Raw genomic sequence first — 54439 nt, 5'->3', positions numbered from 1 at the left:
ACGATCGGGCCGAGGTCCTCGACCGGGGTGTGGAAGAGCTCGTCGCGCGGGTAGGTCTCGAGCGTGTCGAGCAGCGCCGCGCCGTCGTGGCTGCGGGCGTCGTAGCCGCTGCGCAGGAGGACCTCGTCGGCCTTCTCGCGCAGCAGCGGGATCCGCAGCAGCGACTCGGTGTAGGCGGCGCTGGACAGCAGGCCCAGGAAGCGGCGCTCGCCGACGACCTCGCCGTCGGGGCCGAACGTCTTCACGCCGACGTAGTCGAGGTAGGCCGGGCGGTGCACGGTGGAGCGGGAGTTGGCCTTGGCCAGCACCAGCAGCCGCTTCTCGCGGGCCTTGGCCTTGACTGCCTCGGGGAGGCGGCTGAAGGCGACGGTGGTGTCCTCCTCGGCCGGGCTCTCGCGCAGGATGCCGAGGCCGGTGCCGGGCACCGGGCGCAGGACGTCGTCCTGCTCGCCGTCGATGACGGCCTTGTCGAGGACGTACTCGCGGTAGCCGAGGAAGGTGAAGTGCTCGTCGGCCAGCCAGGCGAGCAGGTCGCCGGCCTGGCGGATCTCCTCCTGCGGCAGCGGCGGCGGGGACGAGGCGAGACCGGCCACGATCTCGGACACCCGCTCCTGCATCTGCGGCCAGTCGACGACCGACGCGCGGACGTCGCCGAGCACCCGTCGTACGTCGTCGGCGACCTCCTCGGGGGCGTCGTCGCCCTCACCGCTGAGTCGGCCGATCTCGATGTGCATCCAGGACTCGCGGATGGTGCCCTCGACGGGCGCGGTCGAGCCGGACGCGACCGGCTCGGCGGAGAGCAGCAGGCCCTGCTCGTCACGTCGTACGTCGAACGTGGGGTGGACGACCGCGCGGACGTCGTGCAGCCCGCGGGAGAGCTCCATGGTCACCGAGTCGACGAGGAAGGGCATGTCGTCGACGACGACCTCGACCACCGAGTGGCCGCTCGCGGACCAGCCGTGCTCGGCGACGGTCGGCGTGAACACGCGCACCTTCGGGGTGCCGGGCGTGCGCTGGTGGGCGAGGTGGAAGTGCGAGGCGAAGGCACCATAGACGTCGACGTCGGTGCGGGTGGCCAGCTCCTCGGTCGCCACGTGGCGGTAGTAGGCCGGCAGCAGGGCCGGCAGCGCATCGCGCGGCGGGCCCCCCCTGCCCTTCGACGGCCCGGCCGCGGCGGCGGCCTGCTCGAAGATTCGGTCTCGGTCGGTGTGGGCAGCAGAGGAGGACAGCGTCGTCGTTGACACACCTCGACAGTAGGACCTTGATGTTCCGCCCCACAACACGGGGATCCGACATGATGTCTCGTATGCGATACACCCGAGAGCTCACCTACGAGGCCGGTCCCGACGAGGTCTTCGCGATGCTCGCCGACCCCGCCTTCCGCGAGCGGGTCGCGGCCGCCCAGCAGGTCGTGTCGGTGACGGTCACCGCGACCCCCGCCGGCGCCGGTGTCAGCCTCGTCATCGACCAGGTCCAGAACACCGCCGGTCTGCCCGCCATCGCCAAGAAGATCGCCGGCGACACCACCCAGGCCGTGGTCCGGGAGGAGTGGAGCGACCCGACGTCTGGGACGATCGAGATCACTGCTCCGGGCAAGCCGACCCGCGCTGCCGGGACGGTGACCCTGAAGGCCGACGGGAGCGCGACCACGCACGCCCTCGACCTCGAGGTCACCGTCAAGGTGCCGCTGGTCGGCGGCAAGCTGGAGAAGCTGATGACCGACAACATCGACGCAGGCCTGACCGTGGAGCATTCCGTGGGCGTGGCCTGGCTGAAGGGAGACCGCTGATGGCTACCCGCCTGGTTCACAAGATGGTGTACGACGCCCCGGCGATCGAGGTCGCCGCGATGCTCTCCGACCCCGAGTTCCGGCAGGAGGTGTGCCGCAACCAGCGCGCGACGTCGTACTCGGTCGAGATCGAGGGCAATGTCGACGCCAAGGCCGTGCGCATCGAGATGGCCCAGCCGACCGACAAGGTCCCGTCGTTCGCGAAGAAGTTCGTCGGCGAGACCACGACGATCGTGCAGACCGAGACCTGGGCGAGCCCGCTCAAGGCCGAGATCAACGTCGGCATCCCCGGCAAGCCGGGCGAGATGCGCGGCACCGCCGTCCTCGTCGAGGCCGACGGCGTCACCACCGAGACGGTCGACCTGGAGATCAAGGTCAAGATCCCGCTGGTGGCGGGGAAGATCGAGGAGCTGCTCGCCAAGCTGCTGGGCAGCGCGCTGCGCGCCGAGGAGCGGACCGGGAAGGCCTGGCTCGCTCGCTAGACCGTCGTGGGTCGGGTGGGTGAGAGTGACGTGTCCGTCACTCTGACTCACCCGACTCGGCCGACTCGCGGTCCTCGGCTCGCCGCTTGACCGCGATCACGATCCCCAGCACCACGAACGGTCCGAACGCGAGCACGATCGTGGCGATCTGCTCGACCGGGTGCAGCGCGCCGAGATGGAGGGGGATCACCGCCCCATCGTCGCACCGCTCCCCCGGCGTCAGCTCTTCGGGCCGCTCTTCGCGCCGCCCTTGGTCGTGCGCCGTCCGCGCGGCGCACGCTGTCGGGTCGCCGACGACAGGTCGATCAGCTCGTCGAGCGCGTCGCGCAGGCAGGAGCCGAGGATGTCGGCGTCGGGGATCCCGTCGCGGTCGGCGGTGATGCCGTAGTAGACCCCGCCGTCGTACGACGTCACGCCGATCGCCAGTGGATGCCCGGGCGTGAGCGGCGGGACCGGATAGCTGGCGAGCATCCGGGCGCCGGCGGCGTAGAGCGGGGCCTGCGGGCCGGGGACGTTGGTGACCGAGATCTGGTAGCCCTTGCGCAGCTCGGCCGCCGCGACCCGCGAGCCGATCGCGTGGAAGGTGGTCGGCGCGAAGCCGGCGATGCCGGCGAGGCGGTTGGCGGCCACGCTGCGACCGGTGTCCTTGTGTGCCTGGAAGGAGTAGGACACCTGATGCAGGCGCACGACCGGGCTCGGCTCGCCGACCGGCAGGTCGACGAAGTGGGCGGCGATCTGGCTGCCGAGCGAGGTCGCCTCGAGCTCCTCGTCGATCACCGAGACGGGGACGACGGCGCGCACCTGGCGCAGCCCGCCCATCGACTCCGAGCGGGTCATCAGCCAGGCCCGCAGGGCGCCGGTGACGGTGGCGAGGATGACGTCGTTGACCGTGCCGCCGTGGGCCTCGCGGATCCGGCGGTAGTCGGAGAGCCGGGTCTCGACGGTGACGACGCGCCGCTGCTGCGAGAGCGGTCCGTTGATCACGCCCCGCGACTTGGGACGGCGTCCGGCCGCGGCCGCGAGGAAGGAGCGGGCCCGCTCGCTGCGCTGGTCGGCGGTGCGGACGACGGCGCGCGAGCCGGTGCGGACGGTGTCGAGCAGCACGCCGGGATCGGTGAGGTTCTCGCGGACGGCGGCGCCCAGCAGCGTGGCCGGGTTGGGCGAGCGGCGCGGCGCCCAGTCGTCGGGCTCGAGCTCGCGGGCCTCGGGCTGCAGGTCGAGCAGCAGCTGGCCGAGGTCGACGGTGTGGACGCCGTCGACGAGCGCCTGGTGGGTCTTGGAGAGCAGCGCGACCCGGCCGCCCTCGAGGCCCTCGACGAAGTAGAGCTCCCACAGCGGGCGGGTGCGGTCGAGCGGCCGGGCGACGATCCGGGAGACCAGCTCGAGCAGCTGCGCGGAGGTGCCGGGGCGCGGCAGCGCGGAGCGTCGTACGTGGAAGCCGAGGTCGAACTTCTCGTCGTCGACCCACACCGGGCCGGCGACATGGCCGGGGACGGCCTGCAGCCGCTGCCGGTAGCGCGGCACGAAGGCGATCCGGTCGCGGATCAGCGCGACCAGACGGGCGTGGTCGAGCGCGTCGGGCCCCTCGCCCGGATCGAAGATCTCGATCGTCGCGTTGTGCTGCGGCGTCTCGGCCGACTCCTCCTCGAGGAACAACAGGTCCCGCGGTCCCACCCGGTCCACCACGTCGACCTCCAGCCTCTGGACGGATCCCCTCACGACCGGCGACGGCCCCATTCCGCCGCCTTTGGGATCACCGTGAGATTCTGACAGAGAACCCCCGCATCCGTGGTCACCGGCCACGGGTGTCATCGACAGGAGGAACGCATGCAGCGCCTGCGCATCGTCGGCGCGGCGCTCGCCACCATCACGCTGCTCGGAACCGTCACCGCGTGCGGCTCCGACCACAGCTCGGCGAGCTCCGACAAGACCGTCGTCGTCAAGATCACGGTCGAGAACGGCGACATCACGCCGAAGGGCGACCGGATCAAGGTCGGCGCAGGCCAGCCGATCGACCTGGTCGTCACCGCCGACCGGGCCGGCTCGCTGCACATGCACTCCGACCCCGAGCAGGAGTTCGCCTACGACAAGGGCACCAAGACGTTCCCCATCACCATCGACCGCCCGGGCGTGATCGAGGTCGAGTCGCACGACCCGCCGCAGATCATCGTCCAGCTCGAAGTCAGGTGAACGGCACCATCGAGGCCCACGGCATCGGGGGGCAGGCCGACCTGCCCATCCCGCTGGAGCTCGCCGTCTCCGGCGCCGTCGCGGCCCTCGTCATCTCCTTCACGGTCCTCATCGTCGCCTGGCGCAAGCCCCGCTACGACTGGGGCGAGCACCCCGGCCGGCCCGCGCCGGCCTTCCTCGACGCGCTGACGTCGTCCCCGATCTTCTTCGGGGTGCTGCGCACGCTCGGCCTGCTGGCCTTCGCCTTCTCGGTCGCGTGCGCCGTCGCCGGCCAGGACCTGCTGACCAACCCGCTCTTCGGCATCGTCTACGTGTGGTGGTGGGTCGGCATCGTCTTCGCCTCCGCGCTGCTCGGCCCGGTCTGGAAGGCGATCAGCCCGGTCCGCGCCATCAACACCCTGCTCGCCAAGGTCTCCGGCGGCGATCCCGACGTGGGCCTGCGCGACTACCCCGCGTGGCTGGGCCACTGGCCGGCCGCGGTCGGCCTCTACGCCTTCGTGTGGCTCGAGCTCGCCTCGACCCACCCCACCGAGCTCGGCTCGGTCCGGCTCTGGTGCGCGCTCTACTTCGGCGCGATGCTCGTCGGCGGCGCGATCTTCGGCAACCGCTTCTACGAGTACGCCGACCCGTTCGAGGTCTACTCCTCGCTCGTCGCGAAGCTGTCGCCGTGGGCGCGGGTCGACGGGCAGCTCGTCGTCCGCAGCCCCCTCGCCAACCTCGCGACCGTGCCGCCCCGCGCGGGCCTGATCGGCGTGGTGGCCGTGCTCTTCGGCAGTACGGCGTTCGACTCGTTCGGCGAGTCGTCGTGGTGGGTGCGGTTCTACCAGAACGCCTCGGTGTCGAAGGCCACGCTCGACAACATCGCGCTGCTGGTCTTCGTGCTCGCCGCGGGCGTGCTGCTGGCGGGTGCGTCGGCGCTGACGACCGGCCACGGCGAGGTGCCGCGCCGCGAGCTGCCGCGCCGCTATGCGCACTCGATCGCGCCGATCGTGCTGGCCTACATCTTCGCCCACTACCTGACGCTCTTCGTCGACGTCGGCACGCAGACGCTGGCGCGGGTGAGCGACCCGTTCGGCAAGGGCTGGGACATGCTCGGTACGGCGGGCGTCGAGCCGTCGTACTGGTTCTCCTACCATCCCACCCTGCTCGCCACCCTCAAGGTGCTGGCGGTCGTGATCGGCCACGTGGTGGCCGCGGTTGCCGCGCACGACCGGGCGCTGACCCTGCTGCCCAAGCGCGAGCAGGTGACCGGTCAGCTGCCGCTGCTGGTCGTGATGGTGGGCTTCACCGCGGGCGGCCTGTACCTGCTGTTCAGCTCCTGACGGCGAGCGCGTCGACGAGGCGGGCGACCGCGCGCCGCAGCGCGGACTCCCCCGACTCGACGAGCAGCCGGCCCGCGACGACCGCCCGGTCGGTCGCGGTCTGGTCGTCGGGCAGCACGTGGACGGCCTCGGCTGCGCCGACCCGGCGCAGCAGCGCGACCACGTCGGACTCGCGCCAGCCGAGGCTCGACCGCATCCGGTTCACGACGAGCGTCGTACGCCCCTCGGGGAGCAGCTCGCCCAGCTCGGCACGGGCCCGGGCCAGCCGGGTGAGGCCGACCGGGTCGGCCGTGCCGACCAGGACGACGTCGTCGGCCACCTCGAGCGCCTCGCGGGTGAGCCCGTTGCGCTCGGGCCGGCCGGCGGCATAGCTCGCGTCGGGCTCGATGCTGAAGCCGGTGTCGACCACCACCGGGCCGTCGTGGCGGGCGCGCTCGAGCAGGGTGGTCAGGACGCCGGGACGCAGCTCGCCCCAGCGGTCGGCGCGGGGCAGGCCGGTCAGCACCCGGACCCGGTCGGAGAGCCGGCGCTGGACGGCGTCGAAGCGCTCGACGAGCGGATCGCCGTCGGCGACCAGCCGGGCGACGGCGAGCAGTCCGGAGGTCTCGTCGAGGATGCCGAGCTGCTGGGCCACGGTGCCGCCGTAGGGGTCGGCGTCGACGAGCAACGGCGTCAGCCCGCGGCCGCCCAGCTCACCCGCCAGGGCGGTGGCGAGGGTGGTGCGCCCCGGAGCGCCGCCCGGGCCCCAGACCGTGACGATCCGGCCCTGGGCGGCCGCTCCCGACGGGGCGGGCCGCGGCGTCGGAGTCAGCTGGTCGGGGCCCTGGGTCAGCAGCTCGGCGAGCTCGGCGACCCGCGCGGACGGCCAGGCCCACAGCCCGTGGGTCTGGGTGTCGGGCGACGACGCGATGGCGAGGGTCCGCAGCCCGTGGCGGCCGAGCTCGTCGACCACTCGCCGGTCGAGGCCCGGCAGGTCGGCGTCCAGGACGGCGACGTCGGCCTGGCCGGTGCCGGCCGCAGCGAGCAGGTCCGGGACGTCGACGCAGCGTCTGAGCACGACCGTGCCCGGGTGCTCGTCGAGCGCGGCCAGCGCAGCGCTCTCCCACGCGGCGCCCGTGGACACGAGCAGGACGACGATCATCGGCTCACCACTCAGGAGCGCTGGAGGACCCGCACCACCGGGTCGGCCAGGCCGGCCAGCAGCCGTTCGAAGGCGGCCGCCCGCTCGTCGTCGACGGCCACGACGAGCTGGCGGGTGCCGGAGACGGCGAACGCGTCGTCGTACGGCGGGGCGGCGACGACGGTGACCGCGCTCAGCGCCGGGCGCTCCGCGGGTGCCCGCTCGTCGGGGGCGGCGGCGGTGACCCAGACGTCGACGACCGAGCCCGCGGCCACGTCGGGCGGGACCCGCTGCGGGTCGACCTCGATCGGCACCCGCAGCGTCGGCGTCGCGTCGGCCGCGCCGACCGCGGAGCGGGCGAGCAGCTCTCCCCCGCCGACCGGCCGGGTGAGAACCAGCCCGTCGGGCAGCGGCCGGTCGGCCGCGAAGTAGCGCCCCCGCGTGGCGCCGTCGGCGAACCGGACCCGCTCGACGACCAGATCGTCCGGTGCGACCGGCGTGCCCGCGCCCCGGGCGTGCTCGACCGCCCACACCGGGACCGTCTCGTCGACCTCCGCCAGCAGGCGGGCCCCGAGCACGACCGACCCGGTCACCAGCAGCACGCCGCACCACAGCCGCGGGTCACGCCAGGCCGGACGGGTCACCCGCTGGGCGAGGGGGCTGCGGGGGCTGCCGGGGTCCGTGGGCATCGGCCCAGCGTGCCGCCGGGCCGGGGCTCCGTCACCGGGGCGGGCGCGACCGGGAGGCCCGGGACGCCGATCCGTTGCCGGATCCGGCAACCGGCGGACGGACGCCGTCCACAGGGCGGCGGTGTCGCGGGCTGCACACCTCGGCGGCGGATGCGACGATGGGCCCATGGACGGCCCCCGGTTCCTCACGCTCGCCGACGTGGCCGAGGTGCTCAACACCTCGGGCGCGCAGGTCTACGCGCTGGTTCGGCGCGGCGAGCTGCCCGCGATCAAGATCGGCGGGCGCGGTCAGTGGCGGGTGGAGGCGTCGCGGCTGGAGGAGTACATCCAGGCGCAGTACCGGGCGGCCGCGCAGTACGTCGCCGACCACCCGTTCGTGGAGTCCGACGCCGACGCCTGACCCGGGGCCCCGTCTCACCCGGCATTCCTGCTCGATCTCGGCCGATTTCGGAGCAGATATGCCGGGTGACACCGAACGACTCGGCTCAGCCGTCCTTGCCGTCGAGGGTGACCTTCACCTTCTTGGTCTGCGAGCCGCGGGTCAGCGTGAACTCGATCGTCTCGCCCGGCTGGTAGGTCCGGATCGCGACGATCAGTGCGGTGCCGTCGGTGACCCGGCTGCCGTTGACGTGGGTGATCACGTCGCCCTTGTGGAGGCCGGCGGCCTGCGCGGGGCTGTTGGGGACGATCTCGTCGAGCTCGGCACCCTCGCCGCTGGAGACGCCGCCGGTCTTCACCTTGGCGCCGATGACGGGGTACTGGGCCTTGCCGGTCTTGAGGATCTGGTCGGCGGTGACGCGCACCTGCTCGACCGGGATCGCGAACCCGACGCCGATATTGCCGGCCTCGCCGCCGGTCGAGCTGCCGCCCGCGGTGGCGATGGCGGAGTTGACCCCCACCACCTCGCCCTGCTGGTCGACCAGCGGGCCACCGGAGTTGCCGGGGTTGATGGCGGCGTCGGTCTGGATCGCGTCGATGTACGACGACTCGTCGGCCGACGCCCCGGTGGTGACCGGGCGGTGCAGATAGCTGACGATGCCCGAGGTGACCGTGTCGGGCAGGTTGAGCGGGGAGCCGATCGCGACGACCGGCTCGCCGACCTGGAGCTGCGCGGACGAGCCGAGCTTCACCGGCTTGAGGCTGCCGTGCTTCTCGACGTAGAGGATGGCCAGGTCGTAGACCGAGCTGCGGCCGATCACCTTCGCGTCGTAGCGGTTGCGGTCGTGGTCGATGACGACGATCGGGCCGTTGTTCTTGGCGGCGTCGGCGATCACGTGGTTGTTGGTGACGATGTGGCCGTTGCGGTCGAGGACCCAGCCGGAGCCGCTGGCGCCGGCGTCCTCGCCCTTGTACTCGGCGATGATCTGGACGGTGCTCGGCAGGACCGCCTGCGCGACCGCGGCGACCGAGCCGGGGGCGGCCAGGGGCGCCTTGTTCTCGAGGTCCTGGCTCGACAGGCCGCCGGTGGAGTAGCCGGGGCCGGCCGTGGTGTCGCCGTTGAGCTTGTCGTAGCCCAGCGCCCCGAGGAAGCCGCCACCGAGACCGACGACCAGCGCGAGCGCGGCGACGAGCGGCCACACCCAGCCGGCCGGGCGGCCGCCGCGCTCGGTGCGCGGGGCGGCGGGGCCGCCGGGGCCGGCCCCGAACGGGGCGCCGGGCAGCCGGACGGTGAGGTCGGCCGCGGTCGGCGGGTGGGCAGGCGGAGGCGGCAGCAGCGACGGGGCCAGCGGGAGGGTCGGCTCGGGATGTGCGCCCGCGGCGGCGCTCGCCGGTTGCGGCGCGGAGCCGGCGGCGGGCGGCGCCCACTGCGGCGGGACCAGGTCGGACGGCGGCGTCGGCTCGGGAGCCGGGTCGGCGATCGGCTCGGTGGGCTCCCGGTCGGCGTCGTGCGCGTCGTTCACGGGACCATCATGTCCGATGGTCCCGAATCAGGTTCGGTGAGGCGACCGGTCAGGGCAGCATCCGGCGCACCGGCACCGGGACGCCCCGGCTCACGTCGGCCGGCGCGGGCGTCGAGCCGGCCGGGACGCCGGAGGGCGTGCCCGTGCCGCTCGGCACCGTCGAGTTGACGTTGATCTGGGTGACCGGCGGCCGGCGGTCGACCGGCTGGTTGGCGCCGCCGAAGCCGAGCGCGAGGACGCCGAGCATCGCGGCGCCGATCGCGCCGCCGTCGATCATCACCGCGCCGGCCGTGCGGCGTCCGGCGGGGTGGGCGCGGTGATGATCGGCGTCGGCCAGCAGCGCGTCGCCCGGCGGCATGCCCGGGGGCATGCTCAGCAGCGAGCCCTTGAGGTCGGAGGACGCGCCACGCCCGGGGTCGGAGCAGAGCCCCGCGAGTCGGGTCTTGACCCAGCCCTCGCGCTCGACCAGGTCGCGGCAGGCGTGGCAGACGTAGACGTGCGCCCACGCCTCCTCCGCGTCCTTCGCGGACAGCTGGCCGTCGAGGAGGGCGCTGACCCGGGGCCCGAGGTGGCCGATCACATCGCTCCCCCGACGACGGCGACGGGACCGGCGTACCGGGTCCGGCCGGCGGTCGGGGCGCGATGGGCCAGGGCGGTGCGCAGCAGCGCGCGCCCCCGGTGGATGCGCGAGCGGACGGTGCCGAGCTTGGCGCCGAGGATCTCGGCGATCTCCTCATAGCTCAGCCCCTCGATGTCGCACAGCACGACGGCGGCCCGGAAGTCGGGCGGCAGCGCAGCGAGCGCGGCGGCGACGTCGTCGTCGAAGGTCTGGTCGGCATAGGCCAGGTCGGGCGCCGGCAGCGCGCTGGCGAGCCGGGCCGCGCGCTCGTCGGAGAGCGCGTCGAAGCGGATCCGCTGCTTGCGGCGGGCCTGGTCGAGGAAGAGGTTGGTCGTGATCCGGTGCAGCCAGCCCTCGAAGGTGCCGGGGGTGTAGGTGTGCAGCGAGCGGAAGACGCGGACGAAGACCTCCTGGGTGAGGTCCTCGGCGTCGTGGCGGTTGCCGGTGAGCCTCAGCGCCAGGCGGTAGACACGGTCGGAGTGCTGTTCGACGATGCTCTCCCAGTCCAGGTCGGACTGCCCCTGCCCGGTGGGCTGGGGGTGGGGATCGACGGGCTCCTTCATCGTGGCCTTCTTCCGCTGGATCAGTGCCAAGGTCTCCTGGCTCCTCTCACCGTAGGGGTGGGATCTGAGTGTTCCCTGTGAAATCCATCAACGAACGATGACGATCAGGTGTTCCCTTCGATCCGCTCATCCCCGGCCGGGGTCCGCCCCCGGAGCGCCGAGAACCTCTAGGGTGAGCCCGTGGCTCCGACACCTGTCAACGCGACCAGCTGGACCTTCGCCGACACCTATGTCGGTGAGGACGACGTTCTCGCCGCCGCCCGGGCGCGCGCCGAGGAGGTCGGCGTGGTGCCCATCGGCGCCGGGAGCGGGGCGACGCTGCGCTTCCTCGCCGCCGTCCTCGAGGCCCGCGCCGTCGTCGAGATCGGCACCGGCACCGGCGTCTCCGGCGTCTGGCTGCTGCGCGGCATGCGCCCCGACGGCGTCCTGACCACGGTCGACGTGGAGGCCGAGCACCAGCGCCTCGCGCGCGAGTCCTTCAAGGACGCCGGCATCGCGCCGCAGCGGGTCCGGACCATCGCCGGCTCCGCGCTCGACGTCCTCCCCCGCCTGACCGACGGCCACTACGACATCGTGTTCGCCGACGGCGACAAGCGCGAGTACGGCGCCTACCTGTCCGAGGCGCTGCGCCTGCTGCGCCCCGGCGGCGTCGTGATCTTCGACAACGCGCTATGGCACGACCGGGTCGCCGACCCGGCCCAGCGCGACGACGAGACCGTCGCCATCCGCGAGCTGGTCCAGCAGGTCGCCGCGACCGAGGGACTCATCCCGGCGCTGCTGCCCGTCGGCGACGGGCTGCTGGTCGCGAAGAAGGAATGGGTCCCCGAGGCCGACTGAGTCCGTCGTACCGGACGAAATCGTCGCCGATCGGCCGATTTCACGACCGTTTCGTCCGGTACGACGATCAGTGGGGTACGCCGGCGAGCGGTTCGGGCGTGCCGAGCCACGACAGCAGCATCCGCGAGCCGAAGCCGGACGGACCGACTGTCCACTCGTGCCACTCCTTCTCGACGTCGCCCACCGAGGCGATGTCGAGGTGCGCCCACGGGACGTCGCCCACGAACGGCCGCAGGAAGAGCGCGGCGGTGATCGCGCCGGCGCCACCCGGGTCGTTGCTCGCGTCGGCGACCTTGGAGGCCAGCTTGTCGTCGTAGCCGCGGTAGAGCGGGAAGCGCCACAGCGGCTCGCCCGCGCGCTCGCCGGCGGTGATGAGCGCGGCGGCGAGGGCGTCGTCGTTGGCGAAGAGGCCGCCGACCTGCTGGCCGAGCGCGACCTTGACCGCGCCGGTGAGGGTGGCGACGTCGACCACGAGGGCGGGGTCGAGCTCCGTGACGGCGTAGGCGAGAGCATCGGCGAGGACCAGGCGGCCCTCGGCGTCGGTGTTGCCGACCTCGGTGGTGCGCCCGCCCCAGTGGGTGATCACGTCGCCGGGGCGCAGCGCGCTGCCGGAGATGGCGTTCTCGGCGGCGGCGATCAGGCCGACCACGCGCACCGGGCAGTCGACGTCGGCCAGCGCGGCCATCGTCGCCAGGACGACGGCGCCGCCGGTCATGTCGCGCTTCATCGAGCCCATCGAGGCGCTCGGCTTGATGGACAGGCCGCCGGAGTCGAAGGTGATCCCCTTGCCGACCAGGACGACGAGCGGCAGCTTCTTGGCCGCGCGGGCCGAGACGCCGGCCGGCGTGTAGTCGAGCCGGATCAGCCGCGGTGGGGTCGCGGACGCCGCGCCGACGGCGAGGATGCCGCCGAAGCCGTCCTTGGCGAGCTCCTGCTCGTCCCACACCCGGACATCGAGGCCGGCCGCCGCGGCGACCTCCTCGGCCTGGGCGGCGAGCCAGGCGGGGTTCTTCAGGTTGGACGGGACGGTCGCGAGCAGCCGCGAGCGCCAGCCGGCGCCGCCGAGGGCGACCGCGCGCTCGAGGGCGGCACGGTCGGCGGCGGCGGGCGCGCCGGCGAGCACGACCCGTCGTACGGGCGTGTGCTCGGGGCCGGTGGAGCGCCAGTGGAAGACGAACGAGCCGAGCATGGTGCCGGCTACGAAGGCCTCGAGCGCGACCGGGTCGTCGGGCGAGGCATCCTCGGCGACGGCGGGGATCGAGGTCACGACCGCCGCGCGGTCGCGGGCGGCCTTGGCCATCGCGGCGCCGGCGCGGCGCAGGTCGATCGGCCGCGCGGCGCCCACGCCGACGAGCAGGACCAGCCGCAGCGTGGGGTTGGTGGGCGTGCCGTCGGGCACGGGGACGGCGGCCACCTCGCCGGTGGCGCCGGTCAGCCCGTGCACCTCGGCGATCCCCACGAGGTCGAGCGCGAGCTCGTCGGCCAGCTCGGCCGCGCCGAGCCCGAGCAGGACGCCGTCGTCGCCCGGAAGGACTGGGAGCGCGACGACGTCGACGCCGGTGATGGCACCGGGCCGCAGCTCGCTGGCCGCGAACTCCGGGGGTGAGACCTGGCTCGGGAGGACCGGGCCGGTGGTGGGAGTGCCTGGTGAGGTCACCCGACGACGTTCTTGAGCGCGTCGCCGAGCGCGGTGGCCTCCTCGGCGTTGAGCTCGACCACGAGCCGGCCGCCGCCCTCGAGCGGGACGCGCATCACGATGCCGCGCCCCTCCTTGGTCACCTCGAGCGGACCGTCACCGGTCCGAGGCTTCATCGCCGCCATGCGGCACCCCTCTTCCACTACTTCTGCGAGCTGTCGAGCGCCCGGTGCACCCGACCGTGCGCGCCACCATTATCGCCTATGCCACACCAGACGCGCAGCCGAGACCGACCTAAGCCTGGTCGCCCGGTTCCGCGGGGTGCTCGTCAGGGCGCTCGCGGTGGGGCTCTGCGACGTGCTCGCCAGCGGGCTCGGATGCCGCCTGCTCGCGCTGCTCCAGCTCGTGTGCGAGCCGCTGCAGCAGGGCGTCAACCTCCGACATCCGGTAGCCGCGCAGGGCCAGCGAGAAGCGCACCGTGCGCAGGTCGCCCCCGGCGATCGGCCGGTCCGTGGGTAGGACGGCGTCCGGGCGGTCGTCGTAGGCCGGGCTCATCGGCTCGCCGTGGCCGGCCGCGAGCATCGCGACACCGCCCATCGCGAGCACGATGAGCACCGCGAACACCCACATCATCGAACGATCACCCGGGCCTCAGGAGTGGCGGTCGCGCGCGGCGACCATGAGCGCGACAGCCTCGTCGACGTCGTCGGTGAGGGTGAGCATGTCGAGGTCGGACTGCTTGATCCGGGCGTCCTCGAGCATCGAGCCCTGCATCCAGTCGATCAGGCCCTGCCAGTGCTCGACGCCCATCAGCACGATCGGGAACTGGGTGATCTTGAGGGTCTGCGCGAGCGTCATCGCCTCGAACAGCTCGTCGAGGGTGCCGAGCCCGCCGGGCAGGACGACGTAGCCCTGGCTGTACTTGACGAACATCATCTTGCGCACGAAGAAGTAGCGGAAGTTGAGCCCGAAGGTGATGTAGTCGTTGAGCTTCGCCTCCCACGGCAGCTCGATGCCGAGCCCGACGCTCTCGCCGCCGGCCTCCATCGCGCCCTTGTTGGCGGCCTCCATCGCGCCCGGGCCGCCGCCGGTGATCACGGCGAAGCCGGCCTTCGAGAGCGCCGAGCCCACGCGCACGCCGATGTCGTACGCCGGGTGCGTGTCGGGGATCCGCGCCGAGCCGAACACCGAGATCGCCGGACCCACCTCGGCCAGGTCGTTGAAGCCCTCGACGAACTCGGCCTGGATCTTCAGCACCCGCCACGGGTCGGTGTGGACCCAGCCGCTGTCGCCCCGGCTGTCGAGCAGTCGCTGGTCGGTGGTCGAGCCCTCGGGACGTCCCGCGCTGGGTCGGGGTCCGGGGCCGCTGCGCCTGGTCATGCGTTCTCCTCGGTGCTCTCGGGGATGGTGGTCTCGCCGCGCAGCCACGCGCCGAGCTGCTGCTCGCAACGCACGATCTGCGCGACCTCGACGTGCTCGTCCTGCTTGTGAGCCAGCATCGGGTCACCGGGACCGTAGTTGACCGCAGGCACGCCGAGGACCGTGAACCGCGCGACGTCGGTCCAGCCGAACTTCGGCGCGACCGTGCCGCCGACGGCGTCGATGAACGCCTTCGCCGCGGGCTGGTCGAGGCCGGGCAGCGCGCCCGGCGCGGTGTCGGTGAGCTCGATCTCGAAGCCGGCGAAGAACTCCTCGACGAAGGCCAGCGCCTCGGCCTCGGAGCGGTCGGGCGCGAAGCGGTAGTTGACGGTGACCACGCACTCGTCGGGGATGACGTTGCCGGCGACGCCGCCGCTGATGCCGACGGCGTTGAGCCCCTCGTGGTACTCCAGGCCGTCGATGACCGGACGGCGTGCCTCGTAGGCGTTGAGCCGGGCGAGGATCTCGCCGGCGCCGTGGATCGCGTTGACCCCGCGCCAGCTGCGCGCCGAGTGCGCCCGCTCGCCGCGGGTGCGGACCTCCACCCGCAGCGTGCCCTGACAGCCTGCCTCGACGCCGGCGTTGGAGGGCTCCATGAGGATCGCGAAGTCGGCCTCGAGCAGCTCGGCGTCGGACTCGCCGAGCAGGCGCAGCCCGTTGTAGAGCGACTCGATCTCCTCGGCCTCGTAGAGCACGTAGGTGACGTCGTGGACCGGCTCGGTCACGCTCGCCGCGAGCCGGAGGATGACGGCGTCGCCGCCCTTCATGTCGCAGGTGCCCAGGCCGTGCAGGACGCCGGCCTGCTCGTCGTACCGGCTGGGGAGGTTGGCGTTGACCGGCACCGTGTCGAGGTGGCCGGCGATGACGACGCGTGAGGGCCGGCCGAGGTCGGTGCGCGCGACGACGGTGTGGCCGCGGCGGGTGACGGTGAGGTGCGGGAGCGCGCGCAGGGCCTGCTCGACCGCGTCGGCGATCTCCTGCTCGTCGCGGCTCACCGACTCGATGTCGACGAGCTGGCGGGTCAGGGTGATGACGTCGGCGGTCAGGTCGATCGAGGGCACGGGAACAGTCAACCAGGCCGCCCGATCGGTCGAGTCGTGTGCCTGAGAACGTCCCTGCAGGGGTTCTCAGGCACACGACTCCCCACCAGGGGGCGCGCTCAGGCCAGGCTGACGCTCAGCGCCGCCTTCTCGCCGTCGCCGACGGTGACCTCGGTGGCGCCCGCGGGCGCCTCCTCGACCACCGTGTACGACGTCGCGAGGGTCTCCCCCGCGATCAGCGCCTCGTGGGCGCGGGCCGCGGCGAGGACCGAGGCGGTGCCGGCGATGACGAGCTCGATCCGGTCGGTGACCTGGAAGTCGGCGTCGCGGCGCGCCTGCTGGACGGCCCGGACCAGGTCGCGGGCGACGCCTTCCTCGGCGAGCTCGGGCGTGACGTCCGTGTCGAGGACGACGAAGCCGCCGCCCGGGAGCATCGCGGTGGCGGAGCCCTCCCCAGCGGCGCCGACGACGGTCTCCAAGGTGTACTCCCCCTCGACCAGCGTCAGGCCACCGGCGGTGACGACGCCGTCCGGCGAGATCGACCAGTCGCCCGACTTCGAGCCCTTGATCGCGACCTGCACGTCCTTGCCGAGGCGCGGCCCGGCGGCGCGGGCGTTGACCGAGAGCTTCTGCTCGACGCCGAAGCCGGCGGCCTCCTCGGAGTCGGCCGCGAGCAGGCGGACCGCCTTGACGTTGAGCTCGTCGGCGACGATCGCCGCGAACGGCTCGAGCGCAGCGGGGTCGTCGACGACGACGGTGAGCCCGGCGAGCGGCAGGCGGTTGCGCAGCTTGGCGGCCTTGCGCAGCGCGGACGTCGTCGAGCAGACCTCGCGGACCTCGTCCATCGCGGCGACCAGCTTGTCGTCGGCGGGCAGCGCGGACACGTCGGGCCAGTCGGCCAGGTGCACCGAGCGGCCGCCGGTCAGGCCGCGCCAGATCTCCTCGGTGGTCAGCGGCAGCAGCGGCGCCACGGCGCGGCAGACCACGTCGAGGACGGCGGCGAGCGTCTCGAACGCCTCCGGCTTGCCCTCCCAGAACCGCTCGCGGGAGCGGCGGACGTACCAGTTGGTGAGGACGTCGAGGAAGGTCCGCGTGGTCTCGCAGGCGTCGGCGATCGCGTAGTCGTCGAGCTCGGCGGTGAGCTTCTCGACGTACTGCCGCGTCTTGGCGAGCAGGTAGCGGTCGAGCGGGTCGGTCGAGCCCAGCGACTCCGCGCGGCCCACGTTGGCCTCGTAGTTCTCGGCGTTGGCGTACAGCGCGAAGAAGTACCAGGTGTTCCAGAGCGGGATCATCACCTGGCGCACGGCGTCGCGGATGCCCTGCTCGGTCACGACCAGGTTTCCGCCGCGCAGGATCGGCGAGGCCATGAGGAACCAGCGCATCGCGTCGGCGCCGTCGCGGTCGAAGACCTCGGAGACGTCGGGATAGTTGCGCAGCGACTTCGACATCTTGTTGCCGTCGGAGCCCAGCACGATGCCGTGGCTGATGCACGACGAGAACGCCGGCTTGTCGAAGAGCGCGGTGGCCAGGATGTGCAGCGTGTAGAACCAGCCGCGGGTCTGGCCGATGTACTCGACGATGAAGTCGGCCGGGAAGTGGTTCTCGAACCACTCCTTGTTCTCGAACGGGTAGTGCACCTGGCCGAACGACATCGAGCCCGAGTCGAACCACACGTCGAGGACGTCGGTGACACGGCGCATCGTCGACCTCCCCGTCGGGTCGTCGGGGTTGGGCCGCGTCAGGTCGTCGATCCACGGGCGGTGGAGGTCGCGCAGGCCCTGGTCGTTGAGCGGCAGCCGGCCGAAGTCGCGCTCGATCTCCTCGAAGGAGCCGTAGACGTCGATGCGGGGGTAGGCCGGGTCGTCGGACTTCCACACCGGCACCGGGCTGCCCCAGAACCGGTTGCGGGTGATCGACCAGTCGCGGGCGTTGTCGACCCACTTGCCGAACTGGCCGTCCTTGATGTGCTCGGGGACCCAGCGGATCTCCTGGTTGAGCTCGGCCATCCGCTGCTTGAACGCGGTGACCTCGACGAACCAGCTGCTCACGCCCTTGTAGATCAGGGGCTCGCGGCAGCGCCAGCAGTGCGGGTAGGAGTGGTCGTAGGTCTCGCGGCGGAGCAGCAGCGTGCCGGGGGTGACAGCGCCGCCGTGGCTCTTGAGGTCGTCGATGATGTGCGGGTTGGCGTCGAAGACCAGCATCCCGGCGTACTCGCCGACGGGTGCGGTGAACCGGCCGTCCTTGCCGACCGGCATGACCGCCTCGATGCCCTCGCGGTCGGTCACCTCCTTGTCGACCTCACCGAAGGCGCCGGCGCTGTGCACCAGGCCCGTACCGTCGGTGGTGGTCACGGCTTCGTCGGCGGCGACCACGCGGAAGGCGTTCTCGTGGCCGGCGTAGTAGCCGAAGGGCGGCACGTACGACAGGCCGAGCAGGTCGGCGCCGGTGCCGCGCCAGGTGACCCTGGGCTCGTCGCCGAGCTCACGGGCGTACGCCGCCAGCCGGGCCTCGGCGAACACCAGCCGGTCGCCGTCGTGGTCGACGACGACATAGTCGATCTCGGTGCCGACCATGACCGCGAGGTTGCTGGGCAGCGTCCACGGCGTCGTCGTCCAGATCATCAGCTTGGCGCCCTGGAGCGGGCCGTCGGTGGCGATCTCGAAGCCGACGGTGACGGCCGGGTCCTGCCGCATCTGGTAGACGTCGTCGTCCATCCGCAGCTCGTGGTTGGACAGCGGCGTCTCGTCGTTCCAGCAGTAGGGCAGGACGCGGAAGCCCTCGTAGACCAGGCCCTTGTCGAAGAGGCTCTTGAACGCCCAGAGCACCGACTCCATGAACTCGGGGTTCATGGTCTTGTAGTCGTTGTCGAAGTCGACCCAGCGCGCCTGGCGGGTCACGTAGTCGCGCCACTCGCCGGTGTACTTGAGCACCGACGCACGGCAGGCGTCGTTGAACTTGTCGATGCCCATCTCGACGATCTCGTCGGTGGTCTTGATGCCGTTGAGACGCATCGCCTCGAGCTCGGCGGGCAGGCCGTGGGTGTCCCAGCCGAAGCGCCGCTCGACGCGCTTGCCCCGCATCGTCTGGTAGCGGGGGACGATGTCCTTGACGTAGCCGGTCAGCAGGTGACCGTAGTGCGGCAGGCCGTTGGCGAACGGCGGGCCGTCGTAGAAGACGAACTCGTTCTCACCGTGCGCGCCGGGGTCGCGCTGCTCGACCGACGCGCGGAAGGTGTCGTCCTCGGCCCAGTAGGCGAGCACACCCTCCTCGATCGCGGGGAAGCGCGGCGAGCTCGGGACGGCGCCCTGGCCGGCAGTCGGGTCGGTGGTGACCTTGGGATAGGTCATCGGCTGGTCTCCTGCGTCTCGTGCAACTCGTGCTGGGTCTGCACGAGGACGACGTGTGCCGCGGTACCACCTCGCTTGCCGGCCCCGCAGTGCACGGGGACGACCGCTCATTCACGGCTGTGACGGGCCTACCCGCCGGGTTCTACTTGCCTTGCGGCTTTCTTCCCGGGGCTCGCCGCTGATGACGGCTCGAGCGCCTGTCCTCCCAGCGTAGGGCGTGGTGCGCCGGAACGGGAAACCGGTTTCGACCTAGGGTGGTCGGGTGACCGAGAAGCTGTACGTCGGGCTGGCTCTCGCCGCCGCCGACGAGACCGTCGACCTGGCCGCCCTCGACTCTGCCGGAACGCTCGTCGCGAGCGGCCGGGCGGGCTCCGAGGAGGAGGTCGAGGCGTGGCTGGCCGGGCTCCCCGGCAGTGTCGTGGTGATCGCGACCGACTCCCCGCTGGTCGGGCCGGACGCCGTGATCGCCGGCTCCCGGGCCGCGGCGCTCGCCCTGCGCGCGGGGTGGAGCGTCGCGCCCACGCACCGCGGCAGCGTGGGCTGGCCGGTCTGCGTGCACGTCGCCGCCGACGGCGCGCCGGCGTGCGCCCGGCTGGCGCGGATCTGGCACGAGGAGCCCGGAACGCTCGAGGTGCAGCCGAGCCTGGAGCAGTGGGAGGACGGCTATGTCGTGGCCGAGCCCACGGTCGACGTACCGGCGAGCGACGAGCTGACCAACTACCGCGACTACCTCACGCAGTACCGCCGGACGCTCGCCCGCAAGTGCGCGGGCCTCGGGCCCGCCGATCTCGCGCGCCGCTCGGTGCCGCCCAGCACGCTCAGCCTGCTCGGCCTGGTGCGGCACATGGCGTACGTCGAGCAGGCGTGGTTCCAGCGGGCGCTCCAGGCCAACCTCGACGAGCCGCGGCCCTTCACCGACCCCGACGACCGCGACTTCGACTTCAACCAGGCGGTCGGCACGCAGGAGTGCGTCGACGAGGCGTTCGCGGAGTGGGAGCGCCAGATCGCCCGCGCCGACGCGTGGCTCGACGCGCAGACCGACGCGACCATGGCGGCCGAGGTCGTCTACAACAGCGACGGCGAGACGGCTCCGGTGCGCGACATCGTGGTGCACATGATCGAGGAGTACGCCCGGCACTGCGGGCACGCCGACCTGCTGCGGGAGTGCATCGACGGCACCACCGGCGAGTGACGCCGGCGGCCTCGGGGAGGATGGCCCGGTGAGCCACCTCCTCGACGACGCCATCGCCTCCGAGCCGCTCGGCGACGGCCGCCACCGCGTCCAGGTCACCGCCGACTGGCACACCGCCAACCAGACGCCCAACGGCGGCTACATCCTGGCGCTGCTGCTCAACGCCGTGCTCCAGGAGTCGAAGCACCCCGACGCCCTCACCATCGCGATCACCTACTTCCGCCCGGCCGTCGCCGGCTCCGCCGAGATCGCTGTCCGCGAGGTGCGGGTGGGGAGGCGCGTGTCGACGTACGACGCGGTGCTCACGCAGGGCGGGAAGGAGGTCGCGCACGCTGTCGTGAGCACCCACGACTGGGATGCGGCGGGGACGTTCGCGCACACGCCGCACGCCGTACCGGAGGCGCCGCGACCGGAGGACTGTGCCGACGTGAGCGCCCTGGTGCCCGCCGGGATGGTGCCGATCCTCGACCGCTACAGCTACCGCGCGCCGAGCGTGCCGGGCTGGCTGACCGGGACGCCGTCCGGCGTCACCGAGTCGCTGTGCTGGATCCGCGCGGCCGACGAGCGGCCGGTCGACGCGCTGCTCGCGGGTGCGATGACCGACGCCTTCCCGCCGGTGACCGCCGAGATCGGTCACCTCGCGTCGGCGACGATCCAGCTGACCGTCCACTTCCGGCGCCGGCCCGAGCCCGGCACGGTGTGGGCGCTCGGGCACGTCGTGACCCGTCACGTCGTCGCCGGCTATCACGACGAGGACGTCGAGCTGTGGGACGAGCAGGGGCGGCTGCTCGCGCAGAGCCGCCAGCTGGCGATCCTGGCCGACGGCTGACGTCGTACGCCGTCTAGAATCTCCTCACGTGACCTCCGCCTGGGGCTTCGGCCTGACCACCTACGCCGCCGACGGCTCGACCGTCCTCGACACCTGGTTCCCCGCGCCCGCGCTGGGCGCCAAGCCCGCCGACGCGCAGGCGCCGGCCGAGCTGGTCGCGCTCGAGGGCGCCGACGAGGCCCGCCAGGTCACCCGCAAGGTCAACCTGGTCGAGATCGCCGACCTCGGCACCGCTCCTGCCGACACGGTCGAGGTGTGGCTGCGCCTGCACCTGCTCTCGCACCGCCTGGTCGCGCCCCACGGGCAGAGCCTCGACGGCATCTTCGGCCTGCTGACCAATGTCGTCTGGACCTCCGCCGGCCCGTGCGCCGTCGAGGGCTTCGAGCTGACCCGCGCCCGGCTGCAGGCCGCCGGCCAGCACGTCACGGTCTACGGCGTCGACAAGTTCCCGCGCCTGGTCGACTACGTGATCCCGGGCGGCGTCCGGATCGCCGACGCCGACCGCGTCCGTCTCGGCGCCCACCTCGCCGAGGGCACGACCGTCATGCACGAGGGCTTCGTGAACTTCAACGCCGGCACGCTCGGCACCTCCATGGTCGAGGGCCGGATCTCGGCCGGCGTCGTCGTCGGCGACGGCTCCGACGTCGGCGGCGGGGCGTCGATCATGGGCACCCTGTCCGGCGGCGGCAAGGAGGTCATCTCCATCGGCCGGCGCTGCCTGCTCGGCGCCAACGCCGGCATCGGCATCTCGCTCGGCGACGACTGCGTCGTCGAGGCCGGCTGCTACGTCACCGCCGGCACCAAGGTGACCGTCCTCGAGCCGGGCCGCGACGCCCGGGTCGTCAAGGCGCGCGAGCTGTCCGGCGCGAGCAACGTCCTGTTCCGCCGCAACTCGGTGACCGGCGCGATCGAGGCCGTTCCGTGGCAGGGCGAGGGCATCGCGCTCAACGCGGCCCTGCACGCCAACTGACCGCCGCGCTCCGGCGCCGGTCAACCACGTCCCCCGCAGACTGGGTGCCGTGAAGAGAAGGGCGGTGGCCGTCATCGCGGGGGTCGCGGTCCTCGCGACGGCCATCGGTGTCGGCATCGGCGTGCTCCGGGTCTCCGACAAGCTGGTCGGCGGCCCCAACGGCGACTGCACCGTCACCGTCGCCGGCCACCAGGTCGACATCTCAGGCGAGCAGGCCGAGAACGCAGCCCTGATCGCGGCCATCGCGGTCCGCCGCGGCCTGCCCGCGCGGGCCGCGTCGATCGCGCTGGCGACGGCCTTCCAGGAGTCCAAGCTCCGCAATATCGACTACGGCGACCGCGACTCCCTCGGCCTCTTCCAACAGCGCCCGTCGCAGGGCTGGGGCACCCGCGCGCAGATCCTCGACCCGACCTACGCCACCAACCGCTTCTACGACGCGCTGGTGAAGGTGCGCGGCTACGAGAACATGGAGATCACGGTCGCCGCGCAGAAGGTGCAGCGCTCCGCCTTCCCCACCGCCTATGCCGACCACGAGGCCGACGGCCGCGCCCTCGCCTCCGCGCTGACCGGCTACTCCCCCGCGACCTTCAGCTGCGACCTCGCCGGCGGCGCGCCCTCGGCCGACGCCGAGCTCACCGCGACCGGGCTGACGCCGCGCGCGGACGTCGTACGCAAGGAGCTGCTGACGCAGTTCGGCCGGCTCTCGTTCGCGGCGGCGCCGGCCGACGGCCGCAGCGTCAACGTGGTCGTCCGGCCCACCAAGGCGGGCGACGCCAAGGGCTGGGCGCTCGCGCACTGGGCGGTCGCCAACGCGGCCCGACTGAAGATCCGCACGGTCCGCTTCGACGGGTGGATCTGGACCGCCGGCCGGGAGGGCTGGCGCAACGACGCGACCTCGACGACGGTCGAGATCGACGTCTTCCGCTGATCTGGGCCGAGCGCGTGTCCGGCTGCGCCGGGGGCAGCACACTGCCGAACGGCGCCTCCCGCCGCGCTGCCGGCCTGCTCAGAGGGCGGCGAGGCGGGCGACGGCGGCGTCGATCCGCTCGTCGGTCGCGGTCAGCGCGATCCGCACGTGCTTCGAGCCGGCGACGCCGTAGAACGAGCCGGGCGCGACCAGGATGCCGTGGGCCGCGAGCTCGGCGACGAGCTCCCAGCTGTCGGGGCCGTCGGGGCCCTTCGTGGTCCACAGGTAGAGCGAGGCCTCGGAGTGCTCGATCGTGTAGCCGGCTCCCTCGAGCGCCGCCCGGAGCTTGGTACGACGCGCGCGGTAGCGCTCGTGCTGCTCCTTGACGTGCGCCTCGTCGGCGAGGACGGCGGCCATCGCGCGCTGCTGCGGCCCGGGCATGATCAGGCCGAGGTTCTTGCGGACCGCGAGCAGCTCGGCGATCACGTCGCGGTCGCCGGCGACGAAGGCGCACCGGTAGCCGGCGAGGTTGGAGCGCTTGGAGAGCGAGTGGACGACGAGGATGCCCTCGGCGGAGCCGCCGCAGATGTCGGGGTGGAGCGCGGAGTAGGCCTCGCCCTCCCAGACGCAGTCGAGGTAGCACTCGTCGGAGACGAGCAGCACGCCGCGCTCGCGGCACCAGTCGACGACCTTCTTGATGTGCTCGGGCGGGAGCACGCGGCCGGACGGGTTGGACGGCGAGTTGAGCCAGAGCAGCTGGGGCGTCTCCGGCCCGAAGGCGGTGAGCGAGTCGGTGGCGACGCCGCGGGCGCCGACCATCGCCGCGCCGACCTCGTAGGTCGGGTAGGCGAGCTCGGGGAAGCCGATCAGGTCGCCCGGGCCGAGCCCGAGGTAGGCCGGCAGCTGCGCGATGAGCTCCTTGGAGCCGATCAGCGGCAGCACCTGGTCGAGGCCCAGGCCGGTCACGCCGTGCGTGCCGGACAGCCAGTCGACGACGGCCTGGCGCAGCTCGGGAGTGCCGACCGTGAGCGGGTATCCCGGCGAGTCGGCGGCCTCGACCAGCGCGCGCCGCGCCACCTCGGGCGTCGGGTCGACCGGCGTGCCGATCGACAGGTCGACGATCCCGTCGGCGTGCGCGCGTGCCTGCGCGGCGTACTGGGTCAGCTTGTCCCAGGGGAAGTCGGGCAGCCGGCCCGAGACGGCTCCCGACGTCACCAAGGCCGGACTCAGTGGTCCTGGTTCTGCGGCTCGAGCGCAGCGACGAACTCGGCGTCCTTGTCGATCTCGCCCATCTTGGCGGCGCCGCCGGGCGAGCCGAGGTCGTCGAAGAACTTGACGTTGGCGTCGTAGTAGTCCTTCCACTCCTCCGGCACGTCGTCCTCGTAGAAGATCGCCTCGACCGGGCAGACCGGCTCGCAGGCGCCGCAGTCGACGCACTCGTCGGGGTGGATGTAGAGCATCCGCTTGCCCTCGTAGATGCAGTCGACCGGACACTCATCGACGCACGCGCGGTCCTTAACATCGACGCACGGCTGCGAGATGATGTAGGTCATCGGTTCCTCCTGCAACAGGACAAGCGGTTCGAGTCAGACACGAATGTGTTTCGTATCGGGGGCCAGCCTAGTATCCCCGGCGTGCCCGACGCGCGCAGACCCCCGGAATCTGGACGCCATCTCCTCGGCCCCCACGTGGTGGGGCAGCGGATCGTGGTCCGCCGGGTGCTCCCCGGGCAGACCGGACCCACCGGCGGCCCCGCCTTCACCGACGTCCTCGGCGTCTGCCTGGCATGGGACGCCGACAGCTGCCTGGTCGAGCGCGCCGACGGCGAGAAGGTGCGGATCGCGCTGGCCGACGTCGTCTCCGGCAAGCCGGTCCCGCCGCGCCCGGCGGCCCGGCTCCGGGTGAGCGCGCGCGACGCCGAGACCCACACCGGCGTCCTGTGGCCCGCCGTCGAGACCTCGGGGCTGGGCGACTGGGTGCTCCGCTCCGACGCCGCGCCCACCGGCCGGCTGCTCAAGCGCGCCAACTCGTGCCTGGCGATGGGCGATCCCGGCGTCCCCTTCGCGGCGGCGCTGGCCGCGGTCGAGGCGTTCTACGCCGAGCGCGGTCGCGACCCGCTCGCCCAGGTCGAGGCCGGTACGGCGCTCGAGGACGCCTTCGCCGCGGCCGGCTGGCAGCGCCTCGCGTACGGCGAGTCGGAGCTCTGGCTCGCCTCCGTCTCGCGGGTGCGGCGCGAGCTCGCACTCCTGAGCCGGGGCGTCGACGTCGAGCGTGCCGGATCCGGACCGCGGGCCGTCGCCACCGTCGCCACCGTCGGCACCGGCTGCGACGCGCTCGCCGAGGCGCGCGCCGCCGTCGACGGCGACTGGGTCGGCCTGCACGGCCTCACCGTCGACCCCACCCATCGCCGCCGCGGGCTGGCGACCGCCGTCGTCGCCGAGCTGCTCGGCTGGGCGGCCGAGCAGGGCGCCCTCACGGCCTGGCTGCACGTCGAGACCGACAACCCGGGCGCGCAGGCGTTCTGGGAGGCGCTGGGGTTCGCCCCGCACCACACCTGCCGCTACTACGCCCCGAGCTCGGCCAGCGCCTGGCCGGTCAGCCGGTAGGTCGACCACTCCGCCATCGGGCGGGCGCCGAGCGCGTCGTAGAACTCGATCGCCGGGGTGTTCCAGTCGAGCACCGCCCACTCGACCCGGCGGTAGCCGCGCTCGACGGCGATCCGGGCCAGCGCCTGCAGCAGCGCGCGGCCCAGGCCGCTCCCCCGCTGGTCGGGCTCGACGAAGAGGTCCTCGAGGTAGATGCCGGGGACGCCGGTCCAGGTCGAGTAGGTGCGGAACCACAGCGCCATCCCGACCACCTTGCCGCCGGGCTCGGCCCGCGCGACGAGGACGTTGGCCACCGGGTCGGGGCCGAACACCCAGCGCCGCAGGTCGTCCTCGGTGGTCTCGACGGCGTCCGGCTCGCGCTCGTAGTCGGCGAGCGCGCGGATCAGCCGGAGGACGTCGGGGACGTCCTCCGGCGTCGCCGGAGCGATCAGGCCGCTCAGCTCGGCGGCGTCAGCCACGCGCGAGGAAGTTGAGCAGGTCGTGCCGGGTGAGCACGCCGACCGGCTTGCCGTCCTCGTGGACCAGCACTGCGTCGGCCGACTCCAGCAGCGGTACGGCGGCCGTGGCGTCCTCGGTCGAGCCGATGGTCGGCAGCGCGGTGGACATGTGCTGCTCGACCGAGTCGGTGAGCTTTGCCTTGCCGGTGAACAGCGCGTCGAGCAGGGCGCGCTCGGACACCGAGCCGGCCACCTCGGCCGCGACGATCGGCGGCTCCGCGCGGACGACGGGCATCTGCGAGACGCCGTACTCCTGGAGGATCTGGACCGCCTCGGCGATGGTCTCGTTGGGGTGGGTGTGGACCAGCGCGGGCATGCCCTGAGACTTGCCGCGCAGCACCTCGCCGACCGTCTGCGCGGGGCGCGGCTGGCCGGTGCTGAAGCCGTACTGGGCGAGCCAGTCGTCGTTGAAGACCTTGCTCAGGTAGCCGCGGCCCGAGTCGGGCAGCAGGACGACGACGACCGCGTCGTTCTTGCCCTCGGCGGCGAGCTCCTGGGCGAGCTGGCGCGCGGCGTACGCGGCCATGCCGGACGAGCCGCCGACGAGCAGCGCCTCCTCACGGGCGAGGCGGCGGGTGAAGGCGAAGGAGTCGGCGTCGGAGACCTCGATGATCCGGTCGGCCACGCCGCGGTCGTAGGTCTCGGGCCAGAAGTCCTCGCCGACGCCCTCGACGAGGTAGGGGCGGCCGGTGCCGCCGCTGTAGACCGAGCCGGCCGGGTCGGCGCCGATGACCTGGACCTCGGGCTTCTGCTCCTTGAGGTAGCGGCCGATGCCGGAGATGGTGCCGCCGGTGCCGACGCCCGCGACGAAGTGCGTGATCCGCCCCTCGGTCTGGCGCCACAGCTCGGGGCCGGTCTCCTCGTAGTGGGAGCGCGGGTTGTGGGGGTTGGAGTACTGGTCGGGCTTCCAGGCGCCGGGCTGGCTGGCGAGCCGGTCGCTGACGTTGTAGTAGGAGTCGGGGTGCTCGGGCGCGACGGCCGTGGGGCAGACGACGACCTCGGCGCCGTAGGCCTTGAGGACGTTGCGCTTGTCCTCGCTGACCTTGTCGGGGCACACGAAGATGCAGTGATAGCCCTTCTGCTGGGCGACCATCGCCAGCCCGACGCCGGTGTTGCCGGACGTCGGCTCGACGATCGTGCCGCCGGGCTGCAGCGCGCCGGAGGCCTCGGCGGCCTCGATCATGCGCGTGGCGATGCGGTCCTTCACCGAACCGCCGGGGTTGAGGTACTCGACCTTCGCCAGCACCAACGGTCCGTCGGCGGGCAGATCGAGTGAACGGTTGAGCCGGACCAGCGGGGTGTTGCCGATCAGCTCCAGCAGGGACTCGACGTACTCCATGGGCTCACCGTAGCGGTCGCGAGGTTGCCACCGCGCCGTCCCGGCGCCATGGAGAACCTTCTATGGTTGCGGCGTGACGAAAGCCAGTGCTGCTCGGAAGCTGGCCGCCGCCGCGTTGTACGGCGGGGGCGGACTGTCCGCGCTCGGCGCCGGCCTCTACGGCGTCCTGAGCGCCGAGGCCAAGCTCGCCCGCAAGACCATCGGACCGGCCCGCGAAGACCCGCCGCCGGACGCGACCGGCTGGTACGGCCGCGGCCGCCCGGGGCCGGCGATCAAGATCGCCTTCCTGGGCGACTCCAGCGCGGCCGGCTACGGCGCGGAGCGGGTCGAGCAGACGCCCGGCGCGCTGATCGCGAGCGCCGTGGCCGAGCACGCCGACCGACGCGTCTACCTGCGGGAGTTCTGCGTGGTGGGCGCGAAGTCGTCCGACCTCGCCGCGCAGGTCGACCGCGCGCTGCTCATCGAGCCCGACGTCGCGGTCATCCTCATCGGCGGCAACGACGTCACCCACACGGTGCGCCCCTCGCACTCGGTGCGCTACCTCTCCGACGGCGTGCGCCGGCTCATCGCCGCCGGCTCCACCGTCGTCGTCGGCACCTGCCCCGACCTCGGCACCATCCAGCCGATCGCTCCCCCACTCCGCCAGGTCGCCCGCGCCTGGTCGCGCCGGCTGGCCGCCGCGCAGACCATCGCCGTCGTCGAGGAGGGCGGCCGGACCGTGTCGCTCGGCGACATCCTCGGCCCCGAGTTCGCGGCCGCCCCGGCCCTGCTCTTCGGCCCCGACCAGTTCCACCCCTCGGTCGCCGGCTACAAGGCGCTCGCCGGCGTCCTCATCCCGTCGGTGCTGGCCGCCCTCGAGCAGGCCACCGACGAGGAGGCGGTGCTCGAGGCCTTCCGCGGCGAGGGCGTGCTGCCGGTCATCCGCGCCGCCGTCCAGGCCGTCAACGAGCCGGGCACCGAGCTCGGCGGCACCGAGATCGGCGGGCGCCGCGCCGGCATGCGTGGGCTGTGGGTGGAGCTGCGGCACCGCCGTACGCGGGGCGAGGTCGCGGCCGAGGCGCCGGCGGCTGCCGAGCACGGCTGACCCCGGGTGCGGGGGCTGGCGGTCATGTAACTCGGTGTCCGTTCATCCACCACAGGGTCATGACCGGTCACGACTCTGTGGTGGATGCCGCTCCACCGTGGTGGACGGTCGTAACACCGAGTTACAAGGCGCGGCCAGCGCGCAGACCCCGGGGAGCCCGCCAGGAACGGCTGACGCCGAGGCAGGTGGCGCTGGCGGTCGTGTAACTCGGTGTCCGTTCATCCACCACAGGGTCATGACCGGTCACGACCCTGTGGTGGATGCCGCTCCACCGTGGTGGACGGCGTAACACCGAGTTACAAGGCGCGCGCCCGCACCCCGCAGACGCCAAGGGCCGCCCGGCGCCCCATGCACCGAGCGGCCCTCGACCGCATGGCCGGCAGCGTGTCAGGCAAAGCTCCGACACGCGCGGCCCGTCGAACTCAGTCCTGCTGGAGGATCGCGAGGATGCGCAGCAGGTTGGTGTAGATCCAGACCAGGCTGACGAGCAGACCGAAGGACGCGCGCCACGACTCCCGCTCGGGGAGGCCGTTGCGGACACCCTGCTCGACGAAGTCGAAGTCCAGGATCAGCATGAACACACCCAGCACCAGGCCGACCAGCGAGAACACGAAGCCCAGGCCGGAGAAGCCGAAGAGGCCCAGCTGCGCGCCGAAGAAGCCCAGGACGAGCTCCATCAGGCTGAGCGCTACCATGCCGAACATCGCGGCGACGACGAAGGTGCGGAACTTGTTGCCGACCTTGATGTCGAAGAACTTGTACGCCGCGAGCGTGCCCGCGAAGGCCGCGAAGGTGCCGACGACGGCCTGGACGACGATGCCGCCGTAGCTGCTCGAGTCGGTGCCGAAGACGGCGTCGTAGAGCTTGCTGATGCCGCCGAGCGCGATGCCCTCGGCGACCGCGAAGGCGATGACCAGCGCCGGGCTGATCACGCGCTTGAACGAGTTGACGAGCGACAGGATGAACGCCGCGCCGCCGCCGACGGCGATGGCCGCGGAGAGCGCGGGCAGCGCGCTCTTCGGGTCGGAGGCCACGTCGGGGGTGGCGAACCAGGTGATGGCCGCGGCGAGGATCGTGACGCCGAGGGTGATGGCGGTCGACTGCACGACGGAGTCGATGGTCATCCGCCGCTCGACGGTGGTCGGGGGCGTGCCGAAGCCGGCCGGCGACGCGTAGCCGGTGCCCTGCGGGGCGCCGTAGCCCTGGTAGGCGGCGCCGTTGCCCTGGTACGTCTGGTTGCCGTAGGTGTTCCGGTTGAACTCCTCGGAGCGCCGGAAAACCGGGTTGTTGCTCTGCATGATCTCCTCCGCAGGCTTGCGTCTGCCGGGCCGCCAGGCGGCTGCCCTCTCCGCCTCAAGTCTAGGCGGCTCTTCTGGGGAACGTGCGGTGGGCGGAGAAGGTTCCCCAAAGTCCCACCGATCCGCGGGTCAGGTGAGGCGCCGCAGCCGCACCACCGTGTCCCGTACGGCGAGCGGCCCGTCCGCGGTCGCCTGCTGCCGCGTCGGGGTGTCGGCGACCTCCACCTCCCAGTCGCCGCCGGGCCGGTCGGCGCCGAGCGTCTCGAGGACCCGGTCGGGCTCGAACAGCAGCCCCGGGCCGTGGTCGTGGCGGGCGCCGGTGGCGACGTCCTCGGGGTGGTGGGCGGTGACGAGCAGCCGTCCGCCGGGGGCGACGGCGTCGGCGATCCCGCGGTAGATCGCGGCGAAGTCGGGCTGCGGGACGTGCAGGAAGCTGACCGTCACCAGGTCGAAGCGCTGACGGCCCGCGGGGCGCGGATCGGCCAGCGCGTCGTAGAGGCCGAGCTTGACCCGGTCGTCGAGGCCGGCGTCCTCGGCGTGCTGGGCGACCTTGCCGAGCGCCACCTCGGACACGTCGACGGCGGTCACCTGCCAGCCCTGCTCGGCCAGCCACAGCGCGTCGCCGCCCTCGCCACAGGCCACGTCGAGGGCGGTGCCGGGCGTCAGGTCGGCGGTCTGCTCGACGAGGCGCTGGTTGGGCCGGCCGCTCCAGACGCGGTCGCTGCCGCCGTACCTCTCGTCCCAGAAGCGGGCGGTGAGGGCGTCGCGCAGGGTCTCCAACGAGTCGTCCTGGCCGTGCGCGTGATCGTGGTGGTGACGGTGCATGACAGCACTCTGTCGGTTCAGGTGGACCTGAAGTCAAGGCCGTGTGCTGCTGTCGGCAGCGGGCCGCTGCTCTGGGTGGATCGGCCTTCTCCCGCCGTCCGGTACGACGCAGGGTGGCGCCATGAGCGACGACACCAGGCCCCGCCTCTTCGACGACCGGGTACGACGCGAGCTGTACCAGCAGCGCGTGCTCGTGCTCGACGGTCCCTTGGACGACGACAACGGCATGCTGCTGACCACCCAGCTGGTCGGCCTCGCCACCGACAACGCCGGCGCGGAGATCGCGCTGTGGATCCACTCCCCCGGCGGATCGGTCCCCTCGATGCTCGCGATCCGCGACGTGATGCGGCTGATCCCGTGCCCCGTGTCGACGCTGGCGCTGGGGATCGCCTGCAGCGCCGGGCAGTTCCTGCTGTCGGCGGGCGAGCCGGGACGCCGCCGCGCGCTGCCGCACTCGCGGATCCTCATGCACCAGGGCTCGGCCGGCATCGGCGGCACCGCCGTCGACATCGAGCTCCAGGCACAGGACCTCCGGCACACCCGCGACACCGTCCTCGCGCTCATCGCCGAGGACACCGGACAGCCGCTGGAGCGGGTGTTCGAGGACTCCCTGCACGACCGCTGGTACTCCGCGGAGCAGGCGCTCGACTACGGCTTCGTCGACGAGATCGTGGCGTCCTTCGACGCGGTGGTGCCGCCGCACCGCCGTACGGCCGGGCTGGGGACGTTCGGGACGGCGGCCGCGCGATGAGCGGCTACCTGATCCCCAACGTCATCGCCCAGCACCCGCGCGGCGAGCGGGTGATGGACGTCTACTCGCACCTGCTCACCGAGCGCGTCGTCTACGTCGGCACCGCCATCGACGCCGGCGTCGCGAACGCGTTGGTCGCGCAGCTGCTCTACCTCGAGGCCGACAACCCCGACCGCGACATCCAGCTCTACATCAACTGCGAGGGCGGCGACCCGAGCGCGATGCTCGCCGTCCACGACACGATGCAGTACATCCGGCCGTCGGTCGCGACGACCTGTGTCGGCCAGGCGATCGCCGTCGGCGCCGTCCTGCTCGCCGCGGGCGCGCCGGGCAAGCGGGCCGCGCTCCCCCACGCGCGGATCGTGCTGCACCAGCCGGCCGCCCAGGGCCGCGGCGCGATCCCGGACCTGATCCTGCAGGCCGACGAGGTGGTCCGCGTCCGCGCCGACATCGAGCGGATCCTGTCGCGCCACACCGGTCAGGACACCGCGACCTTGCGCGCGGACACCGACCACGACCGGGTGTTCACCGCGTCGGCCGCGCGCGAGTACGGCCTGCTCGACCACGTGATCGAGTCGCGCGAGCCGCTGCCGGCTCAGGCGGCGAGGGCGTAGACCTCGGCGTACGCCGTGCTGCTCGCGGAGGCGGGCACCGGCGCGGCGCTCTGGACGACATACAGGTCGCCGGCGATGGCGGAGGTGAGGTCGAGCAGCGTGGTGCCGAGCGCGCCGAGGACGGCCGCGATCATCTCGCTGCTCGGCTCCTTCGTGCCGCGCTCGATCTCGGAGAGGTACTGCGGCGAGATCCCCGCCCGCCGCGCGGTCTCGGTGAGCGTCTCACCGCGCTCGCGACGCAGGTCGCGCAGCCGTCGTCCCACCAGGTCCCGCAACAGCGGCTCCGCCGCCTTCTGCTCCTCGGCCATGCCTCATCGTAGGTCGGCGGATCGGGGCGGACGGGGCGTCGGCGGCGAGTTCTGCTGTCAGCAGAAGGGTCCCGTGGGCTGAGAGTGGGCGTGCCGCTCCCCACGATCGCCCTCCTCGGCGATGACCGAGGCCATGTCAGTCACCGCGAGCTCAGCGCGCTCGCGCCGCGGCTCGAGTCCGAGCTCGGCGTCCGGTCGATCCAGGTGCGGACGCACTTGCGGGACACCCCCATCGCGGCAGCGATGTGGGCCTGCTTCCAACCAGCCCGGTGGCGCTGGACGATGAGCATGCGGCCGTGCACGGTCAGGCGGGCATCACGGTGGGACACGAGAGCCTCCAGGGTGGAGTGGGACCTAGACAAGCCACACCCCATCCGGGGGCTCTCCCTACGTCAACGGTGACGCGCCGCTGCTACCAACCTGATGGCCGGGTACATCCAGCCGCGACGTGCCCCCGGTGGGAGTCGAACCCACACTGGAGCCGCTTTTAAGGCGGCCTCCTCTGCCAGTTGGGATACGGGGGCCGGGCCCATCCTCACAAATAGGTCTGCCGAGCGTAGATGGCGTGCGCGCCCGCCACCCGGTCGAGGAACAGGAAGCCGTCGGTGTGGTCGATCTCGTGCTGCAGCGCCCGCGCCTCGAAGGCGTCGGTGGCGAACTCGACGGTCTCGCCCGTGCCGGGGAGCTGGCCGCGGACGGTCAGCCGGGACGCGCGCTTCACGTCGCCGGTGAAGTCGGGGACGCTCATGCAGCCCTCGCGGGCCTTCTCGTTGCGGCTCGACTCGACGACCTCGGCGTTGCAGAGGACGAAGGTGCCGTGCCGGGTGCGGGTCTTGGGATGCTCGGTGACGTCGACGCAGAAGACGCGGACGCCGACGCCCACCTGGTTGGCGGCCAGGCCGACGCAGCCGGGGCTGACGCGCATGGTGGCGACCAGGTCGGCGGCGAGCTGGACGATCTCGGGTGCGGTGGGGTCGACGTCGTCGCCGCGGGCGGAGAGGACGCCGGCCGGGGCGCGGACGACGTCGAGGATCCGGCCGTCGACGCCGAGCTCGGTCTCGGACCAGGCCGCGACCCGCTCGCTGCTCACAGCTCGTCGGCCTCGGCCGCGCGCAGGGTGGCGGTGACGCCCACCCGCTCGGCCGCGGCCCGGATGGCGCCCTCGACCGCGGCGACGTCGGAGCCGACCGGGAGGTCGAGCTCGGCGACGAGCAGGTAGAGGTCGCCGGACAGACGGGTGGTGAGGTCGGTGATGTTGCCGCCGGCCGACGCGACCTCGGCGATGATCGCGGAGACGATGCCGGAGCGGTCGCCGCCGTGGACGGTCAGCACCCACTGGCTGCCGCCGGCGGCGGGCGTGGGCTCGTCGGTCACCGGGCGGACGGCGACGTCGAGGTCGCCGTCGGCGGCCAGCGGCGCCAGCGCGCTCTCGATCGCGGCGGCGTCGGACGCGCCGCGGCACAGCAGCATCATCGCGAAGTGCCCACGCAGCAGGGTCATCGTGGAGTCCTCGATGTTGAGCCCGAGCTCCGCGAGTCCGGCCGTGGTGGCGGCGATGATGCCGGGGCGGTCGTGCCCGAGGACGGTGACGGCGTACAGGTCGGTGCTCACCGGCCCATCATCGCAGCGACCTCCCGCGCCCTCAGCAGCACCTCGTCGGTCATCGCCTCGGTGAGCCGCCCGGTGAACGTGTTGTGCTGGCTGGGGTGGAAGCAGCCCAGTAGGACGACGTCCGACCCGCGGCCCGCGCCGCCCCAGGCCAGCAGCGCCTCGGCGCCATGCCCGAACCGCGGCTTCGGACGCGGAATCGTCCAGCCGGCCCGGCCGAGCGCGGTGAGCGCGGCCTGCCACCCGAACGCCCCCAGCGAGACGACGACCTTCAGCGACGGCCGCAGGATCGCCAGCTCGGCGTCGAGCCACGGCGCACAGTTGTCGCGCTCCTGCGGCGTCGGCTTGTTGGCGGGCGGGGCGCAGCGGATCGGCGCGGCCATCCGGACGTCGTGGAGCTCGAGGCCGTCGCCGATCGCGACGCTCTCGGCCTGGTTGGCGAGCCCGACCCGGTGGAGGGAGGCGAACAGCCAGTCGCCGGCGCGGTCGCCGGTGAACATCCGGCCGGTGCGGTTGGCGCCGTGGGCGGCGGGCGCGAGGCCGACCAGCAGGATCCGCGCGTCGGCCGGGCCGAAGCCGGGGACGGGGCGGCCCCAGTAGTCCTGGTCGGCGTACGCCGCTCGCTTCTCCCGGGCGACCTGCTCACGCCAGGCGACCAGCCGCGGACAGCGGCGGCATCGGCTGATCCTGTCGTCCAGCCGCGCCATCGCCTCCGCGGGATCGCTCATGGCGTCAGCGACCAGGCGATCCCGTCGAGGATGTCGGTCTCGGCGACGACGACCCGGTCGACCGGGATCCGCCGCAGCACGCGGGACACGATGAGCGCGCCCGCGTCGATGACGTCGGCACGGCCGGGATGCATCCAGCCGAGCTCGCGGCGCTCGGCGACGGTCATCGCGAGCAGCCGGTCGACCTGCTCGTGGAGCGCGGCGACGGTCAGCACCTGGGCGTGGATGAGGGTGCGGTCGTAGGCCTCGAGGCCGAGCGTGCCCGCGGCGAGCGTGGTGTTGGTGCCGGCGACGAGGACGACGGCGCGCGCGTCGGCCGGCGACACCGGGCAGGCGTCGAGCGCGGCGTCGATGTCGGCCACCACGGCGGCGATCTCGTCGGGGGTGATCGGGTCGTGGCGGACGTGGCGCTCGTGGAGCCGGACCGAGCCGATGTCCATCGAGTGCGCGGCGCTCGGCCCGTCGGCCGGGTCGCCGAGGATCAGCTCGGTCGAGCCGCCGCCGATGTCGACGACCAGGGTGGGCGCGGTGAGACCGGCGTCGGGCAGGCCGCGGACGGCGCCGGCGAACGCCAGCCGGGCCTCCTCGTCGCCGGACAGCACCTCGGGGTCGATGCCGAGCCGGGCGTGGACGCCGGCGGTGAACTCCGCGGCGTTCTCGGCGTCGCGCGAGGCGGATGTCGCGCAGAACCGCACCCGCTCGGCCCCGATCCCCGCCTCGGCGATGATCGCAGCGAACTCGTCGATCGCCTCCCAGGCGCGCGCCAGCGCCTCGGGCGCCAACCGGCCGGTCGCGTCGACACCCTGGCCGAGCCGGATCATCCGGCTCTCGCGTCGTACGCCGTCGGGCTCGCCCGCCGGGTCGCCGACCAGCAGCTTGATGGTGTTGGTGCCGCAGTCGATCGCGGCGACCGGCTCACTCATCGCCAGCGGCACCGGCAGCGTCGGAGTCGGCTGAGTCGGCGGCGTCACCGGGCGCGACGCACGGGCCCTTGGCCCACCAGTCGCCGAGGATCTCGAGGACCTCGTCGCCGAGCGGGTTGACGCCCGGGCCGGCGGCCAGCGCGTGGCCGGCCAGCACGTGGAGGCACTTGACCCGGTCGGGCATCCCGCCGGCGGAGATGCCGTCGATCTCGGGGACGTCGAACCCGCCGGCCTCGCCGACGGCCGCCCGGTCGGCCAGATAGGCCTCGTGGGCGCGACGGTAGGCGGCGGCCAGCTCGGGGTCGGTGCCGAGGCGGTCCTGCATCTGCTTCATCAGCCCGGAGGCCTCGAGAGTGCCGATCCGGGAGTTCACCCGCGGGCAGGTGAGGTAGTAGGTCGTCGGGAACGGCGTGCCGTTGGGCAGCCGCGGCTCCGTGGTGACGACGTCCGGGTTGCCGCAGGGGCAGCGGTGCCCGATGGCGTGCACGCCCCGCGGGGGTCGGCCCAGCTGGGCGGCGATGACCACCTCGTCGGTAGCGCGGTCGTCGCTGCTCACTGCTTCAGGTCCTCCTTGGGAGCCTTGATCTCGTTCTTGGGCCCGGGCACGGTGGTCGGCGGGTGACCGGCGACCTTCATCGACTCCCAGGTGCCCTCGTACCAGGTGATCTTGTCGGGGTCGGCGACCTTCGAGGAGTCACCGAGGTCGGACGACGGGTCGAGCGGGTTGCCGTTCTGGTCGACCACGACGAACGGGGTCTCGCCCTTGTCGACGTAGCCGAACCGCTCCCGCGCCTGCTGGGCGATGTACGCCGGATCGCTCCAGCGCTCCTTCTGGCGCTTGAGGTCGCTGATCGTGGCCTCGCGGGCGGCGATCTGCTTCTCCAACTGGTCGATATTGCCGCGCTGCTGCAGATAGGCCCGCAGCGACGAGGCGTAGGAGACCGCCAGGACGGCCAGCACGAGCACCAGGATCGCGGCCCGACTGGTCAGCCGCGCCTTCTGCTGGTGCTCCTTGCGCGCCCGGACCAGCGCGGCCTCGCGCTCGCGGGCCGCCTTCTTCCGCTCGGCCTTGAGCCGCTCGGCGTACCGCGGCCCGGACCGCCCCGCAGCGGGGCGGCCGGGCTTGCGCGACGTACGACGCTCGTCGGCCATGCGGTTCTCCTGGGGTCTCCTGGGGTCTCCTGGTGCTCAGCCCTGGTAGCGCGGGAAGGCACCGGCGCCGGCGTAGCGCGCGGCGTCGCCCAGCTCGTCCTCGATGCGGAGGAGCTGGTTGTACTTCGCGACCCGCTCGGACCGGGCCGGGGCGCCGGTCTTGATCTGACCGCAGTTGGTCGCGACCGCGAGGTCGGCGATCGTGGTGTCCTCGGTCTCGCCCGAGCGGTGGCTCATCATGTTGCGGTAGCCGCTGCGGTGGGCCAGCTCGACGGCGTCGAGGGTCTCGGTGAGGGAGCCGATCTGGTTGACCTTGACCAGCATCGCGTTGGCCTGGCCGCCCGCGATGCCGCGCTGCAACCGCTCGACGTTGGTCACGAAGAGGTCGTCGCCGACGAGCTGGGTCTTGTCGCCGAGCTGGTCGGTGATGGCCTTCCAGCCGTCCCAGTCGTCCTCGTTGAGCGGGTCCTCGATGCTGACGATCGGGTAGTTGGCGACCAGGTCGGCGTAGTAGGCGATCATCTCGTCGGCCGACTTCTTGGCGCCCTCGAACCGGTAGCCGCCGTCCTCGTAGAACTCGGACGCGGCGACGTCGAGCGCGAGGACGACGTCCTTGCCGAGCTCGTAGCCGGCCTTGGCGATCGCCTCGGCGATCAGGTCGAGCGCGGCGCGGTTGGACTCGAGGTCGGGCGCGAAGCCGCCCTCGTCGCCGACGCCGGTGGCCAGGCCCTTGTCCTTGAGGACCGACTTGAGCGCGTGGTAGACCTCCGCGCCGACGCGCAGCGCCTCGCGGAACGTCGGGGCGCCGATCGGCGCGACCATGAACTCCTGGATGTCGACATTGGTGTCGGCGTGCGCGCCACCGTTGAGGATGTTCATCATCGGCACCGGCAGCAGGTGGGCGTTGGGCCCGCCGACGTAGCGGTAGAGCGGGAGGTCGGCGGAGTCGGCCGCCGCGCGCGCGACCGCGAGCGAGACGCCGAGGATCGCGTTGGCGCCGAGCTGGGCCTTGTTGGGCGTGCCGTCGGCCTCGAGCAGGGTCTGGTCGATGAGCCGCTGGTCGGCCGCGTCGAGCCCCTCGATAGCCGGGCCGAGCGTCTGGATCACCGCGTCGACCGCGGTCTCGACGCCCTTGCCGACGTAGCGGTCGCCGCCGTCACGCAGCTCGACCGCCTCGAAGGCACCCGTCGAGGCGCCGCTCGGCACCGCCGCCCGGGCGAAGGACCCGTCGTCGAGAAGGACCTCGACCTCGACGGTGGGGTTGCCGCGCGAGTCGAGGATCTCGCGAGCTCCGACGGCTTCGATCGCTGCCACGTGTACTGCTCCTGGAGTCGGGGACGGGCTGTCGTCGCGGTCAGCCTAGACCGAGCGGGGGCGTGGACCCGGCAGCACCCACCGGGCGTGGACGGGTTGCGTCGCCGCCCCTCGCCGCCCGGCACGGCGGACCGCAGGCGGGTCCGCGTCACGAACCATCCACGGTTGGGCCGGTTTCGGCCCGGAACGCCCGAAATCGGCGCGAACGGTGGATGGTTCGGGTTGCCCGTCGCCGATCGAGGTGGGCTGCCGGCTACGGCGCCGCGGGCCTGAAGACCGCGCCGAACAGCCGGGCGCACCGCGCGCTCATCTCGTCCGGTACGACGTCGGGGTGGGCGCACCACCAGTCGACGAGCGCCGCGAACACATTGCTCCACACCGCGGCCATCGCGTCGACGTCGAGCGGGTCGTCGACCCCGCCGAGGGCGAGGAGCTCGCGGACGCCGTCGTGGGCGAGGGTCTCGAGGCGGGTGCGGTAGGAGCCGAGGAGGGTGGCCGCGGCAGGGGTGGCGGGGGCGGTGGGGTCGTTGGCGACCTGCCAGATCCAGGTCCGGCCGGCGAGGACGGCGAAGACGCCGTCGAGGGTGGCCAGGGCGCGGGCGAGGCCGACCTCGCCGAGCCCGGCGGTGCGCTCGATCTCGCCGACGAGGACGCCGGAGGCCTCGCTCAGGCAGCGCTCGAAGAGCCCCTCCTTGGAGCCGAAGTAGTGGTAGATCAGGGGCTTGGAGATGCCGGCCTCGCGGGCGACGTCGGCGACGGAGGTGGCGGCGAAGCCGCGCTCGCCGAAGATCCGGCCGGCGACGTCGAGGATCTGTGCCTCGCGGTCGGCGCGCGCGACGCCCTTGGTGCCCGAGCGGCGTGCCGACGACGTCATGCGGATCACCCTACCCAGGGAATTGACCTTGTAGTAACTTACCCACGAGTCAATTCAAGGAGACGTCATGCACGACCTGCTCGACCCGATGCAGAACCCGGTGACCTACGCGGTCCCGTTCTTCGTCCTCAGCGTCCTCGTCGAGCTCGCCGCACTGACGTGGCTCGACCACGACGACAACGTCACCGGCTACTCCCTCAAGGACGCCCGCACCTCGATCTCGATGGGCATCGGGTCGCTGCTCTTCCTCACCGTCTTCAAGGTCGGCACCTTCGTGGTGTACTCGGCGATCTCGACCCACCTCGCGCCGGTCCACCTCCCCACCGACACCTGGTGGTACTGGGTGCTCCTCATCGTCGGCCTCGACCTCGCCTACTACGCCAACCACCGCTTCGTGCACCGGGTCAACATCGGCTGGGCCGCCCACCAGGCCCACCACTCCAGCGAGTACATGAACTTCGCCACCGCGCTGCGGCAGAAGTGGAACCCCTGGTTCGAGTTCTTCTTCTGGCTGCCGCTGCCTTTCCTCGGCTTCGCGCCGTGGACGCTGTACGTCGCCTTCTCGATCAACCTCGTCTACCAGTTCTTCGTCCACACCGAGACGATCGACCGGCTCCCCCGCCCGATCGAGCTGGTCTTCAACACGCCGTCCCACCACCGCGTGCACCACGGCTCCGACCCGGAGTACCTCGACCGGAACTACGCCGGCATCCTCATCGTCTGGGACCGCATGTTCGGCACCTTCACGCCCGAGCGGCAGCGCCCGACGTACGGGCTGACCAAGCCGGTCGACACCTACAACCTGCTCACCCTCGAGTACGGCGACTACGCCGCCATCGCCCGCAACGTGCGGCACGCGGCGAGCTGGCGCGACCGCCTCGGCTACCTGTTCGGGCCGCCGGGGTGGACGCCGACGGCCCCCGCGGGCAAGGAGCTCAGCTCTGCAGGCGCCGACTGAGGTCGCCGGTCAGGCCGACCGCCGTCGCGCACCGTCAGGCGTCGAGGCCGAGCTCGCCCATCCGGGCCAGGTGCCGCTCCGTGAGCCGCGTGAACATCCGGCCCAGCGCAGCCAGGTCGAGGCCGGGGCGGTCGACGCCCCCGGCCAGCAGCGCGGTGAGCGCGTCGCGGTCGGCCGCGACCCGCTGCGCCTGGGTGAGCGCCTCGCCCATCAGCCGTCGGCCCCACAGCGCGAGCCGGCCGCCGAGGCGCGGGTCGTCGGCGATGCCGGCGCGGACCCGGTCGACGACGAACACCGCATGGGTGCCCTCCTCCATCGAGGTGATCACCAGGTCGCGGGTCTCGGGGTCGAGGTAGGCCGCGATCTCGCGGTAGAAGTCGTTGGCGAGGCCGTCGCCGACGTAGGCCTTGACCAGGCTCTCGTACCAGTCCGACGGCGCCGTGTGGCGGTGGAACTCGTCGAGCGCGTCCCGGAAGGGCGCCATCGCCTCGAACGGGTCGGCGCCGAGCGCGCGGAGCCGGTCGTGCAGCGCGTGGACCTTGGTCAGCTCGCCGCTCGCCATGGTCGCCAGGTCGACCTTGTCGGCCAGGCTGGGCGCCAGCTTGGCGTCCTCGGCGAGCCGCTCGAAGGCGGAGATCTCGCCGTACGCGATGGCCGCGAGCAGGTCGACGACCGCCTCGCGGTACGACGGGTCGTCGTCGGCCAGGGAACCGGTCGCGTCGGCGGATTCAGCCATGCGCTGAGCGTACAAGTTGCCGAGGCCGGGCGCGTCTCCGCCACCGCACGGGTCGCCGGGCTGTCGACGATGACCCCCGCCGCGCCGTCGGCACGTAGACTGTCCGCGGCGCGAGCCAGTCCTCTCCCCGGCAACGACGGGGAACGCGACCGGCACCGCCCGGGCACCCGCCCACGTATGTGCGCGGCTGAGTGTGAATCAGCCGCATCGAATCAGGCGCCACGCCGACCGGCTGACGACACTCACGAAAGCGAATACGACCCTGACTTCCACCACTGAGTCCACCGCGCCCGCCACGCCCACCTTCCGCGATCTCGGCGTCATGCCCCTGATCTGCGACGCGCTGGAGCGTGCCGGCATCACCCACCCGTTCGCGATCCAGGAGATGACCCTCTCCGTCGCGCTGATGGGCACCGACCTCATCGGCCAGGCCCGCACGGGCACCGGCAAGACCCTCGCGTTCGGCATCCCGGTGCTGCAGCGCAGCGTCGCGCCGACCGACCCCGACTACTCCGAGATCCCGCAGGGCAAGCCGCAGGCGCTCATCGTCGCGCCGACCCGCGAGCTCGCGATCCAGGTGTCCGGCGACCTCGAGCTGGCCGGCCGCGACCGTGGCCTGCGCGTGCTCACCGTCTACGGCGGCGTCGGCTACGAGCCGCAGATCGAGGCCCTCGAGACCGGCGTCGACATCGTCGTCGGCACGCCCGGCCGGCTGATCGACCTGGCCAACCGCAAGGTCCTCGACCTCTCCCACGTGCACGCGCTGGTCCTCGACGAGGCCGACGAGATGCTCGACCTCGGCTTCCTCCCCGACGTGGAGAAGCTGCTCCGGCTCACCCCGGAGACCCGCCAGACCATGCTCTTCTCCGCGACCATGCCGGCCGCGATCGTCGCGCTCGCCCGGATGCACATGCGGCACCCGATGAACATCCGCGCCGAGTCGTCGTACGAGAACGCGACGGTGCCCGCCACCGCGCAGTTCATCTACCTGGCCCACGACCTCGACAAGCCGGAGATCCTCGGCCGGGTCCTGCAGGCCGAGGACGCCGACAAGATGATCGTCTTCACCCGCACCAAGCGGCAGGCGCAGCGCGTCGCCGACGAGCTGGTCGAGCGCGGCTTCAAGGCCAGCCCGCTGCACGGCGACATGGCGCAGGTCGCGCGCGAGAAGGCGCTGACCCGGTTCCGCGAGGACAAGATCAAGGTCCTCGTCGCCACCGACGTCGCCGCCCGCGGCATCGACGTCTCCGGCGTCAGCCACGTCATCAACTACACCTGCCCCGAGGACGACAAGACCTACGTCCACCGGATCGGCCGCACCGGCCGCGCCGGCGCGTCGGGCATCGCGATCACGCTGGTCGACGCGACCGACGTGCACCGCTGGAAGATGATCAACAAGGCCCTCGACCTGCCCTTCGACGAGCCGCTCGAGACCTACTCGACGTCCGAGCACCTCTACCACGACCAGGGCATCGCGCCCGGCACCAAGGGCCGGATCGCTCCCCCGCCGGCGCCGGCCGCCAAGGCCGACCGTGGCGAGCGGGGCGAGCGGGGCGAGCGGGGCGAGCGGGGCGAGCGGGGCGAGCGCAAGGAGCGCCCGGCCCGCAGCCGGACCCGCACGCGCACCCGCGGCGGCCAGCCGGTCGACGGCGGCTCCCCCGCCGAGGCCAAGGGCGAAGTGAAGGGCGAGGCGAAGGGCGAGGCGAAGGGCGAGGCCGGTACGGCGACCGAGGGCGGCGCCCCGCGTCGTCGCCGCCGTCGCCGCAGCAGCGGTGGCGGCCAGGGCGGCGCCACGACCGCCGAGCCGCAGCCGACCGCCTGAACGGCGTACTTCCTGACGGATCCTTGCGCTTCCTGGCCGTTGCAACGGGCAGGAAGTGCAGGAATCCCCGCTTCAGCGGGGATTCCCACCGCAACGCTCAAGCGGTGACGACGACCGCCGTGCCGACCGGCGCGAAGTCCCACAGCGCGATCGCGTTGCCCCGCTCCTGACGGATGCAGCCGTGCGAGCGCGGCGTGCCGAGCTGGGCGAGGGTCTGCACCGGCTTGCCGTCGTCGACGGGGATGGTGTGGAAGCCGATCGCGGCGCCCTCGGTGCCGTGGGTGAACCGGACGAAGTACTCCATGGTCCCCGAGTCGTCGACGCCGATTGCGTTGCGCGAGCGCGAGTACACGGCGTACGTGCCGGGCTGCAGGTTGTCGGTGACGCTGCCGGAGACCAGGTAGGTCCGGACGACGCGGCCGGCGCCGTCGACCAGCCAGACCCGCTGCCGGCTCTCGCTGAACACGATCCGCCGCCCCTGCCCGGAGCGGGCCGGCAGCGCGGTCGACTCGCTGAGCGCGGCGAGCGGGGTGCCGTCGGCGTCGAGGAGTCCCGAGGTGGTGGCGGTGCGGGCGTCGGCGCGGGACAGGTCGTCGGCCGGCCGGGTCAGCGCGGAGGTCGCCGCATCGGCCGCCTCCGGCCCGCCCTCGTCGGAGGGCAGCAGCCCGAAGCCGCCGAGCACCGCGAGCGTGGTCACCGCGACGGCGGCGCCGAAGGCGGTGATCCGGCCGTAGCGCGGACGCGTCGAGGCGGCCTTGCGGCGTCCGGCCGGGACCGCCTTGCGACGTCCGGGGGCGGCTTTGGGCGCGGCGTGCTTCACGGTCAGCGAGCCGCCCGCGCGATCAGGGCGCCGGCGACCTCGCGGTAGGCCTCGGCCCCCTTGCTGGTGCGGCTGGTCGCGAGGATCGAGCGGCCGGCGGCCGGGGCCTCGGCGAACTTGATGGTCTTGGGGATCGGCGGCTCGACGACCTCGAGCTCGTAGGTCTCGGAGATCGTGTCGAGGACGGCGCGCGCGTGGTTGGTGCGGCCGTCGTAGAGCGTCGGGAGCACGCCCCAGACGGCAAGGTCGCGGTTGGTGAACCGGCGGACGTCGTGCACGGTGTCGAGCAGCTGGCCGACGCCGCGGTGCGAGAGCGTCTCGCACTGCAGCGGGATCAGCACGCCGTCGGCGGCGGTCAGCGCGGCGACGGTGAGGACGCCGAGCGACGGCGGGCAGTCGAGCAGGACCCAGTCGTAGTGGGTGCCGGCGGCCTGGAGGTCCTCCATGACGCCGCGCAGCACATGCTCGCGCCCGGTGCGGGTGAGCAGGTCGGCCTCGGCGCGGGCCAGCTCGATGGTCGCGGGGAGCAGGTCGACGCCGTCGTCGGTCGCGATGATCACCTCGCCCACGGCAGTGCCCTTGGTGAGCACGTGGTGGACGGAGAGCTCGAGGTCCTCGGGGTCGATGCCGAGCGAGAACGTCAGGCAGGCCTGCGGGTCGAGGTCGACGAGCAGCACCGACTGGCCGCGCTCGGCGAGCGCGGCGCCGATCGAGGCGACGCTGGTGGTCTTCGCGACGCCGCCCTTCTGGTTGGCGACAGCGAGGATCGTGGGGGGAGCGGGCACGCTGTTCATCGGGGCCCATCATGCCGGACGACACCCGGTTCGCGGCGGAACACCCGCGACACCGCCTGGTTGACTGTGCCCATGCCCACCGCCCTCGTGACCGGCGCCACCGCCGGCATCGGCCTGGAGTTCGCCCGTCAGCTCGCCGCGCGCGGCGACGACCTGGTCCTCGTGGCCCGTGACGCCGCCCGGCTGGCGTCCGTGGCGGCCGAGCTCGAGTCGTCGTACCGGGTCGCGGTGGAGGTGCTCCCCGCCGACCTGACCTCGCTCGACGAGTTGGCCCGGGTCGAGACCCGGCTCGCCGACCGCGCGCGGCCGGTCGACGTCCTGGTCAACAACGCCGGCTTCGGCCTCAAGGAGCGCTTCCTCGACAACCCGATCGACGTCGAGCAGGCCCAGCAGGACGTCCTGGTCCGCGCGGTGCTGCGGCTCACCCATGCGGCCCTCGGCGGCATGGTGGAGCGCCGTACCGGCGGTGTGATCAACGTGTCGAGCGTGGCGGCCTTCCTGCCCCGCGGCACCTACAGCGCGGCCAAGGCGTGGGTGAACTCGTTCAGCGCCTGGGCCCACCACGAGTACGGCGCGCAGGGCGTCACCGTGATGGCGCTGTGCCCGGGGTTCGTGAAGACCGAGTTCCACCAGCGGCTCGGCGTCGACCGCGACGCGTCCGCGCCGAAGCCGCTGTGGCTCGAGGCCGACCGGCTGGTCCGCGAGGCGCTGGCCGACTTCGACCGGGGACGGCCGATGTCGATCCCGTCGAAGCGCTACAAGGCGATCGTCGCCGCGACCCGGCTGGTGCCGGGCGGAGTGCTGCAGCGGTTCCAGTCCCTGGGGCGGAAGTAGCGCGCGGGGGTCTCACCCCTCCCCCGCGATGAAGGCGCGGACGGCGTCCGCGACCAGTTGGACCGCGATCGCCGACAGCAGCAGGCCGGCGATCCGGGTGACGAGCAGGACGCCGCCGTCCCGGATCAGGCGCAGGATCGGCAGCGAGAAGCGCATCGCGGCCCACAGCGCCACGTGGACGCCGATGACGCCGAGCGCCACGGAGACGCCGTCGGGCCAGGAGTCGACGCGCTTGACGAAGAGCATGGTCGCGACGATCGCGCCGGGGCCGGCGAGCAGCGGGGTGCCGAGCGGGACGAGGGCGATATTGGCGTCCGCCGTGGCGGTCACCTCCCCCTCCTTGCCGGTCAGCAGCTCGAGCGCGACGAGCAGCAGGAGCAGGCCTCCGGCGCACTGCAGCGCGGGCAGCGAGATGTGCAGATAGCTGAGGATCTGCTGGCCGAAGAGCGCGAACAGCGTGATCACCAGGAAGGACACCGCGACCGCCTGCCAGGCCGCGCGGCGAGCGGTGGCTGGGCTGCGGCCCGCGGTCAGGGACAGGAAGATCGGCACCGTGCCGACCGGGTCCATGATCACGAAGAGAGTCACGAAGACCTCGACCATGAGGACGGAGTCGATCATCGCAGCGCCTTCCCTGCCAGGGTGGTGGGTGAGCCGAGGTCGGCGGCGCGATCGAGGATCCGCCGCAGCTGGTCGGGCGCGGTGGTCTCGATGCCGAGGTCGTGGCCGACCTTGCCGCCGCCGTGGTGGTCGCTGGAGCCGGTGACGATCAGCCCGTGCCGTACGGCGATCTCCCGCAGCGCCGTGCGCGCCGCGGCGTCGTGGTCGAGATGGTCGACCTCGATACCCGCGAGGCCCGCGTCGGCCAGCGTCGCGAACGCCTCCGCATCGAGGACGTCGTGCGACCCGCGGCCCCACGGGTGCGCGACGACGGCCACGCCGCGAGCGGTCGTGACCCGGGCGAGCATGTCGAGCAGGTCGGCGGCGTAGCGCCCGACGTACGCCGGTCGGCTGCCGGACAGGTAGCGCGCGAACGCCTCGTCGCGGTCGGCCACCACCCCGAGCCGCACCAGCAGGTCGGCGACGTGGGGCCGGCCGGTGACCCGGTTGCCGGGGCTGACCTCCGCGAGCGCCTCCTCGGTCGCCGGGATGCCGAGCTCGCGCAGCCGGGCGAGCATCGCCGGCACCCGCGCCTCGCGTCCGCCGACGATCCGCTCGAGCTCCTCCTGGAGCCCCGGGTCGTCGGCGTCGGGCAGGTAGACGAGCAGGTGGACGCCGGCGCCGCGGAAGCGGGTGCTGACCTCGATCCCGCGGACCAGCCCGATGCCGGCCTCCTCGGAGGCCGCGACCGCCTCGTCCCATCCGGCGGTGGTGTCGTGGTCGGTCAGCGCGACGACGTCGAGCCCCGCCGCGGCCGCGGCCCGCACCAGGTCGGCGGGCTGCTCGGTGCCGTCGCTGACGCTGGAGTGGGTGTGGAGGTCGATCGTCACCGTACGAGGTTAGTGGTGTGGCTCAGAGCTCGGCGAGCACCACGACCCGATCGCCCGGCGCGGCGGCGAAGCGCTCGCCCTTCGGCGGGTTGACGACGACGCCGAACCGGGATCCGGCCTCGGCCAGCGACGCCGACGAGTAGCCGATCGCGGTCTCGCCCCGACGCGCCGCGGCCGCCACGAAGGTCGCCCAGTCGGTCTCCCGCCCCGCGACGACGTAGCCCTCGGCCGGGCGCAGGTAGATCTCGCTCCCGTCGGCCTGCAGCAGGTCGTGGAAGACCGGCTCGATCCGGGCATCCTCGGAGAGCTGGGTGACGATCAGGCTGACGATCTCGCCGCTGACCACGACGTCGTCGATGTCGGCGACCTGCGCCAGGACCCGGTTGCGGTCGTCCATCATCTCGCTGACGACGGGCGTGCTGCTCGCCGAGCGGGCCAGGATGTCGCGGACGTGGAGCAGCGTGATGAGCGTCGTGGCGTCGGCGGCCTCGGCGTCGAGATCGTCGGAGTAGCAGAGCACGATCACCTGGTCGCAGTCGGCGGGCACGTGCTCGTCGAGCACCGCGCGCCGGGTCGTGCTCGCTGTCGCCACGGTGATGGCCAGGTTCCGCGTGTCCGGTACGACGGGCGTCCCGTGCTCGGCCACGACGGTGAGCGTCGAGCCCGGTGCGGCGTACCGGTCGAGCTCGCTGAGGATGATCGGCGCCCGCTCGTTCCAGCCGAGCACCACGGCGTGCGTCGCGTGCGGCGTCTCGACCGGCGGCGTGGCGATGGCGTCCTCGTCGACCTTCGCGGACGAGCGCGGCGCGGTCGCGAGGATCGAGTCGTCCTCGGCGACGACGACGAGTCCGCGGCCGCCGACGGGGGTGTCGGGCGCCGGGTTGAGCCGGACGGCGTCGCCGTCGGTCAGCCCGATCACGCTGAGGGTGGCGTAGTGCAGCTGCGCCTCGGCGTAGGTAGCCGACGCGAGCGGGTGCTGCTCGATGAAGTAGATCTCGTCGCCGTCGTAGTCGAAGAGCTCGCGGTAGACGGCAGCGGCGCCGGACTGGCGCGAGGTCTGCACGACCAGCTTGGCCACGGTCTCGCGGATGTCGAGGAGCGAGATCCCGCCGGGCCGGTCGCGCCCGATCAGGCGGGCGACCTCGAGGTTGGCCGGGTCGCGCAGCTGGGCGACCACCCGCGGGCCGGCGCCGTCGGCAGCCTCGGGTCCGTCGAGCGTGGAGCGCAGCGCGAGCAGGGACTTGATCACCTCGCGGTCGGGGTCGAACGCGCTGCGGTCGCGCCCGCCCGGGTCGGACGACAGCACGACCACCGAGCGTGCCGCGGCGGGGCTGACGATGGCCAGGTCGTCGATGTCGGACGGCGATCCCGAGCGGCAGACCACGCGCGTGCCGCGCAGGCTGCTCACCTTGGCCCGGATCTCCTCCTCCATCTCCACCTTGTCGCGGTCCGCGAGGACGGCGACGACCGGTCGGCGCCGGCTCTCGTTGGCGATGGTGAGCTCGCTGATCACGGTGAAGATCGAGTCGGACCAGCCGAGGATCACGGTGTGGTCGGACTCGAGGACCACCGACCGGCCGCGGCGCAGCTCGGCGATGCGCGCGTCGATGCCGGCCGCGATGACGCCGATCAGCGCGCTGACGATGAACAGGCCGGCCACGGTGAGCACCAGCATGGTGAGGATGAAGCTCCACCGCGCGCCGGTGTCGCCCGCGACGGTGCCGGGGTCGAGCGCATGGAGCAGCGCCTGGAAGGCGGCCTCCCAGAAGCCGATGTGCTGCTCGCGCATCCCCGACACGACGTCGACGACGGCGAACACGACCACCAGCAGCACGGTGACCGCGAACAGCCAGGCGACGAGGGCCGGCGTCCCGCGCGCCATCGTGTTGTCGAAGCCGTACCGCAGGCGGGCCCGGATACCGACCGGGGGCGCCGCGGGGCGGGCCGCCGTGCTGGTCCGCTGCCCTATCGCCTCCGCCGTCCGGCGGCGCAGGGTCTGCGCATTGCGTGCCATCGTTCTCGCTCCTCCTCGTCCGACGGAGGATCGTCCCGCACCACGGCGTCCTGGCGACGCGGAACGGCCGAATTCGGGACGGTGGCCCGCGCCTCACCAGGCCGGGGCAGGGCCCCCGAACGGCAGCGCGACCAGCTGTGGCCCGGTGGCCGAAACGTCGCGCAGGATCCAGTCGTCGCGCAGCAGCAGGATCGCCGAGGCCGGGCGCAGCACCAGCCACAGCCAGCGCCCGCCCGACTCACCGGCCAGCACCGAGCGGTCCCAGTCGCCCGGCGCCGAGCTGACCGAGACCGGCCACAGGCCCACGGGGTGCTGCTCGACGCGGACGCGCACGGGCGGCGGGCCGTCGCCGACCTCGTGGCCGGGATCGAGCACCTCGTCGGCGTCGAGGCCGGCGACGCGGGCGCCGAAGCCGGTGCCGGGCTCCTCGCTGATCACCATCACGTCGACCGGTCCGTCGAGCTGGCTGGTGCCGGCGACGCAGGTCATCGTCGCCTGGGGCGGCGCGCCCGCAGGGCCGGCCGTGCCGACCACCGCCGCGAAGTCGCTGACCGTCCAGCCGGGGCCGAGCGGCCAGGGCAGGAAGGTCGGGAAGCGGCCCACCCGCAGCAGGTGCGCCGCGAAGCCGTCGTACGACGAGGCGACCGGCCTCCACATCGGCACGACGACGCCGTGGTCAGGGCACGACCAGGACCCGTCGCCGACCTCGGCGACGGGCGTCGGGCAGCGCGGACACTCGACGCGGAAGCCGGGCGGCTCCGGCTCCCCCGGTGTCACGGGCTGTTCGGTCGACATCTCGCCACGCTCCTGCGCGGGGGCTCGTTCGTCAAGCGTTCCAGCGCTGGATGACCGCGGTCTCGCGCTCGTAGCCGAGCTGCGAGATGGTCGCGGTGTCGAGCCTGAACAGCGCGCCGTCGCGCACCGGGAGCCCGAGCCAGCGCGCGGTCAGCGCCCGCAGCACGTGGCCGTGGGCGAAGATCAGCACGTCGCCGCCGGTCAGCCGGATGTGGTCGACGACCCGGTCGACGCGCTTCTCGACCTGCTCGGGGGTCTCGCCGCCGGGGCAGCCGTCGGTCCACAGCGACCAGTCGGGCCGATCGGCGCGGATCTGCGCGGTCGTCATCCCTTCGTAGTCGCCGTAGTCCCACTCGAGCAGGTCGTCGACGACCGTAGCGTGCTCGAACCCGGCCAGCTCCGCCGTACGGCGGGCGCGCAGCAGCGGACTGGTCAGCACCTCCCGGTAGGAGGGCCCGTCGAGCCGGATCCGCAGCTCGCGGGCCAGCTGCTCGCCCGCCGGCAGCAGCGGCTTGTCGGTCGACGAGGTGTGCCGACCGGACTCACTCCACTCCGTCGCGCCGTGACGGACCAAGAACGCGGAATCGGTCATACCCGACATCCTGCCAGCGGAAGCCGCCGAGTGGCAGGATCCGGCCATGCCGCTGCCGCTGTCCCGCCATCGCCTCGCGATCGCCGCCGGGTTCGCCACTCAGGGCTTCGTCTTCATCAGCCTCACCACCCGGCTGCCGGACATCAAGGACCGCTGGGACCTCTCCGAGCTGGGCGTCTCCGGCGTGCTGCTGGCGATCGTGCTGCTCGCCGGCGCGGGCTCGGTCGTCGCGGAGCGGCTCGCGGCCCGGGCGGCCAGCGCGCGGGTGCTGCGGGTCGGCCTCGTCCTGGCGGCCGTCGGGGCGGCGCTGATGCTCGCGGCGCCGGCGTGGCCGGCGTACCTCGCCGGGGTGGCGGTCTACGGCGTCGGCCTCGGCATGGTCGACGCCTCGACCAATATGCAGGCGGTGGCGCTGGAGGTGCGCTACGGGCGCACGATCCTGCCCAGCTTCCACGGCGCCTGGACCTTCGGCGGCCTGCTCGGCGCGGCCGTCACGCTCGCCACGGCCGACGTCGACCTGGCCTGGACGGCGCTCGTGGCGATCCTGCCGGTGCTCGTCGCGGGCGCGGCCTTCCTGCCCCGCGACGACGCACCCGCCGACACCGCCGGCCCCGCCAGCTCGGCCGCGGCGGCCGCGATCGCCGTCCCCTGGCGCCCGATCCTCATGGTCGGTCTCGGCATGGTCGTCTTCTACATGGTCGACACCGCCGCCCAGACCTGGGGCGCGGTCTACCTCGACGAGGTCGTCGCCGCGCCGTCCCGGTTCGTCGCGCTCGCGACGCTGCCCTACCTGGTGGCCAGCCTCATCGTGCGCCTGGCGGGCGACCGCGTCGTCGAGCGGTACGGCGCGACGCCGGTGCTCCGGATCGGCGCGGTCGTCGCCTGCGCCGGGCTGGTCGTGGTCACGGCCGCGCCGACGTGGGGCATCGCGGTCCTCGGCTTCACCCTCACCGGCGCGGGCATCTCGGTCGTGGCGCCGCTCAGCTTCTCCGCCGCCGCGCGGATCGCGGGCGGCTCGGTCGAGCGGGTCGACGCGGTGATCGCCCGGTTCAACCAGTTCAACTATGTCGGCGGGCTGCTCGGCGCGGTGCTCACCGGCGTGGTGGGCAAGGACGAGCTGCGCTACGGCTTCGTGGTGCCGCTGTTCCTGGTGCTGACGCTGCTGCCGCTGGCCCGCTGGTTCGGGTCGGGGCGCCCGGGAGGTCCCGAGCGCCCGACGCCGAACGAGCAGGCGCCGGAGGTCAGCGCCGAGCGGTAGGCCGGCAGACCCGGCACACCGTCAGGTGGGCGTTGCTCTCCCCCACCGGCGTGAGGTCCTCGCGGTGCGCGATGAGCGCGCAGTCGCGCCGGTGCATCGTCGTACCGTCGCCGGCGACGACGGGGATCGCGCCCACGTCGTGGCCCAGCTCGTCGGTGCGCGCGTTGGTGGCGGTCACCTCGGCGAGCACGAGCAGGGTGTCGGCCAGCCGCTTCGACGACTCGCGGCCGTCGGCGGCGATCCGCGCCAGCCACGCGCCGAAGTAGAGGAAGCCGCCGACGAAGGTCAGGCCGAGCCCGAGCATGCCGCCGGAGATGACGTACGACAGCTGGTCCCACTGGTACGGCGACTTCGAGGCGCCGTACCAGCCCAGGATGATGACCACGATGCCGAGCGGCAGCATGATCGCGCCGGCCCAGAAGAGCACGACCTGGAGCAGGGCGTAGTAGTTGTCCTTGAGCGGCGCGACGCCCGAGCGGGAGGAAGACTCGCCGACGCGCGGCAGGCTGGTTGCGGTCATGGTCATGCCTTTCGGAGGTCGGGAAGGCCGCTGTCGAGGCCGTGAGGACAGGCGGCGCCGCCGCCGAGCGCGAGGACGCCGAGCCGGCGCATCCAGCTGCCGGCCACGGCCGCCAGGATCAGGCCGCCGACCATGAGCATCCCGGGCACCGACCCCAGCGGGGGCAGACCCGCGCTGGTGGGCTTGGTGTCGGGCATGGCCTGGGGCGTCTCGCCGCCGGTCGCCGCGCCGCCGACGGGTGCGGGGCCGGCGGCCGGGGGGACGCCGACCGAGCCCGCGGCGGGCTTGCCGGACGCCGGCGGCGGTGTGCCGGCCGCAGGGGCGCCCGCGGCGGGCGCCGGGGCGATGTCGATCGGCGGCACCGTGTCGACGGTGGCCGACGCGACGCCGAGTGTGATCACGACCCGCGGCGCGAGGCCGGACAGGCCGGCCACGATGCCCTTGAGCGGGCCGGCCTGGGCCGGGATCAGCTGCGCCAGCTGGGCGGCCGGCAACGCCTTGAGCAGCGGCGAGAGGACCTTGGTGTCGATGGTGATCTTGAGGCCCTCGGACACGCTGGTCGCGGTGTCGCCCTCGACCGTGCGGACCGGCTCGGGGATCTCGAAGGTCACGCCGAGCTGCTGCAGCGCCGCGGCCGGCAGGTCCTTCAGACCGGGGATCGGGGTGGTCTTGCCCATCGCGATCACGCCGTCGGGGCCGATGCCGAACTCCTGGCCGGCGATCGCCATCTTGCCCCACACGGCCTTGCCGGTCGCGGTGCCCTTGGCGCCGTCCGAGGTGGCCTTGGCGACGGTCTCGACGCCGCCGAGCGTGATCAGGCCGCCGAGCAGCCGGATCTCGCCGAGCGTGGCGCGCGAGGCGGTCACGACCGGGCCGTCGACGGCGGTCATCTTGGAGCTGGAGACGTAGCCGTCGACGTCGACCAGGGCGGCCAGGCCCGGCGGCAGGCCGGGGGTGCTGGTCGCGGTCTTCTTCTGCCCGCCGAGGCCGCCGAGGCCGCCGGTCAGCTTGCCGAGCAGGTCGGTGAGCGGGTTGCCCCCGCCGCCGAGGCCGCCGCCCGGGGCCGCGCCCTCGTCCGCATCCGGGCCGGCGACGGCGCCGTCCGGCGAGAAGCCGGCCTCGGCGGTCGCGGTCTTGTCGCCCGACGTGGTCCGCATGACCGAGCCGGGGAGCTTCTCGTCCGACTGGGTCGGGGTGTCGCCGGGGTACTGCGAGTTGACCTGGACCGGGTAGCCGCCGTCGGTCAGCGGGTTCGACGGCAGGCCCAGCTGCTCGGCGAAGGTCTTCAGGCCCTCGCCGACCGGGTCGCCCGGCCAGAAGAAGCTGGCCCGGCCGGTCGACTGGCCGGAGTCGGCCTTGACCTTGGTGTAGCCGGCCTCCATCTCGACCTGCGGGCTCGCCGGGATCGGCAGGCTCGGCTCGTAGATCTCGACGCGGATCGGCGCCGACCAGGCCGACGACGAGAAGCCGCCGTACGCCGGCTTGGGCGCGGCCGCCGCGGGCGAGGCGCCCGGACCGGCGGCCATCGGCACCATCGAGGCGGCGATGCCCCCCGCCAACAGAAGTCGGAACCTGCTCATGCTGCTCCCCCCAGGATGACGTCGGCCATGGTGTCGAGGATCTCCCCCGGCTCACCGGTGGCCACGATGCGACCGCCGCTCATCACGGCGGCATAGTCGGAGACCCGCAGCGCGGTGCGGGCGAACTGCTCGATGCAGAGGATCGAGACGCCGGACTCGGCGATCCGGGCGACGGTCTCGTAGAGCTCGTCGACGATGAGCGGAGCGAGGCCCATCGAGAGCTCGTCGAGCAGCAGCAGCGCGGGATCCGAGGCGAGCGCCCGGGACATCGCCAGCATCTGCTGCTCACCGCCGGACATGGTGCCGGCGAGCTGGTCGCGGCGCTCGTGCAGCCGCGGGAAGTAGCTGTAGGCGGTGTCGAGGATCGCGGGCGCCGGGACGCCGGCGTACGACATCAGGCGGAGGTTCTCCTCGACGGTGAGGTTCGGGAACACCGACCGGCCCTCGGGGATCGTGCACAGCCCCACCCGGGCCAACTCGTCCGAGCGCGCCTTGCGGACGTGGACGCCGGCCAGGTGGATGTCGCCCGACGTCGCCTCCTTCTGGCCGCTGATCACCTTGACCAGGGTCGACTTGCCGGCGCCGTTGGGGCCGAGCAGCGCCATCACCGCGCCGCGCGGGACGGCGAGGTCGACCCCGCGCAGCACCTCGATCCGCCCGTAGGCGGCATGCAGGTCGACGACCTCCAGGATCGGCACGCTCACGGCGTCACCACCTCCATCACGCTGGTGTCGTGGGCTGACTCGTCGCTCTCGGAGTAGCCCAGGTAGGCCCGCTGGACGTCGGCGTCCGCGCGGATCTCGGCGGGCGTGCCGGACGCGATGATCCGGCCGAAGTCGAGGACGTGGATGTCGTTGCAGACGCTCATCACCAGGTCCATGTCGTGCTCGACCATGAGGACGGCGCAGCCCTCGCCCGCGAGCTCGACGAGCAGCTCGCCGAAGGCGTCGGTCTCGGTCTCGTCGAGGCCGGACGACGGCTCGTCGAGCAGCAGCAGTTGGGGATCGCTGGCCAGGCAGCGGGCCAGCTCGAGCAGCCGCGCGGTGCCGGTCGGGATCGAGTCGGCGCGCTCGTCGGCGTAGTCGAGGATGCCGACGCGGTCGAGCAGCATGTCGACACCGCCGCGCGAGCGCCCGAACCACGCCAGCGGCCCGCCGTGGATCTCCTGCGCCACCCGCACGTTGTCGCGCACGGTGAGCGAGCCGAAGGCCTCCAGCCGCTGGAAGGTGCGGCCCACGCCGTGCCGCGCCCGCTTGTGCACCGGCCAGCCGGTGACGTCGCGGTCGCGGTAGCGGATCCGCCCCTTGGTGGGCTTCTGCAGGCCGGTGATCACGTTGAAGCACGTGGTCTTGCCGGCGCCGTTGGGCCCGATCAGCCCGGTGATGGAGCCGCGGTCGGCGGTGAACGCGGCCTCGTTGACCGCGGTCACGCCACCGAACCGCACGACGACCTC

General features: G+C 72.9%; 59 protein-coding genes, 1 tRNA gene and 1 pseudogene (2 of these 61 cut by a window edge). 18 read left to right on the top strand and 43 right to left on the bottom strand.

Annotated elements, in window-relative coordinates:
• On the bottom strand, positions 1–1244 hold the beginning of the coding sequence (locus tag AB4880_RS02505; protein ID WP_367917619.1) for an NAD-glutamate dehydrogenase. 3676 nt of this gene lie to the left of the window's left edge; the window shows 1244 of its 4920 coding nt (coding positions 1–1244); the start codon lies at positions 1242–1244; the stop codon falls past the left edge of the window.
• A gap of 62 nt (positions 1245–1306) precedes the next feature.
• Between AB4880_RS02505 and AB4880_RS02500 the strand changes: the two genes are divergently transcribed.
• Positions 1307–1789 carry a DUF2505 domain-containing protein gene (locus AB4880_RS02500; RefSeq protein WP_367917618.1) on the top strand — a complete coding sequence of 161 codons (483 nt, stop codon included), beginning with the start codon at positions 1307–1309 and terminating at the stop codon, positions 1787–1789.
• A complete protein-coding gene (locus tag AB4880_RS02495) occupies positions 1789–2271 on the top strand; it encodes a DUF2505 domain-containing protein (protein WP_367917617.1) in 483 nt (160 codons plus the stop codon). Before AB4880_RS02500 ends, AB4880_RS02495 begins: the two co-directional genes overlap by 1 nt.
• Positions 2272–2308: 37 nt before the next feature.
• On the opposite strand, the gene AB4880_RS02490 is transcribed toward AB4880_RS02495, so the two are convergent.
• A complete protein-coding gene (locus AB4880_RS02490) occupies positions 2309–2461 on the bottom strand; it encodes a hypothetical protein (RefSeq protein ID WP_367917616.1) in 153 nt (50 codons plus the stop codon).
• A 29-nt stretch (positions 2462–2490) separates the two neighbouring features.
• Positions 2491–3957 (bottom strand): wax ester/triacylglycerol synthase family O-acyltransferase, encoded by a 1467-nt coding sequence (locus AB4880_RS02485; protein ID WP_367917615.1) that lies wholly within the window; start codon positions 3955–3957, stop codon positions 2491–2493.
• Positions 3958–4098: 141 nt separating this feature from the next.
• Between AB4880_RS02485 and AB4880_RS02480 the strand changes: the two genes are divergently transcribed.
• Positions 4099–4461: a cupredoxin domain-containing protein gene (locus AB4880_RS02480; RefSeq protein WP_367917614.1), complete on the top strand. Its 363-nt coding sequence runs from the start codon at positions 4099–4101 to the stop codon at positions 4459–4461.
• Positions 4458–5783: a hypothetical protein gene (locus AB4880_RS02475; protein ID WP_367917613.1), complete on the top strand. Its 1326-nt coding sequence runs from the start codon at positions 4458–4460 to the stop codon at positions 5781–5783. Before AB4880_RS02480 ends, AB4880_RS02475 begins: the two co-directional genes overlap by 4 nt.
• On the opposite strand, the gene AB4880_RS02470 is transcribed toward AB4880_RS02475, so the two are convergent.
• Both AB4880_RS02470 and AB4880_RS02465 read right to left on the bottom strand, forming a co-directional pair.
• A complete protein-coding gene (locus AB4880_RS02470; protein WP_367917612.1) occupies positions 5773–6924 on the bottom strand; it encodes a CpaE/TadZ family protein in 1152 nt (383 codons plus the stop codon). The two genes, AB4880_RS02475 and AB4880_RS02470, sit on opposite strands and share 11 nt — an antisense overlap.
• An 11-nt stretch (positions 6925–6935) precedes the next feature.
• Positions 6936–7592: a hypothetical protein gene (locus tag AB4880_RS02465; RefSeq protein ID WP_367917611.1), complete on the bottom strand. Its 657-nt coding sequence runs from the start codon at positions 7590–7592 to the stop codon at positions 6936–6938.
• Positions 7593–7758: 166 nt separating this feature from the next.
• Between AB4880_RS02465 and AB4880_RS02460 the strand changes: the two genes are divergently transcribed.
• Positions 7759–7992: a helix-turn-helix domain-containing protein gene (locus AB4880_RS02460; RefSeq protein WP_367917610.1), complete on the top strand. Its 234-nt coding sequence runs from the start codon at positions 7759–7761 to the stop codon at positions 7990–7992.
• Positions 7993–8077: 85 nt separating this feature from the next.
• Here AB4880_RS02460 and AB4880_RS02455 read toward each other — a convergent pair whose 3' ends face one another.
• The 3 genes from AB4880_RS02455 to sigE are packed head-to-tail and all read right to left on the bottom strand — an operon-like array spanning position 8078 to position 10675.
• Positions 8078–9493 (bottom strand): S1C family serine protease, encoded by a 1416-nt coding sequence (locus AB4880_RS02455; protein WP_367917609.1) that lies wholly within the window; start codon positions 9491–9493, stop codon positions 8078–8080.
• Positions 9494–9542: 49 nt separating this feature from the next.
• The gene (locus AB4880_RS02450; protein WP_367917608.1) at positions 9543–10073 is read right to left on the bottom strand and encodes an anti-sigma factor; all 531 of its coding nucleotides are present in this window, start codon (positions 10071–10073) and stop codon (positions 9543–9545) included.
• The gene (gene sigE, locus AB4880_RS02445) at positions 10070–10675 is read right to left on the bottom strand and encodes an RNA polymerase sigma factor SigE (protein WP_367917607.1); all 606 of its coding nucleotides are present in this window, start codon (positions 10673–10675) and stop codon (positions 10070–10072) included. The genes AB4880_RS02450 and sigE overlap by 4 nt, the downstream gene beginning before the upstream one ends.
• Positions 10676–10855: 180 nt before the next feature.
• Here sigE and AB4880_RS02440 point away from each other — a divergent pair, with 180 nt between their 5' ends.
• Positions 10856–11512: an O-methyltransferase gene (locus AB4880_RS02440; RefSeq protein WP_367917606.1), complete on the top strand. Its 657-nt coding sequence runs from the start codon at positions 10856–10858 to the stop codon at positions 11510–11512.
• 67 nt (positions 11513–11579) lie between these two features.
• Here AB4880_RS02440 and AB4880_RS02435 read toward each other — a convergent pair whose 3' ends face one another.
• The 6 genes from AB4880_RS02435 to ileS form a co-directional block, all read right to left on the bottom strand.
• Complete coding sequence (locus AB4880_RS02435) at positions 11580–13169, bottom strand: leucyl aminopeptidase family protein (RefSeq protein WP_367917605.1); 1590 nt, start codon at positions 13167–13169, stop codon at positions 11580–11582.
• On the bottom strand, positions 13166–13333 hold the full coding sequence (locus AB4880_RS02430; RefSeq protein ID WP_367917604.1) for a DUF3117 domain-containing protein: 168 nt from the start codon (positions 13331–13333) through the stop codon (positions 13166–13168). The genes AB4880_RS02435 and AB4880_RS02430 overlap by 4 nt, the downstream gene beginning before the upstream one ends.
• A gap of 109 nt (positions 13334–13442) precedes the next feature.
• The gene (locus AB4880_RS02425; RefSeq protein WP_367917603.1) at positions 13443–13778 is read right to left on the bottom strand and encodes a DivIVA domain-containing protein; all 336 of its coding nucleotides are present in this window, start codon (positions 13776–13778) and stop codon (positions 13443–13445) included.
• A 21-nt stretch (positions 13779–13799) separates the two neighbouring features.
• Complete coding sequence (locus AB4880_RS02420) at positions 13800–14528, bottom strand: LOG family protein (RefSeq protein ID WP_367917602.1); 729 nt, start codon at positions 14526–14528, stop codon at positions 13800–13802.
• Positions 14525–15628, bottom strand: a complete 1104-nt coding sequence (dapE, locus tag AB4880_RS02415; RefSeq protein ID WP_367917601.1) for a succinyl-diaminopimelate desuccinylase — start codon at positions 15626–15628, stop codon at positions 14525–14527. The genes AB4880_RS02420 and dapE overlap by 4 nt, the downstream gene beginning before the upstream one ends.
• A gap of 98 nt (positions 15629–15726) precedes the next feature.
• The gene (gene ileS / locus AB4880_RS02410) at positions 15727–18954 is read right to left on the bottom strand and encodes an isoleucine--tRNA ligase (RefSeq protein ID WP_367917600.1); all 3228 of its coding nucleotides are present in this window, start codon (positions 18952–18954) and stop codon (positions 15727–15729) included.
• Between the two features lie 262 nt (positions 18955–19216).
• Between ileS and AB4880_RS02405 the strand changes: the two genes are divergently transcribed.
• Genes AB4880_RS02405 through AB4880_RS02390 form a run of 4 tightly spaced genes read left to right on the top strand, consistent with a single transcriptional unit; the run spans position 19217 to position 22873 of the window.
• Complete coding sequence (locus AB4880_RS02405) at positions 19217–20146, top strand: DinB family protein (protein WP_367917599.1); 930 nt, start codon at positions 19217–19219, stop codon at positions 20144–20146.
• A gap of 28 nt (positions 20147–20174) precedes the next feature.
• Positions 20175–20975, top strand: coding sequence for an acyl-CoA thioesterase (locus AB4880_RS02400; RefSeq protein ID WP_367917598.1), 801 nt, complete (start codon positions 20175–20177; stop codon positions 20973–20975).
• 28 nt (positions 20976–21003) lie between these two features.
• Positions 21004–21945 carry a 2,3,4,5-tetrahydropyridine-2,6-dicarboxylate N-succinyltransferase gene (dapD, locus tag AB4880_RS02395; protein ID WP_367917597.1) on the top strand — a complete coding sequence of 314 codons (942 nt, stop codon included), beginning with the start codon at positions 21004–21006 and terminating at the stop codon, positions 21943–21945.
• Positions 21946–21994: 49 nt separating this feature from the next.
• Positions 21995–22873: a VldE C-terminal domain-containing protein gene (locus tag AB4880_RS02390; protein ID WP_367917596.1), complete on the top strand. Its 879-nt coding sequence runs from the start codon at positions 21995–21997 to the stop codon at positions 22871–22873.
• Positions 22874–22951: 78 nt separating this feature from the next.
• Here the strand turns inward: AB4880_RS02390 and dapC are convergent, their stop codons facing one another.
• Both dapC and fdxA read right to left on the bottom strand, forming a co-directional pair.
• Complete coding sequence (dapC, locus tag AB4880_RS02385) at positions 22952–24067, bottom strand: succinyldiaminopimelate transaminase (RefSeq protein ID WP_367917595.1); 1116 nt, start codon at positions 24065–24067, stop codon at positions 22952–22954.
• Between the two features lie 11 nt (positions 24068–24078).
• Entirely contained in the window at positions 24079–24405 is a 327-nt protein-coding gene (gene fdxA, locus AB4880_RS02380) for a ferredoxin (RefSeq protein WP_036540981.1), read from the bottom strand.
• A gap of 81 nt (positions 24406–24486) precedes the next feature.
• On the opposite strand from fdxA, the gene AB4880_RS02375 reads away from it, so the two are divergent.
• Complete coding sequence (locus tag AB4880_RS02375) at positions 24487–25458, top strand: GNAT family N-acetyltransferase (protein ID WP_367917594.1); 972 nt, start codon at positions 24487–24489, stop codon at positions 25456–25458.
• Here AB4880_RS02375 and AB4880_RS02370 read toward each other — a convergent pair.
• Positions 25416–25916 carry a GNAT family N-acetyltransferase gene (locus AB4880_RS02370; protein ID WP_367917593.1) on the bottom strand — a complete coding sequence of 167 codons (501 nt, stop codon included), beginning with the start codon at positions 25914–25916 and terminating at the stop codon, positions 25416–25418. The two genes, AB4880_RS02375 and AB4880_RS02370, sit on opposite strands and share 43 nt — an antisense overlap.
• Complete coding sequence (locus tag AB4880_RS02365) at positions 25909–27294, bottom strand: cystathionine beta-synthase (protein WP_367917592.1); 1386 nt, start codon at positions 27292–27294, stop codon at positions 25909–25911. Before AB4880_RS02365 ends, AB4880_RS02370 begins: the two co-directional genes overlap by 8 nt.
• A 73-nt stretch (positions 27295–27367) precedes the next feature.
• On the opposite strand from AB4880_RS02365, the gene AB4880_RS02360 reads away from it, so the two are divergent.
• Positions 27368–28378 (top strand): SGNH/GDSL hydrolase family protein, encoded by a 1011-nt coding sequence (locus AB4880_RS02360; RefSeq protein ID WP_367917591.1) that lies wholly within the window; start codon positions 27368–27370, stop codon positions 28376–28378.
• 422 nt (positions 28379–28800) lie between these two features.
• On the opposite strand, the gene AB4880_RS02355 is transcribed toward AB4880_RS02360, so the two are convergent.
• On the bottom strand, positions 28801–29676 hold the full coding sequence (locus AB4880_RS02355) for a Bax inhibitor-1/YccA family protein (protein WP_367917590.1): 876 nt from the start codon (positions 29674–29676) through the stop codon (positions 28801–28803).
• 129 nt (positions 29677–29805) lie between these two features.
• A complete protein-coding gene (locus AB4880_RS02350; RefSeq protein ID WP_367917589.1) occupies positions 29806–30501 on the bottom strand; it encodes an SAM-dependent methyltransferase in 696 nt (231 codons plus the stop codon).
• A gap of 121 nt (positions 30502–30622) precedes the next feature.
• Here AB4880_RS02350 and AB4880_RS02345 point away from each other — a divergent pair, with 121 nt between their 5' ends.
• A complete protein-coding gene (locus tag AB4880_RS02345) occupies positions 30623–31252 on the top strand; it encodes a ClpP family protease (RefSeq protein WP_367917588.1) in 630 nt (209 codons plus the stop codon).
• Complete coding sequence (locus AB4880_RS02340) at positions 31249–31866, top strand: ClpP family protease (protein WP_367917587.1); 618 nt, start codon at positions 31249–31251, stop codon at positions 31864–31866. The genes AB4880_RS02345 and AB4880_RS02340 overlap by 4 nt, the downstream gene beginning before the upstream one ends.
• On the opposite strand, the gene AB4880_RS02335 is transcribed toward AB4880_RS02340, so the two are convergent.
• The 11 genes and pseudogenes from AB4880_RS02335 to AB4880_RS02285 form a co-directional block, all read right to left on the bottom strand.
• On the bottom strand, positions 31848–32174 hold the full coding sequence (locus tag AB4880_RS02335) for a helix-turn-helix domain-containing protein (protein WP_367917586.1): 327 nt from the start codon (positions 32172–32174) through the stop codon (positions 31848–31850). The genes AB4880_RS02340 and AB4880_RS02335 overlap by 19 nt on opposite strands.
• Positions 32175–32365: 191 nt before the next feature.
• Positions 32366–32503 (bottom strand): annotated as a pseudogene (locus AB4880_RS02330) (helix-turn-helix domain-containing protein); the annotation flags it as partial.
• Positions 32504–32623: 120 nt separating this feature from the next.
• Positions 32624–32698, bottom strand: a tRNA-Leu gene (locus AB4880_RS02325).
• A gap of 11 nt (positions 32699–32709) precedes the next feature.
• Positions 32710–33264 (bottom strand): peptide deformylase, encoded by a 555-nt coding sequence (locus AB4880_RS02320; protein WP_367917585.1) that lies wholly within the window; start codon positions 33262–33264, stop codon positions 32710–32712.
• Positions 33261–33785 (bottom strand): glycine cleavage system transcriptional repressor, encoded by a 525-nt coding sequence (locus AB4880_RS02315; RefSeq protein ID WP_367917584.1) that lies wholly within the window; start codon positions 33783–33785, stop codon positions 33261–33263. The genes AB4880_RS02320 and AB4880_RS02315 overlap by 4 nt, the downstream gene beginning before the upstream one ends.
• Entirely contained in the window at positions 33782–34510 is a 729-nt protein-coding gene (locus AB4880_RS02310; protein WP_367917583.1) for a uracil-DNA glycosylase, read from the bottom strand. Before AB4880_RS02310 ends, AB4880_RS02315 begins: the two co-directional genes overlap by 4 nt.
• A complete protein-coding gene (locus tag AB4880_RS02305; protein ID WP_367917582.1) occupies positions 34507–35433 on the bottom strand; it encodes a Ppx/GppA phosphatase family protein in 927 nt (308 codons plus the stop codon). The genes AB4880_RS02310 and AB4880_RS02305 overlap by 4 nt, the downstream gene beginning before the upstream one ends.
• Positions 35426–35989, bottom strand: a complete 564-nt coding sequence (locus AB4880_RS02300; protein WP_367917581.1) for a DUF501 domain-containing protein — start codon at positions 35987–35989, stop codon at positions 35426–35428. Before AB4880_RS02300 ends, AB4880_RS02305 begins: the two co-directional genes overlap by 8 nt.
• Positions 35986–36585, bottom strand: a complete 600-nt coding sequence (locus AB4880_RS02295) for a septum formation initiator family protein (protein ID WP_367917580.1) — start codon at positions 36583–36585, stop codon at positions 35986–35988. Before AB4880_RS02295 ends, AB4880_RS02300 begins: the two co-directional genes overlap by 4 nt.
• Before the next feature lie 36 nt (positions 36586–36621).
• A complete protein-coding gene (gene eno / locus AB4880_RS02290) occupies positions 36622–37899 on the bottom strand; it encodes a phosphopyruvate hydratase (protein ID WP_367917579.1) in 1278 nt (425 codons plus the stop codon).
• Between the two features lie 253 nt (positions 37900–38152).
• Positions 38153–38773 carry a TetR/AcrR family transcriptional regulator gene (locus tag AB4880_RS02285; protein WP_367917578.1) on the bottom strand — a complete coding sequence of 207 codons (621 nt, stop codon included), beginning with the start codon at positions 38771–38773 and terminating at the stop codon, positions 38153–38155.
• A 67-nt stretch (positions 38774–38840) separates the two neighbouring features.
• Here AB4880_RS02285 and AB4880_RS02280 point away from each other — a divergent pair, with 67 nt between their 5' ends.
• The gene (locus AB4880_RS02280; protein WP_367917577.1) at positions 38841–39731 is read left to right on the top strand and encodes a sterol desaturase family protein; all 891 of its coding nucleotides are present in this window, start codon (positions 38841–38843) and stop codon (positions 39729–39731) included.
• A 34-nt stretch (positions 39732–39765) separates the two neighbouring features.
• On the opposite strand, the gene AB4880_RS02275 is transcribed toward AB4880_RS02280, so the two are convergent.
• Positions 39766–40467 carry a ferritin-like fold-containing protein gene (locus AB4880_RS02275; protein WP_367917576.1) on the bottom strand — a complete coding sequence of 234 codons (702 nt, stop codon included), beginning with the start codon at positions 40465–40467 and terminating at the stop codon, positions 39766–39768.
• 322 nt (positions 40468–40789) lie between these two features.
• On the opposite strand from AB4880_RS02275, the gene AB4880_RS02270 reads away from it, so the two are divergent.
• A complete protein-coding gene (locus AB4880_RS02270; RefSeq protein ID WP_367917575.1) occupies positions 40790–42289 on the top strand; it encodes a DEAD/DEAH box helicase in 1500 nt (499 codons plus the stop codon).
• 97 nt (positions 42290–42386) lie between these two features.
• Here the strand turns inward: AB4880_RS02270 and AB4880_RS02265 are convergent, their stop codons facing one another.
• Together AB4880_RS02265 and AB4880_RS02260 are read right to left on the bottom strand one after the other, a co-directional pair.
• Positions 42387–43109: a L,D-transpeptidase gene (locus tag AB4880_RS02265; protein WP_367917574.1), complete on the bottom strand. Its 723-nt coding sequence runs from the start codon at positions 43107–43109 to the stop codon at positions 42387–42389.
• Between the two features lie 2 nt (positions 43110–43111).
• Positions 43112–43903 carry a ParA family protein gene (locus AB4880_RS02260; protein WP_367917573.1) on the bottom strand — a complete coding sequence of 264 codons (792 nt, stop codon included), beginning with the start codon at positions 43901–43903 and terminating at the stop codon, positions 43112–43114.
• Between the two features lie 72 nt (positions 43904–43975).
• Between AB4880_RS02260 and AB4880_RS02255 the strand changes: the two genes are divergently transcribed.
• Positions 43976–44737, top strand: coding sequence for an SDR family NAD(P)-dependent oxidoreductase (locus tag AB4880_RS02255; protein WP_367917572.1), 762 nt, complete (start codon positions 43976–43978; stop codon positions 44735–44737).
• A 12-nt stretch (positions 44738–44749) separates the two neighbouring features.
• Here AB4880_RS02255 and AB4880_RS02250 read toward each other — a convergent pair whose 3' ends face one another.
• The 5 genes from AB4880_RS02250 to AB4880_RS02230 form a co-directional block, all read right to left on the bottom strand.
• Positions 44750–45358, bottom strand: a complete 609-nt coding sequence (locus AB4880_RS02250) for a MarC family protein (RefSeq protein WP_367917571.1) — start codon at positions 45356–45358, stop codon at positions 44750–44752.
• The gene (locus AB4880_RS02245; RefSeq protein ID WP_367917570.1) at positions 45355–46227 is read right to left on the bottom strand and encodes a PHP domain-containing protein; all 873 of its coding nucleotides are present in this window, start codon (positions 46225–46227) and stop codon (positions 45355–45357) included. The genes AB4880_RS02250 and AB4880_RS02245 overlap by 4 nt, the downstream gene beginning before the upstream one ends.
• A 22-nt stretch (positions 46228–46249) precedes the next feature.
• Positions 46250–48241 carry a CASTOR/POLLUX-related putative ion channel gene (locus AB4880_RS02240; protein WP_367917569.1) on the bottom strand — a complete coding sequence of 664 codons (1992 nt, stop codon included), beginning with the start codon at positions 48239–48241 and terminating at the stop codon, positions 46250–46252.
• A 93-nt stretch (positions 48242–48334) separates the two neighbouring features.
• Complete coding sequence (locus tag AB4880_RS02235) at positions 48335–49036, bottom strand: DUF6758 family protein (protein WP_367917568.1); 702 nt, start codon at positions 49034–49036, stop codon at positions 48335–48337.
• 31 nt (positions 49037–49067) lie between these two features.
• Positions 49068–49628, bottom strand: a complete 561-nt coding sequence (locus tag AB4880_RS02230; RefSeq protein WP_367917567.1) for a histidine phosphatase family protein — start codon at positions 49626–49628, stop codon at positions 49068–49070.
• 46 nt (positions 49629–49674) lie between these two features.
• Between AB4880_RS02230 and AB4880_RS02225 the strand changes: the two genes are divergently transcribed.
• Positions 49675–50886 carry an MFS transporter gene (locus tag AB4880_RS02225; protein WP_367917566.1) on the top strand — a complete coding sequence of 404 codons (1212 nt, stop codon included), beginning with the start codon at positions 49675–49677 and terminating at the stop codon, positions 50884–50886.
• Here AB4880_RS02225 and AB4880_RS02220 read toward each other — a convergent pair.
• The 4 genes in view from AB4880_RS02220 to AB4880_RS02205 are tightly spaced (at most 2 nt apart) and all read right to left on the bottom strand, a layout consistent with a single transcriptional unit that may run on beyond the window.
• The gene (locus tag AB4880_RS02220) at positions 50870–51406 is read right to left on the bottom strand and encodes a hypothetical protein (RefSeq protein ID WP_367917565.1); all 537 of its coding nucleotides are present in this window, start codon (positions 51404–51406) and stop codon (positions 50870–50872) included. The two genes, AB4880_RS02225 and AB4880_RS02220, sit on opposite strands and share 17 nt — an antisense overlap.
• Before the next feature lie 2 nt (positions 51407–51408).
• On the bottom strand, positions 51409–52986 hold the full coding sequence (locus tag AB4880_RS02215) for a choice-of-anchor P family protein (RefSeq protein ID WP_367917564.1): 1578 nt from the start codon (positions 52984–52986) through the stop codon (positions 51409–51411).
• The gene (locus tag AB4880_RS02210) at positions 52983–53690 is read right to left on the bottom strand and encodes an ABC transporter ATP-binding protein (RefSeq protein ID WP_367917563.1); all 708 of its coding nucleotides are present in this window, start codon (positions 53688–53690) and stop codon (positions 52983–52985) included. Before AB4880_RS02210 ends, AB4880_RS02215 begins: the two co-directional genes overlap by 4 nt.
• On the bottom strand, positions 53687–54439 hold the 3' portion of the coding sequence (locus AB4880_RS02205) for an ABC transporter ATP-binding protein (protein ID WP_367917562.1). The gene runs 21 nt beyond the window's last position; 753 of the gene's 774 nt are visible here — the last part of the coding sequence; the start codon falls outside the window, past its right edge; it ends in the stop codon at positions 53687–53689. Before AB4880_RS02205 ends, AB4880_RS02210 begins: the two co-directional genes overlap by 4 nt.

Source organism: Nocardioides ginsengisoli (assembly GCF_039537225.1).
In the GTDB taxonomy this organism is placed as follows: domain Bacteria; phylum Actinomycetota; class Actinomycetes; order Propionibacteriales; family Nocardioidaceae; genus Nocardioides; species Nocardioides ginsengisoli.
The sequence above is the reverse complement of the archived record's forward strand: the minus strand, read 5'-3'. Positions and strand labels throughout refer to the sequence as shown.

What these genes read in the sequence shown, in the direction of transcription:
- AB4880_RS02500 (WP_367917618.1), top strand. Translation starts at nt 1,307, where the DNA reads ATGCGATACACCCGAGAGCTCACCTACGAGGCCGGTCCCGACGAGGTC.
- AB4880_RS02495 (WP_367917617.1), top strand. Translation starts at nt 1,789, where the DNA reads ATGGCTACCCGCCTGGTTCACAAGATGGTGTACGACGCCCCGGCGATC.
- AB4880_RS02480 (WP_367917614.1), top strand. Translation starts at nt 4,099, where the DNA reads ATGCAGCGCCTGCGCATCGTCGGCGCGGCGCTCGCCACCATCACGCTG.
- AB4880_RS02470 (WP_367917612.1), bottom strand. Translation starts at nt 6,924, where the DNA reads ATGATCGTCGTCCTGCTCGTGTCCACGGGCGCCGCGTGGGAGAGCGCT.
- AB4880_RS02465 (WP_367917611.1), bottom strand. Translation starts at nt 7,592, where the DNA reads ATGCCCACGGACCCCGGCAGCCCCCGCAGCCCCCTCGCCCAGCGGGTG.
- AB4880_RS02460 (WP_367917610.1), top strand. Translation starts at nt 7,759, where the DNA reads ATGGACGGCCCCCGGTTCCTCACGCTCGCCGACGTGGCCGAGGTGCTC.
- sigE (WP_367917607.1), bottom strand. Translation starts at nt 10,675, where the DNA reads ATGAAGGAGCCCGTCGATCCCCACCCCCAGCCCACCGGGCAGGGGCAG.
- AB4880_RS02430 (WP_367917604.1), bottom strand. Translation starts at nt 13,333, where the DNA reads ATGGCGGCGATGAAGCCTCGGACCGGTGACGGTCCGCTCGAGGTGACC.
- AB4880_RS02425 (WP_367917603.1), bottom strand. Translation starts at nt 13,778, where the DNA reads ATGTGGGTGTTCGCGGTGCTCATCGTGCTCGCGATGGGCGGTGTCGCG.
- AB4880_RS02420 (WP_367917602.1), bottom strand. Translation starts at nt 14,528, where the DNA reads ATGACCAGGCGCAGCGGCCCCGGACCCCGACCCAGCGCGGGACGTCCC.
- ileS (WP_367917600.1), bottom strand. Translation starts at nt 18,954, where the DNA reads ATGACCTATCCCAAGGTCACCACCGACCCGACTGCCGGCCAGGGCGCC.
- fdxA (WP_036540981.1), bottom strand. Translation starts at nt 24,405, where the DNA reads ATGACCTACATCATCTCGCAGCCGTGCGTCGATGTTAAGGACCGCGCG.
- AB4880_RS02365 (WP_367917592.1), bottom strand. Translation starts at nt 27,294, where the DNA reads ATGGAGTACGTCGAGTCCCTGCTGGAGCTGATCGGCAACACCCCGCTG.
- AB4880_RS02355 (WP_367917590.1), bottom strand. Translation starts at nt 29,676, where the DNA reads ATGCAGAGCAACAACCCGGTTTTCCGGCGCTCCGAGGAGTTCAACCGG.
- AB4880_RS02350 (WP_367917589.1), bottom strand. Translation starts at nt 30,501, where the DNA reads ATGCACCGTCACCACCACGATCACGCGCACGGCCAGGACGACTCGTTG.
- AB4880_RS02345 (WP_367917588.1), top strand. Translation starts at nt 30,623, where the DNA reads ATGAGCGACGACACCAGGCCCCGCCTCTTCGACGACCGGGTACGACGC.
- AB4880_RS02340 (WP_367917587.1), top strand. Translation starts at nt 31,249, where the DNA reads ATGAGCGGCTACCTGATCCCCAACGTCATCGCCCAGCACCCGCGCGGC.
- AB4880_RS02335 (WP_367917586.1), bottom strand. Translation starts at nt 32,174, where the DNA reads ATGGCCGAGGAGCAGAAGGCGGCGGAGCCGCTGTTGCGGGACCTGGTG.
- AB4880_RS02310 (WP_367917583.1), bottom strand. Translation starts at nt 34,510, where the DNA reads ATGAGCGATCCCGCGGAGGCGATGGCGCGGCTGGACGACAGGATCAGC.
- AB4880_RS02305 (WP_367917582.1), bottom strand. Translation starts at nt 35,433, where the DNA reads ATGAGTGAGCCGGTCGCCGCGATCGACTGCGGCACCAACACCATCAAG.
- AB4880_RS02295 (WP_367917580.1), bottom strand. Translation starts at nt 36,585, where the DNA reads ATGGCCGACGAGCGTCGTACGTCGCGCAAGCCCGGCCGCCCCGCTGCG.
- AB4880_RS02285 (WP_367917578.1), bottom strand. Translation starts at nt 38,773, where the DNA reads ATGACGTCGTCGGCACGCCGCTCGGGCACCAAGGGCGTCGCGCGCGCC.
- AB4880_RS02280 (WP_367917577.1), top strand. Translation starts at nt 38,841, where the DNA reads ATGCACGACCTGCTCGACCCGATGCAGAACCCGGTGACCTACGCGGTC.
- AB4880_RS02275 (WP_367917576.1), bottom strand. Translation starts at nt 40,467, where the DNA reads ATGGCTGAATCCGCCGACGCGACCGGTTCCCTGGCCGACGACGACCCG.
- AB4880_RS02270 (WP_367917575.1), top strand. Translation starts at nt 40,790, where the DNA reads ATGCCCCTGATCTGCGACGCGCTGGAGCGTGCCGGCATCACCCACCCG.
- AB4880_RS02260 (WP_367917573.1), bottom strand. Translation starts at nt 43,903, where the DNA reads ATGAACAGCGTGCCCGCTCCCCCCACGATCCTCGCTGTCGCCAACCAG.
- AB4880_RS02255 (WP_367917572.1), top strand. Translation starts at nt 43,976, where the DNA reads ATGCCCACCGCCCTCGTGACCGGCGCCACCGCCGGCATCGGCCTGGAG.
- AB4880_RS02250 (WP_367917571.1), bottom strand. Translation starts at nt 45,358, where the DNA reads ATGATCGACTCCGTCCTCATGGTCGAGGTCTTCGTGACTCTCTTCGTG.
- AB4880_RS02240 (WP_367917569.1), bottom strand. Translation starts at nt 48,241, where the DNA reads ATGGCACGCAATGCGCAGACCCTGCGCCGCCGGACGGCGGAGGCGATA.
- AB4880_RS02235 (WP_367917568.1), bottom strand. Translation starts at nt 49,036, where the DNA reads ATGTCGACCGAACAGCCCGTGACACCGGGGGAGCCGGAGCCGCCCGGC.
- AB4880_RS02230 (WP_367917567.1), bottom strand. Translation starts at nt 49,628, where the DNA reads ATGACCGATTCCGCGTTCTTGGTCCGTCACGGCGCGACGGAGTGGAGT.
- AB4880_RS02225 (WP_367917566.1), top strand. Translation starts at nt 49,675, where the DNA reads ATGCCGCTGCCGCTGTCCCGCCATCGCCTCGCGATCGCCGCCGGGTTC.
- AB4880_RS02220 (WP_367917565.1), bottom strand. Translation starts at nt 51,406, where the DNA reads ATGACCGCAACCAGCCTGCCGCGCGTCGGCGAGTCTTCCTCCCGCTCG.
- AB4880_RS02215 (WP_367917564.1), bottom strand. Translation starts at nt 52,986, where the DNA reads ATGAGCAGGTTCCGACTTCTGTTGGCGGGGGGCATCGCCGCCTCGATG.